General features: G+C 66.5%; 36 protein-coding genes and 2 riboswitches (1 of these 38 running past the window's edge). Of the genes, 23 read left to right on the top strand and 13 right to left on the bottom strand.

The genetic code is table 11. The annotated features are described in order from the left end of the window. Together AC1Q6P_RS12385 and AC1Q6P_RS12380 are read left to right on the top strand one after the other, a co-directional pair. On the top strand, positions 1 to 590 hold the 3' portion of the coding sequence (locus AC1Q6P_RS12385; RefSeq protein WP_271009403.1) for a substrate-binding periplasmic protein. It extends 133 nt beyond the left edge of the window; the window shows 590 of its 723 coding nt (coding positions 134-723); its start codon lies off the left edge, out of view; the stop codon is at positions 588 to 590. A gap of 209 nt (positions 591 to 799) precedes the next feature. After that, complete coding sequence (locus tag AC1Q6P_RS12380) at positions 800 to 1,627, top strand: nidogen-like domain-containing protein (RefSeq protein ID WP_492664115.1); 828 nt, start codon at positions 800 to 802, stop codon at positions 1,625 to 1,627. Between the two features lie 80 nt (positions 1,628 to 1,707). Here the strand turns inward: AC1Q6P_RS12380 and AC1Q6P_RS12375 are convergent, their stop codons facing one another. The 4 genes from AC1Q6P_RS12375 to gcvT form a co-directional block, all read right to left on the bottom strand. Continuing rightward, positions 1,708 to 3,099 carry an L-serine ammonia-lyase gene (locus AC1Q6P_RS12375; protein WP_492664114.1) on the bottom strand — a complete coding sequence of 464 codons (1,392 nt, stop codon included), beginning with the start codon at positions 3,097 to 3,099 and terminating at the stop codon, positions 1,708 to 1,710. A gap of 148 nt (positions 3,100 to 3,247) precedes the next feature. Continuing rightward, the gene (gcvP, locus tag AC1Q6P_RS12370) at positions 3,248 to 6,142 is read right to left on the bottom strand and encodes an aminomethyl-transferring glycine dehydrogenase (RefSeq protein ID WP_492664113.1); all 2,895 of its coding nucleotides are present in this window, start codon (positions 6,140 to 6,142) and stop codon (positions 3,248 to 3,250) included. 144 nt (positions 6,143 to 6,286) lie between these two features. Next, positions 6,287 to 6,664: a glycine cleavage system protein GcvH gene (gene gcvH, locus AC1Q6P_RS12365; protein ID WP_102770358.1), complete on the bottom strand. Its 378-nt coding sequence runs from the start codon at positions 6,662 to 6,664 to the stop codon at positions 6,287 to 6,289. 108 nt (positions 6,665 to 6,772) lie between these two features. Beyond that, on the bottom strand, positions 6,773 to 7,903 hold the full coding sequence (gene gcvT, locus AC1Q6P_RS12360; protein WP_492664112.1) for a glycine cleavage system aminomethyltransferase GcvT: 1,131 nt from the start codon (positions 7,901 to 7,903) through the stop codon (positions 6,773 to 6,775). Between the two features lie 64 nt (positions 7,904 to 7,967). Beyond that, positions 7,968 to 8,076, bottom strand: a riboswitch (glycine riboswitch). A gap of 16 nt (positions 8,077 to 8,092) precedes the next feature. Then, a riboswitch (glycine riboswitch) is annotated at positions 8,093 to 8,196 on the bottom strand. Between the two features lie 160 nt (positions 8,197 to 8,356). Here gcvT and AC1Q6P_RS12355 point away from each other — a divergent pair. Further along, entirely contained in the window at positions 8,357 to 10,456 is a 2,100-nt protein-coding gene (locus AC1Q6P_RS12355) for a hypothetical protein (RefSeq protein WP_492664111.1), read from the top strand. Positions 10,457 to 10,470: 14 nt separating this feature from the next. Here the strand turns inward: AC1Q6P_RS12355 and AC1Q6P_RS12350 are convergent, their stop codons facing one another. The 3 genes from AC1Q6P_RS12350 to AC1Q6P_RS12340 all read right to left on the bottom strand — a co-directional run bounded on the left by AC1Q6P_RS12350 (position 10,471) and on the right by AC1Q6P_RS12340 (position 15,188). Further along, positions 10,471 to 11,199: an RES family NAD+ phosphorylase gene (locus AC1Q6P_RS12350; RefSeq protein WP_492664110.1), complete on the bottom strand. Its 729-nt coding sequence runs from the start codon at positions 11,197 to 11,199 to the stop codon at positions 10,471 to 10,473. Positions 11,200 to 11,211: 12 nt separating this feature from the next. Beyond that, positions 11,212 to 11,640 carry an antitoxin Xre-like helix-turn-helix domain-containing protein gene (locus AC1Q6P_RS12345; RefSeq protein WP_102770360.1) on the bottom strand — a complete coding sequence of 143 codons (429 nt, stop codon included), beginning with the start codon at positions 11,638 to 11,640 and terminating at the stop codon, positions 11,212 to 11,214. Between the two features lie 140 nt (positions 11,641 to 11,780). Next, on the bottom strand, positions 11,781 to 15,188 hold the full coding sequence (locus AC1Q6P_RS12340; RefSeq protein WP_492664109.1) for an amidohydrolase family protein: 3,408 nt from the start codon (positions 15,186 to 15,188) through the stop codon (positions 11,781 to 11,783). Positions 15,189 to 15,404: 216 nt separating this feature from the next. Here AC1Q6P_RS12340 and AC1Q6P_RS12335 point away from each other — a divergent pair, with 216 nt between their 5' ends. Further along, positions 15,405 to 16,061 (top strand): response regulator transcription factor, encoded by a 657-nt coding sequence (locus AC1Q6P_RS12335; protein ID WP_102770362.1) that lies wholly within the window; start codon positions 15,405 to 15,407, stop codon positions 16,059 to 16,061. Continuing rightward, the gene (locus tag AC1Q6P_RS12330) at positions 16,058 to 17,410 is read left to right on the top strand and encodes a sensor histidine kinase (RefSeq protein ID WP_492664108.1); all 1,353 of its coding nucleotides are present in this window, start codon (positions 16,058 to 16,060) and stop codon (positions 17,408 to 17,410) included. Before AC1Q6P_RS12335 ends, AC1Q6P_RS12330 begins: the two co-directional genes overlap by 4 nt. Positions 17,411 to 17,478: 68 nt before the next feature. On the opposite strand, the gene AC1Q6P_RS12325 is transcribed toward AC1Q6P_RS12330, so the two are convergent. The 3 genes from AC1Q6P_RS12325 to AC1Q6P_RS12315 all read right to left on the bottom strand — a co-directional run bounded on the left by AC1Q6P_RS12325 (position 17,479) and on the right by AC1Q6P_RS12315 (position 21,050). Next, positions 17,479 to 18,765 (bottom strand): ABC transporter substrate-binding protein, encoded by a 1,287-nt coding sequence (locus AC1Q6P_RS12325; RefSeq protein WP_492664107.1) that lies wholly within the window; start codon positions 18,763 to 18,765, stop codon positions 17,479 to 17,481. Between the two features lie 117 nt (positions 18,766 to 18,882). Then, positions 18,883 to 20,355 (bottom strand): sensor histidine kinase, encoded by a 1,473-nt coding sequence (locus AC1Q6P_RS12320; RefSeq protein ID WP_492664106.1) that lies wholly within the window; start codon positions 20,353 to 20,355, stop codon positions 18,883 to 18,885. Further along, the gene (locus AC1Q6P_RS12315; RefSeq protein WP_102770463.1) at positions 20,352 to 21,050 is read right to left on the bottom strand and encodes a response regulator transcription factor; all 699 of its coding nucleotides are present in this window, start codon (positions 21,048 to 21,050) and stop codon (positions 20,352 to 20,354) included. Before AC1Q6P_RS12315 ends, AC1Q6P_RS12320 begins: the two co-directional genes overlap by 4 nt. A gap of 168 nt (positions 21,051 to 21,218) precedes the next feature. Here AC1Q6P_RS12315 and AC1Q6P_RS12310 point away from each other — a divergent pair, with 168 nt between their 5' ends. The 15 genes from AC1Q6P_RS12310 (at position 21,219) to rbp (ending at position 43,787) form a co-directional block, all read left to right on the top strand. After that, positions 21,219 to 24,005, top strand: a complete 2,787-nt coding sequence (locus AC1Q6P_RS12310) for a TonB-dependent receptor (protein WP_492664105.1) — start codon at positions 21,219 to 21,221, stop codon at positions 24,003 to 24,005. Between the two features lie 167 nt (positions 24,006 to 24,172). Next, on the top strand, positions 24,173 to 26,743 hold the full coding sequence (locus tag AC1Q6P_RS12305) for a cellulase family glycosylhydrolase (protein WP_492664104.1): 2,571 nt from the start codon (positions 24,173 to 24,175) through the stop codon (positions 26,741 to 26,743). 83 nt (positions 26,744 to 26,826) lie between these two features. Next, complete coding sequence (locus tag AC1Q6P_RS12300) at positions 26,827 to 29,388, top strand: glycoside hydrolase family 3 protein (protein WP_492664103.1); 2,562 nt, start codon at positions 26,827 to 26,829, stop codon at positions 29,386 to 29,388. A gap of 2 nt (positions 29,389 to 29,390) precedes the next feature. Then, a complete protein-coding gene (locus AC1Q6P_RS12295; protein WP_492664102.1) occupies positions 29,391 to 30,773 on the top strand; it encodes a GH1 family beta-glucosidase in 1,383 nt (460 codons plus the stop codon). Beyond that, on the top strand, positions 30,770 to 32,059 hold the full coding sequence (locus tag AC1Q6P_RS12290) for an ABC transporter substrate-binding protein (protein WP_492664101.1): 1,290 nt from the start codon (positions 30,770 to 30,772) through the stop codon (positions 32,057 to 32,059). The genes AC1Q6P_RS12295 and AC1Q6P_RS12290 overlap by 4 nt, the downstream gene beginning before the upstream one ends. 14 nt (positions 32,060 to 32,073) lie before the next feature. Beyond that, positions 32,074 to 32,997 (top strand): carbohydrate ABC transporter permease, encoded by a 924-nt coding sequence (locus AC1Q6P_RS12285; protein WP_492664100.1) that lies wholly within the window; start codon positions 32,074 to 32,076, stop codon positions 32,995 to 32,997. 17 nt (positions 32,998 to 33,014) lie between these two features. Next, the gene (locus AC1Q6P_RS12280; protein ID WP_492703200.1) at positions 33,015 to 33,902 is read left to right on the top strand and encodes a carbohydrate ABC transporter permease; all 888 of its coding nucleotides are present in this window, start codon (positions 33,015 to 33,017) and stop codon (positions 33,900 to 33,902) included. 11 nt (positions 33,903 to 33,913) lie between these two features. Continuing rightward, a complete protein-coding gene (locus AC1Q6P_RS12275; RefSeq protein ID WP_171826291.1) occupies positions 33,914 to 35,023 on the top strand; it encodes an ABC transporter ATP-binding protein in 1,110 nt (369 codons plus the stop codon). 40 nt (positions 35,024 to 35,063) lie between these two features. Beyond that, positions 35,064 to 36,590 (top strand): tryptophan halogenase family protein, encoded by a 1,527-nt coding sequence (locus AC1Q6P_RS12270; RefSeq protein WP_492664098.1) that lies wholly within the window; start codon positions 35,064 to 35,066, stop codon positions 36,588 to 36,590. Beyond that, complete coding sequence (locus tag AC1Q6P_RS12265) at positions 36,587 to 37,441, top strand: endonuclease/exonuclease/phosphatase family protein (protein WP_492703198.1); 855 nt, start codon at positions 36,587 to 36,589, stop codon at positions 37,439 to 37,441. Before AC1Q6P_RS12270 ends, AC1Q6P_RS12265 begins: the two co-directional genes overlap by 4 nt. A gap of 60 nt (positions 37,442 to 37,501) precedes the next feature. Further along, on the top strand, positions 37,502 to 38,983 hold the full coding sequence (locus tag AC1Q6P_RS12260) for a glycoside hydrolase family 30 protein (protein WP_492664096.1): 1,482 nt from the start codon (positions 37,502 to 37,504) through the stop codon (positions 38,981 to 38,983). 53 nt (positions 38,984 to 39,036) lie between these two features. Beyond that, positions 39,037 to 41,025, top strand: a complete 1,989-nt coding sequence (locus AC1Q6P_RS12255; protein WP_492664095.1) for a sialate O-acetylesterase — start codon at positions 39,037 to 39,039, stop codon at positions 41,023 to 41,025. 10 nt (positions 41,026 to 41,035) lie between these two features. Beyond that, positions 41,036 to 42,670 carry a beta-N-acetylhexosaminidase gene (locus AC1Q6P_RS12250; RefSeq protein ID WP_492664094.1) on the top strand — a complete coding sequence of 545 codons (1,635 nt, stop codon included), beginning with the start codon at positions 41,036 to 41,038 and terminating at the stop codon, positions 42,668 to 42,670. A 440-nt stretch (positions 42,671 to 43,110) separates the two neighbouring features. Beyond that, positions 43,111 to 43,320, top strand: a complete 210-nt coding sequence (locus tag AC1Q6P_RS12245; protein WP_492664093.1) for a hypothetical protein — start codon at positions 43,111 to 43,113, stop codon at positions 43,318 to 43,320. A gap of 116 nt (positions 43,321 to 43,436) precedes the next feature. Then, positions 43,437 to 43,787: an RNA-binding regulator gene (gene rbp, locus AC1Q6P_RS12240; RefSeq protein WP_492664092.1), complete on the top strand. Its 351-nt coding sequence runs from the start codon at positions 43,437 to 43,439 to the stop codon at positions 43,785 to 43,787. A gap of 121 nt (positions 43,788 to 43,908) precedes the next feature. On the opposite strand, the gene AC1Q6P_RS12235 is transcribed toward rbp, so the two are convergent. Then, positions 43,909 to 44,247, bottom strand: coding sequence for a rhodanese-like domain-containing protein (locus tag AC1Q6P_RS12235; protein WP_492664091.1), 339 nt, complete (start codon positions 44,245 to 44,247; stop codon positions 43,909 to 43,911). Positions 44,248 to 44,678: 431 nt separating this feature from the next. Here AC1Q6P_RS12235 and AC1Q6P_RS12230 point away from each other — a divergent pair, with 431 nt between their 5' ends. The 3 genes from AC1Q6P_RS12230 to AC1Q6P_RS12220 all read left to right on the top strand — a co-directional run bounded on the left by AC1Q6P_RS12230 (position 44,679) and on the right by AC1Q6P_RS12220 (position 49,305). Continuing rightward, positions 44,679 to 45,701, top strand: coding sequence for an efflux RND transporter periplasmic adaptor subunit (locus tag AC1Q6P_RS12230; RefSeq protein ID WP_492664090.1), 1,023 nt, complete (start codon positions 44,679 to 44,681; stop codon positions 45,699 to 45,701). Between the two features lie 50 nt (positions 45,702 to 45,751). After that, positions 45,752 to 49,018 (top strand): efflux RND transporter permease subunit, encoded by a 3,267-nt coding sequence (locus AC1Q6P_RS12225; RefSeq protein ID WP_492664089.1) that lies wholly within the window; start codon positions 45,752 to 45,754, stop codon positions 49,016 to 49,018. 77 nt (positions 49,019 to 49,095) lie between these two features. Then, the gene (locus tag AC1Q6P_RS12220) at positions 49,096 to 49,305 is read left to right on the top strand and encodes a YgaP family membrane protein (protein WP_102766643.1); all 210 of its coding nucleotides are present in this window, start codon (positions 49,096 to 49,098) and stop codon (positions 49,303 to 49,305) included. 26 nt (positions 49,306 to 49,331) lie between these two features. Here the strand turns inward: AC1Q6P_RS12220 and AC1Q6P_RS12215 are convergent, their stop codons facing one another. Together AC1Q6P_RS12215 and AC1Q6P_RS12210 are read right to left on the bottom strand one after the other, a co-directional pair. Continuing rightward, on the bottom strand, positions 49,332 to 50,807 hold the full coding sequence (locus tag AC1Q6P_RS12215) for a caspase family protein (RefSeq protein WP_492664088.1): 1,476 nt from the start codon (positions 50,805 to 50,807) through the stop codon (positions 49,332 to 49,334). A gap of 165 nt (positions 50,808 to 50,972) precedes the next feature. Further along, the gene (locus AC1Q6P_RS12210) at positions 50,973 to 57,614 is read right to left on the bottom strand and encodes a beta strand repeat-containing protein (protein WP_492664087.1); all 6,642 of its coding nucleotides are present in this window, start codon (positions 57,612 to 57,614) and stop codon (positions 50,973 to 50,975) included. Positions 57,615 to 57,671 lie beyond the last annotated feature (57 nt).

Here is a 57,671-nt window from a genome sequence, read left to right as displayed (position 1 = left end):
GGCGCCTGAAGAAGGAATTGCCGATCGAGTTCCAACCCTGGGCGCGTGCCTACCGCGAGGTGCAACTGGGTGGCGAAACCGCCTTGTTCAGCATGGCACGCACGCCAGGGCGAGAGCGCCTCTTCAAGTGGGTGGGGCCGGTGGTCACCTTCTACAGCTCGATCTATGCGCCGGCCCGCGGTGGCCTGCGACTGCGCAGCATGGACGATGCCAAGCGGGCCAAGTCGGTGCTGGTGGTGCGTGACTGGTACACCTCGGAGGAGCTGAGCCAGCTGGGCTTTCGCAACCTGGTCAGCGTTGCCGATCCGCAGGCAGCCATCCGCATGCTCCTGGCCCAGCGGGCGGATTATTTCGCCACCGAACGTCTGTCCATGCCCAAGATCATGGCGCAGGCCGGCGTGCCCGAGGATGCGCTGGAGATCGTGTACAGCTATGCCAGCGCCGAAGGGTATATCGCCTTCTCGCGTGACACCCCTGACCGTGTCGTTCAAGCCTGGCAGCGGGCACTCGATGCCATGAAGCGCGATGGCAGCTTTGCGGCCATCTACAAGCGCTGGCTGCCTCAGGACAGCCCGCCAATCAAGCGCTAAGCCCGGTCTAGCAGTCTGTACCCGTGCCGCAGGTCATGGGTTTTTTGTATGCAGTTGTTACCACGTTGTCGGGTTTTCTGACAACGTTACGTTCTGTTTCGTGCAAATTGCCGCGCCACAAGGACTTGGTGCGCTGGCATGAACCCTGCTTCACAAAGCAAGTTCGCCAATGGGCGAACTTTTGTTTTGGACACTTGTAGGGATACGAATTGAAGATCAAGACTCTGTTTTCCGCCGCACTGCTGGTCTCGGGACTGGTGGCAGCGAGCTCTTCGGCTCTGGCGGGCGCTGTGCATCACACCGACCTGTTCTCGGCCAACACCTTGCCGCGCAATGACGATGGCTCCACCGGCCTGGTCAACATCGGCTTCAACGTCAATTTCTTCGGCAGCCAGTTCACCCAGCTGTTCGTCAACAACAACGGCAACGTGACGTTTGATCGAGCCTTGGACACTTACACGCCCTTCGGCCTGCAGGGCACCAACCGCCAGATCCTGGCGGCCTTCTTTGCCGACGTGGACACCCGCAATACCCGCAGCGGCGTGACCCAGTACGGCACCGGCCTGCTGAACGGCCACAAGGTCTTCGGCGTGAACTGGCTGGACGTGGGCTACTTTGACACCCAGGCCAACAAGCTGAACACCTTCCAGCTCGTCATCACCGACCGCTCGGACATCAATGCCGGCGACTTCGACTTCGAGTTCAACTACGACAAGGTGCAGTGGGAAACCGGTGATGCCACCAGCAGCGGCGGCAGCAACGGCCAAGGCGGCAATTCGGTGCGCGTGGGCTGGTCTAACGGCAACAGCAACTCCTTCGAGCTGCCTGGCTCGGCCATCAACGGCGCGTTGCTGGACGGCGGCGCTCAGTCTCTGGTTGCCGGCTCCCTGAATTCCAACGTCGCCGGCCGCTACAGCTTCAGCGTGCGCAATGGCTCGGTGCAGCCGCCCTCGACCGTGCCGGAGCCGAGCTCCCTGCTGCTGGTCGGCCTGGCCCTGGCTGGCCTGGGTGCGGTTTCGCGCCGCCGTCGCGCTTGATGATCCTGCGAGCCCTGCTGGATCCATGAAAAAAGGCGACCCGAGGGTCGCCTTTTTCGTGCCAGCGCGCGCGATCGGCGTCAGCACTCGACGATGTTCACCGCCAGGCCGCCGCGTGCGGTTTCCTTGTACTTGGTCATCATGTCGGCGCCGGTGTCGCGCATGGTCTTGATGACCTTGTCCAGGCTCACGAAGTGCGTGCCGTCGCCGCGCAAGGCCATGCGCGCGGCATTGATGGCCTTGACCGAGGCGATGGCGTTGCGTTCGATGCAGGGGATTTGCACCAGGCCGCCCACCGGGTCGCAGGTCAGGCCCAGGTGGTGTTCCATGCCGATCTCGGCGGCGTTCTCGACCTGCTCGGGCGTGCCGCCCATGACCTGGCACAGGGCCGCGGCAGCCATGGAGCAGGCCACGCCCACCTCGCCCTGGCAACCGACCTCGGCGCCCGAAATCGAGGCGTTTTCCTTGTAGAGGATGCCGATGGCGGCGGCGGTCAGCAGGAAGTCGATCACGCCCTCGTCGTTGGCGTGGTGGACGAAGCGGCTGTAGTAGTGCAGCACCGCCGGCACGATGCCGGCCGCGCCATTGGTCGGCGCCGTGACCACGCGGCCACCAGCGGCGTTTTCTTCATTGACGGCCAGGGCGTAGAGGTTGACCCAGTCCATCACCTGCAGCGGGTCGCGCAGGGCTGCCTCAGGGTTGGCGGTCAGGTCGCGGTGCAGCTGGGCGGCGCGGCGCTTGACCTTGAAACCGCCGGGCAGGATGCCCTCGGTGCGGCAGCCGCGGCTGACGCAGTCCTGCATCACCTGCCAGATCTTCAGCAGGCCGGCGCGGGTCTCTTCATCGCTGCGCCAGTGGCGTTCGTTGCGGCGCATCACCTCGGCGATGCTGATGCCGTGCTGCTTCGTCAGCGCCAGCAGCTCGTCGCCGGTCTTGAAGGGGTAGGGCAGCACGGTGGCATCGGGGGCGATGACTTTTTGCTTGCTGCCGTCGGCCGCCACCTCGTCGCTGACGACAAAGCCGCCGCCGACCGAGTAGTAGGTGCGCTGCTGGATCTCCACGCCTTCGGCATCAAAGGCCGAGAAGCGCATGCCGTTGGCATGGAAGGGCAGGCTCTGGCGCTTGAACAGCACCAGGTCCTTGGCCTCGTTGAACTCGATCTCATGCTCACCGCCCAGACGGATGCGGCCGCCGCTGCGGATGGCGTCGAGGTAAGCCGGCACCTGCTCGACATCGACCGTATCCGGCTCATGGCCGGCCAGACCCAGCAGCACGGCCTTGTCGCTGCCGTGGCCCTTGCCGGTGGCGCCCAGCGAGCCATACATCTGCGAGATCACGCGTGCCGTGCGCTCGAGCTGGCCTTCGTGGCGTAGGCGTTGCACAAACATGCGTGCCGCACGCATGGGGCCCACGGTGTGCGAGCTGGACGGGCCGATGCCGATCTTGAAGAGGTCGAAGACTGAAACGGCCATGGGGCCTCCAAGCGTTGGTGTGAGATTCGAGCACGGCCCGATGAATCAGGCCGGCCTTGTGACAAAAAAGCCGGCTGGCGTCGATGGTGAGAGGTCCATCAGACAGCAAGCCGGCTCTGGCAGGGCGGTGCCGAGCGTCCTGGGACGCTCAGGCGTAGTCGCTCATCGGCGGGCAGGAGCAGCTCAGGTTGCGATCCCCGTAGACGTTGTCCACGCGGCCCACCGGCACCCAGTACTTCTGGCGGCGCAGCGAGGCCACCGGGTAGGCGGCTTCTTCGCGGCTGTAGCCGTGCGTCCACTCGGCGGCCAGCAGGCTTTCTGCCGTGTGCGGGGCGTTGACCAGCGGGTTGTCTTCTGCCGTCCAGCTGCCGTCGGCCACCTTGGCGATCTCGGCGCGGATGGCCAGCATGGCGTCGCAGAAGCGGTCCAGCTCGAACTTGGATTCGCTTTCGGTCGGCTCCACCATCAAGGTGCCGGCCACCGGGAAGGACAGGGTGGGCGCATGGAAGCCGTAGTCGATCAGGCGCTTGGCCACGTCTTCGGCGCCGACGCCGGTGGCGTCCTTCAACGGGCGGATGTCCAGGATGCACTCGTGGGCCACACCGCCGCCCTTGATGCCCTCGATATTGCCGCTGAAGTGGATGTCGTAGGCATCGGCCAGGCGGGCGGCCACATAGTTGGCCGAGAGGATGGCCACTTCGGTCGCAGCCTGCAGGCCCTCAGCGGCCATCATGCGGCAGTACATCCAGCTGATGGGCAGCACGGCGGCATTGCCCAGCGGTGCGGCGGACACGGCGCCGATGGCGGTCTTGCTGTCGTAGCCGGCCGAACGGTGGGTGGGCAGGAAGGGGACCAGATCGGCCACCACGCAGACCGGGCCGACGCCCGGGCCGCCACCGCCGTGCGGAATGCAGAAGGTCTTGTGCAGGTTCAGGTGGGAGACATCGCCGCCGAACTCGCCCGGTGCGGCCACACCGACCAGGGCGTTCATGTTCGCGCCGTCCACATAGACACGGCCACCGTGGCTGCGCACCAGGGCGCAGATTTCCTTGACCTGGGTGTCGAACACACCGTAGGTCGAGGGGTAGGTGATCATGATGGCGGCCAGGTTGGCGCTGTGCTGCTCGCACTTGGCCTTGAGGTCGGCCAGGTCGATATTGCCTTCCTTGTCGCACTTGGTCACCACGACCTGCATGCCCACCATCTGGGCCGAGGCCGGGTTGGTGCCGTGGGCCGATTCGGGGATCAGGCAGATCCTGCGATGGCCTTCATTGCGGGACTCATGCCAGGCCTTGATGGCCAGCAGGCCGGCGTACTCACCTTGCGAGCCGGCATTGGGCTGCAGGCTGATGCCGGCATAGCCGGTGGCTTGGCACAGCCAGGCGGTCAGCTGTTCGTTCAGCTGGGCATAACCCTGCAGCTGATCGTGCGGGGCAAACGGGTGCACGCCGGCGAACTCGGGCCAGGTGATGGGGATCATCTCGGCCGTGGCGTTCAGCTTCATGGTGCAGGAGCCCAGCGGGATCATGCTGCGGTCCAGCGCCAGGTCCTTGTCCGACAGGCCGCGCAGATAGCGCAGCATTTCGGTTTCGGAGTGGTAGCGGTTGAACACCGGGTGGCTCAGGTAGGCGCTGGTGCGCTGCAGCTCGGCCGGGATCAGGCTGGCGATGCCCTTGTCGAACGCGCTCAGGTCCGGCAGGGCCTTGCCATCAGCAAACACGGCCAGCACGGCGGCCAGGTCGGCGCGGGTGGTGGTCTCGTCGAGCGACAGGCTCAGGGCCTCGGCGCTGGCGCGGCGGAAGTTCATGCCGGCGGCCACGGCGCGGGCCTGGATGGCCGCGGTCTGTGCGCCGGTCTGCACATGCAGGGTGTCGAATGCGCTGGCGTTGCCGAGGGCAAAGCCCAGGCTCTTCAGGCCTTCGGCCAGCACGGCGGTGAAAGAGGCCACGCGCTGGGCGATGCGCTTCAGGCCTTGCGGGCCGTGGTACACGGCGTACATGCTGGCCACCACGGCCGGCAGCACTTGAGCGGTACAGATGTTGGAGGTGGCCTTCTCGCGGCGGATGTGCTGCTCGCGGGTCTGCAGGGCCAGGCGGTAGGCGGGTTTGCCATGCGCGTCGATGGACACACCGACCAGGCGGCCGGGCAGGCTGCGCTTGTACTCGTCCTTGCAGGCCATGTAAGCGGCGTGCGGGCCGCCATTGCCCATGGGCATGCCGAAGCGCTGGGTCGTGCCCACGGCGATGTCGGCGCCTTGCTCGGCGGGGGCCTTGATCAGGGTCAGGGCCAGCAGGTCGGCGGCAGCGATCAGCAGCGCACCTTGGGCATGGACCGCGTCGGCGGCGGCTTGCAGGCTGCGCACATCGCCGTTCACGCCGGGGTATTGCAGCAGGGCGGCGAAGCACTCGTTCTTGCCAGCCTCGGAAGCCGGGCCTACCACCACGTTGAAGCCCAGGGGCTCGGCACGGGTGCGCACCACTTCCAGGGTTTGCGGCAGCACGTCGTCGGCGACGAAGAAGGTCTGGCTCTTGCTCTTGCCCACGCGGGCGGCCAGGGTCATGGCTTCGGCGGCGGCGGTGGCTTCGTCCAGCATGGACGCGTTGGCAATCGCCATGCCGGTCAGGTCGGTCACCATGGTCTGGAAGTTGACCAGGGCCTCCATGCGGCCTTGCGAGATTTCAGCCTGGTAGGGCGTGTAGGCCGTGTACCAGGCGGGGTTCTCGAGGATGTTGCGCAGGATGACGCCCGGGGTCAGGGTGTCGTAGTAGCCCTGGCCGATATAGCTCTTGAGCACCTTGTTCTTGCCCGCCAGCGCCTTCAGCTCGGCCAGGGCCTGGGCTTCGGTCGCGGCAGCCGGCAGGTCCATGCCCACCGAGCGCTTGATGCTGGCGGGCACCACGGCTTCGATCAGGGCGCGGCGCGAGGCGGCACCGATCACCGACAACATGCCGGCTTCGTCAGCGGCATCGGGACCGATGTGGCGGGCTTGGAATTCGGTGGCGTTCTCAAGCACCGACAGGGGCTGCAGGGCGGACATCAACATGGCAAATCCTTGGAGCCTGGCGCCGCTTGTGGCAGCCTCAGGCTGTTTGTGTTCGGGAGAGCCTGCCACAGCAAGGCGCAAGGACTGCGCTCTGTGGCAGGGGGTGCCGCGGCCTCACTCATGGAGCCGCCGCGGCCGGTTTGATCAGCTGTTCTTGACCAGCTCGTCGTAGGCGGTGCTGTCCATCAGGCCGTCCAGCTCGGCCGGATTGCTCAACTTGACCTTGAAGAACCAGCCGGTCTTCAGCGGGTCGCTGTTGGCGAGCGACGGGTCGTCGCGCAGGGTTTCGTTGACTTCGGTGATCTCGCCGGCGACCGGCATGTAGACGTCGGCGGCGGCCTTGACCGACTCCACCACGCCCGCCACTTCCTTGGCTTCGAAGCTGCTGCCCACGGCCGGCAGGTCCACGAACACCACATCGCCCAGGGCGTCTTGTGCGTGCACGGTGATGCCCACGGTGACGATGCCGTCGGCTTCGATCTGGACCCACTCGTGGTCAGGCGTGTACTTGATGTTGCTCATGCGGTGCTCCGTTGCTTTCGGAAGGTGGAAAGGAGAAAGAAAATGAAATGTAGGGTGCCCGATCGGTGCCGGGCAAGCGCGACGTGAGCCGAGCCGGCTCTCGTCCGTTCAGCCGCGGTAGTAGCCGTTGGGCGTGAACGGGGTGCTGGCCACCGTCATCGGTGTGCGCTTGTCGCGGACGATGGCGAAGACCTCGGTGCCCAGGGCCGCAAATTCCTTGGCCAGGTAAGCCAGGGCCACCGGCTTGCCCACCGTGGGGCCCAGGGTGCCACTGGTGACCACGCCGATTTCCACGCCCTCGGCGTTGACCAGCTTGGCGCCTTCGCGCACCGGCATGCGTTCGCTGCTGACCAGGCCGACGCGCTTGCGTGTGGCGCCCTTGGCCAGCTGCTCGTCCACCACGGCCGCGCCGGGGTAACCGCCGGCGCGGGCGCCACCGGCGCGGCGCACCTTCTGGATGGCCCAGGTCAGCGAGGCTTCCACCGGGGTGGTGCCGGTGTCGATGTCATGGCCGTAGAGGCACAGGCCCGCTTCCAGGCGCAGCGAATCGCGCGCGCCCAGGCCGATGGGCTTGACCTCCGGCTGGGCCAGCAGCTTGCGGGCCAGCTCGACCGCCTTGTCTTGATGGACCGAGATTTCGAAGCCGTCTTCGCCGGTATAGCCCGAGCGGGTCAGGAAGGTCTCAATGCCGTCCAGATTGAAGAAGCCGCCGGTCATGAAGGTCAGCTTGGCGACTTCAGGGTTCAGGCGCGACAGGGCGGTCACGGCTTGCGGGCCTTGCAGGGCCAGCAGGGCTTGCTCGGGCAGGGGCAAGACCTGGCACTTGTCGCCGATCTTGGCCTGCATGTGGGCGATGTCCTGCACCTTGCAGCCGGCGTTCACCACGACGAAGAGGTCGTCCGGGCGGCGGGCGATCATCAGGTCGTCCAGGATGCCACCTTGTTCATTGGTGAACAAGGCATAGCGCTGCTTGAACAGGCCCAGGTCGATGACATCGACCGGCACGATGGTTTCCAGCGCGGCAGCAGCGCCGTCGCCGATCAGGCGGACCTGACCCATATGGGACACGTCGAACAGGCCGGCGGCCGCGCGGGTGTGCTTGTGCTCGGCCATCACGCCGGTCGGGTACTGCACGGGCATGTCGTAGCCGCCGAAGGGCACCATCTTGGCGCCGAGTTCGATGTGCAGGGCGTGCAGGGGGGTCTTGAGCAGGGGAGCGGAGGAGTCAGCAGCGGACATGGGAGCAGCTTTCGAGGGCAATCATCTGGCCCACGCCCCTGAGACCGGCTCAAGGAGTGGGGGGAATGCCCTCGCTGTCCGCTTTACCTGAGAGATTGGCCACCGGCGTATTGCCAACAGCTTGCCCCTTCGGTGGACGGGCTCGAAACCCGTCTCTCTCCAGTGAGGACGCCCGACGTTTTGTGAACGGGCGTTTTATCAGTCCTTTTGCCTGAGCGTTCGCAGCGTGGGATCACCAGTGCCACTGCGCCTTCGGCGGCTTCCGCGAGGAAGCTCTCTCCTGACGGCGGCGATTGTAGCCCTGGTTTTTGCGCAAAAAGTGGCTCCGTGGCGAGGCCTCTTCGCAAATCCACAAATGCGCCGGCTTCCTCACGTTCATCACGCCATGGCGGGCGCTGCTTCTGCCTATGCTGGCCGCAGCATGAATCACGCCTTGCAGGCAACACCGCGCCCATGAGCCACACCACGCCCGAAATTCATCTCTGCATCCAGCAGCCCGGGGCCTATGTGCACTCCCTGGGCTTGCTCGATCAGGCGCGCTACTTCCGCTACCAGTTCCGCCGCCTCGGGGCCGAGGTCAGCATGGCGAAGAACCGGCTGCGCCACGGTGCGATCAATTTCATCTTTGGCGCCCATCTCGGTTTTGAGCCGGCCTTGCTCGATCGCCATGTCTGCGTGTTTGTGAACCTGGAGCAGCTGGGCGAGGGCGGCGCCCAGGTCTCGCCCGAGTATTTGCAGCTGCTGGCGAACTGGCCGGTGGTGGACTACGACGCCGCCAACTGCAGCGCCTACCGCGCCCGGCCGGATCAGGTGCCGGTGTTCCCCCTGCTGCATGCACCGTACCTGAAGCCGGCGGAATCCATCCCGCTGGAGCAGCGGCCCATCGATCTGCTGTTCATCGGCAGCATGAACGAGCGCCGCCGCGCCTGGCTGGATTGCATCGAGGCCCTGGGCTTGAGCGTGGCCTTGTTCGATGGCCCGCTTTACGGCCCCGAGCGCGATGAGTTCATCCGCCAGGCCAAGGCCGTGCTCAATGTGCATTTCTACGAGAGCAGCCGCTTCGAGCAGACCCGGGCGGCGATCTGTCTGTCCCTGGGTACGCCCGTCATCTCCGAGCGCGTGCCGGGCACCGAGGTGCATCCGGCCTTCGAGGACTCGGTCCTGTGGCTGGAGGGCGGGCAGCTGGAGCAGTTCTTCAGCGAGGATTTCGGCACGCCGGCGTTCTTTGATTTCGCCCGCCTGGCGCTGGAGCGCTTTGAGCAGGCCGACCCGGCCGTGGCCTATGCCGAGATGCTCGCCTTTGCGGCCAACCATGCCGTCGAGCGCCTGCCGGCCCTGCCGCAAGAGCCCTGGCGGCCGCAGCGCCTGCATATGGGCGCTGGCGCGGATTACAAAGCCGGCTGGCTCAACATCAGCCGCGATGCCGAGCAAGAGCCCGATCTGCTGCTCGACCTGAGCCGCCCGCTGGACCTGCCGCTGCGCGATCTGTCGGCCGCCCATGGCCCGATCGAGCTGCACGGCGAAAGCCTGGAACTGCTCGATGTCAGCGGTCTGCAGCATGAGGCCGCGGGCCTGAAGGCGGTGCTGAACCAGGCTTTGCGCCTGCTGCAAACCGGCGGCGAGCTGCAGCTGGACCTGGCCGGTGCCTTGCCACCTGAGCCTGCAGCTGCTGCGGGCTGGCTGGCCGCGCCCGATCTCTTCAGCAGCTTCTGGCAGGCGTGCGGCGAGGATTTCTGGGCGCTGGGCTGGTTCGAGCAGCGCTTCGAGCTGCTGGCCCATGCCTATTTCGATGCCCAGGCGCGGCCCTGCGAAGCCGATTCGGCCCTGGGCACGCGGGTGGTGATGCGCAAGATCGAGAGCTCGCTGCGCGAGCGCACCACGGCGCGGGCGCGCCAGAGCCGCTTGCGCCTGCCCGACGATGCCGTGGACGCGGCCCATCGCCTGTTGCCGGCCGGCCCGTCGGCGCAGGCCGGCGCGACCAAGAAGTTCAAATGGTCCATCCTCGTGCCCAGCCTGCCGGCACGGCGCGAGCTGCGCAAGCGCATGCTGGCCATCCTGGAACCCCAGGTGGCTCGCTATCCCGATGTGGAGCTGCTGGTGCTCGAGGACAACCGCAGCCGCGAGTACGGCCCCAAGCTACAGGCCATGATCGACATCGCCCAGGGCGAGTACCTGAACTTCGTGGACGATGACGACGAGATCTCCGAGCACTATGTGGACACCATCTACCCCTTGCTGGACGGGGTCGATTGCGTGGGCTTTTCGGCGCGCATCAGCGTCGAGGGAGGGCCCTTCAAATCGGTGTTCTACAGCATGAAGAACAAGGTCTGGGTCGATGCGCCCGAGGGCTATTACCGCAACCCGCAACACCTGACCCCCATCCGCAGCGAGCTGGTGCGACAGATCCCCTGGGTCGGCCACTACGGGGCGGATCGCACCTGGTCGCACAAGATGTCGGCCTCCGGCCTGCTTCAGACTGAAAACGTGACCGACGCGGTGCTCTACACCTACTACGCCACGCAGAAAGAAAACCGCGAAGGCGTCTGGCGCTGAGCGCTGCTGAGCAATCAGATCACGTGGTGGCCTGACTTCAGGTACCAGTCGGCCATGCGCTGGCCGTTCCAGCGCAGGGTCACATGCTCGGCCTGTCGGGCCGGTGGCAAGGCGGCGCGCGGGGTGAACAGGGCCACGCACTGGCCGCCGGGCTGGCGCACGCTGTCGTAGATCAGGCCCGCGCTGCCTTGCTCGCGCAGGCGCCGGGCGAAGGGCCGGGAGGCGGCGTAGGAGTTCGCATCCAGCAGCGCCAGCGCGCGAGGGTCTTGGTGCTCTGCGCGCAACTCATGCAAATCAGCCTGCACCGTGACGCGGTAGCAGCGCAAGTCCACATCGATGGCCGGCTCGGCCGTGCGGGCGAGAAAGAGCGCGCGGTGGTGGCTGACCTCGGCCACGGCGGTTTCCAGCGTGGCCGCGGCGTAGTAGACGCCGTAGCTGCCGTCGGAAAAACGGCTGCCCTCGGGGTTCAGGTGGGTGAAGGCTGCCATGATGGGGCTGCTGCCGGGGCCGCAGAGGCGCTGTTCGGGCGGCACCAGGCTCAGCTCGCCGAGCTGATCGCGCAGGCGCGGGTTACCCAGCGCCTCGATGGCGAAGACCACGGCCAGATCGGCCGGCTCGGCCACCGCATCGAACAGCAGCACGGGTGGGTAGCGGCTGGGCAGCAGGCGGCAGGAGTCCGGCCAGTGCACGGGGATGCAGGGCAGGGCGATCGGGGCAGCAGGGGGCAGGGTGGAGGAGCTCAAACGCCAGGTCTTTCAGGCCCAGCCGCCGCGCTGTGCATCCAGGTACTGGCGCACGACAAAGAGATCGGCGATCTGGCCGCCCAGCATGCGCGAAAGGGCGCTGCCGCCGCCGAACAGGGGCGCGCTGTTGGCCTTCTTGATCCAGGCATCGGCCCGCTCCGGGATGGGCAGCAGGATTTGCAGGCTGGCGTAGATGCTGAACAGATGGGACAGGCGCTCCAGCGTGGCGCCGTCCAGGCCGGCCTTGATGCGGCCGGCTTTCCAGTCGTAAAAAGTGGTGCGGCCGCAGCCGAGCAGGCGCTGCTGTTCTTCATTGCTCAGGCCCCAGGCCTGGGCCATGCGGAAAAACGTGCGCAGCGCCGCGCCGGCGGCGGCCGGGGTGTGCAGATCGGGCAGGCCCGGCTGCGGCTGGCTGTGGAAGTCCGAAGGAAGGGCGGCCATGGCGAACTCCTGGCAGGTGGGCGGCGCCGGCCTGGGCAGGCAGGAGAGGCGCCGCTGAGGAGTTCAGTGTAAGTTCTTTGGCGAATGAAAACAAGAATTCAGTACGGAGCTGAATTCCCCCTCTCGCCGCCCTCTGGGCTTCAGTCCTCCTCGCCGCCGTGACCGTGGCCATGGCTGTGTGCCTCGACCGGCATGCTGCGGCCGTCGGCGCCGTCGAAGAAGAAGGGCTTGCGGGCCTTCTGGCGCGGCAGCACCTCGTTCATGCTGCCGACCTCGAAGACCCGGCCGTTCTGCATCACATGGCTGATGCGGTCGCTCTGACGGATGTCCTTGAGCACATCGCCGTCGATGATGAGCAGATCCGCCAGCTTGCCCACCTCGAGCGAGCCCAGGTCCTTGTCCAGGCCCAGGTAATGCGCCGGGTTGGCGGTGGCGGTGCGGATGGCTTCCAGCGGCGTCATGCCGCCCAGGCCGAACATCCACATCTCCCAATGGGCACCCAGGCCTTCGCGCTGACCGTGGGCGCCGATATTGGCCTTGACGCCGCCGCGCTGCAGCTCGGTGGCGGTGCGGGCGACGCGGATGACGTTGAAGTCTTCCTCGGGCGCGGTCTCACGGCGCACGCTGCGTGACTCCAGCACGGCGCGCGGCACATACTTGCTCAGCAGCGGGTGTTTCCAGACCTCCGTGCGGGCGTACCAGTAATGTTCGCCGTCCAGGCCGCCGTAGGCCACGTTGAGCGTGGGCGTGTAGCCGACTTGCGTCTGCGTCCAGAGCTGCTTGACGTCGTCATAGACCTCGGCCACCGGCAGGGCGTGTTCGATGCCGGTGTGGCCGTCGACGATCATGCTCATGTTCAGCTGGAACAGCGAGCCGCCCTCGGGCACCACCATCATGCCGGTCTGGCGCGCGGCCTCGATCACCTGCTGGCGTTGCTCGCGGCGTGGCTGCTGGTAGCTCTTGACGCTGATGGCGCCCGCGGCCTTCTGGCGCTTGAGATGAACCAGCGCATCGTCCAGGTTGTTGACAGGGGCATTGATGCTGCCCTTGGCGCCGTAGAGGATGGAGCCGGTCGAGTAGATGCGCGGGCCGGTCACCAGGCCGGCGCGCTGCATCTCGGCTTGCGTGAAGATGTCGCCGTTGCGGTTGGACGGGTCGTGGATGGTGGTCAGGCCAAAGGCCAGAGAGGCGTAGTTGATCCAGCTTTGCTGCGGGATGATTTCGCTCTCACCCATGCCGCCGTGCCAGTGGGCATCGATCAGGCCGGGGATGATGGTCTTGCCGCGTGCGTCCAGGCGTTTCGCATCGGCCGGGATCTGCACCTGATCGGCGCGGCCGATGGCGGCGATGCGGTTGCCCTGCACCACGATCACGCCGTCCTCGATCACCTCATCGCCCTTCATGGTGGCGATGCGGGCACCGCTGATGGCGATGCGGCCGGCGGGCTTGTCGCTGACCTGGCTGAAGCCGATCTTGCGGCCGGCTTGCTGCACCGTCTCGGGCTTGAAGGTGCTGGCCACCGGTTTGCCGTCCGCATCCACGGCCGCGGGCGGGAAGGCCTCGGCCAGGCGGGCGCTGAAGAGCTCGTCGCCATGGCTGAACCAGAGCTGCTGGCTGTCGCCGCTCCACTGCATGTTTTCGCCGGCGACCACGTCGAACTGGCGCACCGGCAGCGCGTCCATCTTGGGGCCCACGGTAATGGTCTTGCCGGCCTGCGGCAGCGGCGTCACATAGGCATGGCTGCGCTCGACAAAGCCCAGCCACTGACCATCGGGCGAGAGGCTGTATTGGCTGACGTATTCGCTGCGCGCGACCTCGGTTTCACTGCGGTCCTTGAGCTCGATGCGCCAGAGCGAGCGGCGCGAATCGACCTCGCTGCTCATGCTGGAGCGGCTCACATACACCGCGTCGTTGCGGGCGCCGAACTGCGGGCTGTCGCCGTCCTTGCTGATGCGCTGCGGCTCGCCACGTCCATCCGCCGCGGTGATGTAGACGCCGTTCTCCAGGCCATGCCAGGGCGTGGTCAGGTAGCCGCCTCTGGCCTTGACGTAGGCGATCTGCCGGCCATCAGGCGAGAAGCGCGGCGAAAGGTATTTGCCGGGCGCCTTGGTGATCACGGTTTCGCGGCCGCTGGCCAGGTCCAGCTTGCGCACGCTGCCGAGCTTCTCGTCGTTCCAGCTCACATAGACCAGCTCGCGGCCGTCGCGCGAGAAGCTGGGGAAGAACTCGAAGGCCTCGCCTTGCTGCTGGGTCAGGCGGCGCGGCGCGGCATCCGAGCGCAGGTCCTTGAGGTAGAGATGGCCCAGGGCCGAGTAGACGACCGATTTGCCATCGGGCGAGGTGTTGACCCAGCGCAGCTGCTTGACGGCGAACTGATCGGGCGCCACTTCTTGCGGCACGCGCAAGGCCTCGCGCACCTCGCGCTGGTCTTTCACATGGAAGGGGATCTCGGCGGCCGTGCTCTTGAAGGGGTCGACGCGCCAGAGCTTGCCCTGGGCCCAGAGGACGATCTTTTGGGCGTCCGGCGTCCAGGCAAAGGCCGGGTAGACGCCGTTGATGGACCAGCTCTCCTGCAGATCGCGCTCGAGCTGGCCCCAGGCAGCGAACTCGCGGCCGCTGCTCAGGTCCTTGAGGAAGAGCGTGCTCTGGTTGCGCACCCGGCGCACAAAGGCCAGGTACTTGCCATCGGGCGAGGGGGTGGGGCGGACGGCGCCGCCGGCGCCTTGCACAAAGGCCTCGACCGTGCCGTCGCTGAGGTCCTGTCGGAAGATTTTGAAGATCTCGCCGTTGGAGTTCTTGTTGTACTCGAAGCTGCGGCCCGGCGTGGTGTCTTGCGAGTAGTAGAGGTATTTGCCGTCGGGCGAAAGCGCGGGCTCGCCCAGGTCTTTCTGCCAGTTGGGCTTCTCGTTCAGCTGCACGCCCTTGTTGCCGGCTGCGGCGCCATCCACATGGAAGAGCCAGATCTCGCCCGAGCCGGCCGAGCGGGTGCCGGTGTAGTGCTTGCGCGCGGCGATGTACTTGCCGTTGGGGTGCCAGACTGGGTTGTTGAGCAGGCGGTAGTCTTCCTTGGTCACGGCGCGGGCGCCGCTGCCGTCGGCATTCATCACCCAGATGTTGTCGCCGCCGCCGGCGTCGCTCTGGAAGGCGATCTGGCGGCCATCGGGTGAGAAGCGGGCCTGCTGCTCCCAGGCGATGGAGTGGGTCAGGGGCTTGGCCTCGCCGCCTTCGATGGGCAGCAGGTAGAGGTTACCGAGCAGGTCGAAGACCAGCTGCTTGCCGTCCGGGCTCACGTCCACGCTCATCCAGGTTCCGCTGCGGGTGTCGATCTGCACCTGGCGGCCGATGCCGGGTGGCTGGTTGACGTTCCAGGTTTTCTTGTCGGCAGCTTTCTCAGTCGCCTTTTCGGCAGCCGGGGCTGTTTGGGCCACACCGCTGTGCACGGCTCCCAGCAGGGCGACGGCCAGGGCGCAGGCGCGAAAGGCGGAGGGGCAGGTCTTGCCCGCGGTGGCGGGGCTCAGAAACAAAGGTGTGGCAGTGCTTGTGCTCATGGGATGACTTGGGTGAAGTGCCGGGCGAGGATAGCGACAGCCGCCTCCTGCAGCCATGAGCAATTGCCCTCTGCGGCGGGCTCCTTCGCGTCAGTTGGGCGCTGCTCGCGCAAGTGCCTGAGCGGCGCCACGGCTCATTGCCGTGGTGCCCGTCTGAAGCTGAGCTGAAGTGGGGCGCTCTCCACAGTGCTACCGTTGCAGCAGGAGGTAAGGCGCATGCGTCTGATGCTGCTTGAAGATGACGACACCTTGGGCGAGGGCTTGAGCGAGTTCCTGCGCCTGGAGGGCCATCTGGTGGATTGGTTCCAGAGCCTGCGCGACGCGCAACTGGTGATCAGCGAACCCTACGACCTGCTGCTGGTCGATTGGCAACTGCCCGATGGCTCCGGGGTTGACTGGATCCGCCAGCTGCGCGCGCGCGGCCTCGGGCTGCCCATCGTCGTGCTCACTGCCAAGGACCGGCTCAGCGAGCGCATCCAGGGACTGGACAGCGGCGCCGATGATTACCTGGTCAAGCCATTTCAACCGGAAGAGCTGGCAGCGCGCATCCGTGCCCTGCAGCGGCGTTCGCTGTCGCAAGGTGCACAGCGTCGGCGCCTGTCCGCGGAGGTGGACATGGATCTGGCGGCCAAATGCGTGTACCGAGGCGACCAACGCGTGGACCTGACCGCACGGGAATGGACGCTGCTGGAGGCTTTGGTGAATCGCGCGGGCCGGGTGGTGTCCAAATCCGATCTGGAGGCCTTGACCCAAGGCTTCGAGGGCGAGGCAGCCAGCAATGTGGTCGAAGTACATGTCTTCAATCTGCGGCGCAAGCTGGGGCGTGCGTTGATCGAGACCGTGCGCGGCCTCGGCTATCGGGTCAGCCCATGACGACGAGCACGCTGCCCAGCTTGCGGGCCGAACTCTCGCGCAGCCTGTGGTGGATCAGCGCCGCCTGGCTGCTGACCGTGCTGCTGAGCGTGGTGTGGGTGGTGCGTCACGAGGCCGAGGAGTTGATGGACGAGGCTTTGCGCGAATCTTCGGAGCTGATCTATGGTCTGCTGAAGCAGGGCGTCCGCCTGCCCGACGAGCTGCAGGGTCAGGTCTTGCCCGCGCCGCCGCACAAGGAGCATCTGGTCTGGCAACTGCTGGACAGCCGCTCTGCCCAGGTGCTGCGCCGCTCCCATATGGCGCCGGCGCGCGCCTTGTTGATGCCAACGCGCCGCGGCCTTTTTGATGCGCCGGGCGGTTGGCGGCTTTATGCCATACCCATGCCGGACGGCCACAGCACCTTGCTGGTGGCCCAGACTCGGGCCGAGCGCCTGGAATCGCGTTACGGCGCGCTCCTCGCACTACTGGCTGCGGCCCTGGCGGTCAGTGCGTTCTGGGCGGCACTGCTGAGCCGGCGCGTGCGGGCCACCTTGCAGCCGCTGGCGGCCTTGGGCACGCAGATCCAGGCTTACGACCCTATGCGCGCCGAGACCGATCTGCCTCCAGCCAGCCGGGCGGAGCTGCTGCCGGTGCGCAGCGCCATCCATGAGCTGGGCCAGCGTCTGGCCTTGCGGGTTCGCCATGAGCAGGCCTTTGCCGCACATGCCGCCCATGCCTTGCGCACCCCGCTGGCCGGCATGGACGCACAACTGGCCTTGGCTCAGCGTGAGGCCGACGAAGCCTCGCGGCCCCGCATCCTGCGCGCTCGGGCCGCGGCCGAACGGCTCAAGCGCGTGGTTTCGTCCCTGCTGCTGATGTTCCGCAGCGGGGCGGAGCTGGATGTGCAGGACCTGAGTCTGGGTGATCTGGCCGACCTGGCTCAGCGTTTGCCCCTGGATCAGCTGCAACTGCATGTCCAGGCTCCGGCGGACCGAACAGTTCCAGTGCGTGCCGATCCCAATCTGCTCAGCGCTGCCTTGGCCAATCTGCTGGACAACGCCCTGCGTCACGGTGCCGAGCAGGCCTGGCTGAGCCTGCAACTGGAGGCGGACGGCATGGTCCGCTTGCGCCTGCGTGACGACGGTCCGGGCGTGGATGCGGATCGCCTGGCCCAGTTGCAAGCCGGCCTGAATCAACCTGAAGACGCGGCTGCGGTCGGCCTGGGCCTGCGCCTGGCCCAGTTGGTGGCGCAAGCGCACGGCGGCTGCTTGAGCCTGGAGATCCCAGCTGCGACGGGCGGCCGCGGGCCCCGCGGTTTCGCGGTATGCCTGCAATGGCCGTCCAGAGGCCCGGGATCGCGCGCCGGCTAGCCGCGATCCAGGGCTGGGAACCCGCGGGAAGCTGACTCAGCCCATGGCTTGTCCCGCAGCGCTGGCGCCTATTGCCTGCGGCTGGCTTCGACCATGCGCTTCATGGCCTCGGCCGTGCTCATTTTGTCGCTGTTCCAGAACTGGCTGACCACGTCCTTGAGCGCCCACTCGATGGACGAGGGCGCCGCCATGCCGTTGGCGATCGAGGGCAGCAGCGAGGCCTGCTTGGCGGCGGTGCTGAACTCTTGCGCCGAGGCCTTGGCGCAGTCGTCGAAGCGGTCCATCTTCATGCCCAAGCGCACCGGGATGCTGCCCTTGCTGAGGTTGAAGGCCTCCTGGAACTCGGGCGACATGACGGCGCTGGCCAGGTCTTTCTGCGCCGCGCTGTTGGCCGGGTTCTTGAGCTTGAACATGGCGAAGGAGTCCACCACATAGATGAAGCTCTTGGCCGTGCCGGGCGCCGGGGTGCAGATGAAGCCTTTGCCTGGCTGGCTGCCGGCGGCGAGGAACTCGCCCTTGGCCCAATCGCCCATCAGCTGCATGGCCGCCTCGCCCTTGATCACCATGGCTGTGGCCAGGTTCCAATCCCGCCCCGGGGCATTGCGGTCGGTGAAGGGTTTGATGCGTTTGTAGGTGCTGAGCACCTTGTCCATGGTCGGACTGTTCAGCGCGCTGGCCTCGCGCAGCACAAAGGCCTGGCGGTAGAACTCGGCGCCGCCCACGCCCAGGGTCACGGTCTCCAGCAGGGTCAGGTCTTGCCAGCTCTGCCCGCCATGGGCCAGGGCGATCACGCCGGCCTTCTTCAGGGTTTCGGCGGCGGCAAAGAACTCGTCCCAGCTGCTGGGTACCTTGGCGCCCACGCGGGCAAACACTGCCGGATTGACCCAGAGCCAGTTGACCCGGTGCACATTGACTGGCACGGCGATGTAGTCGCCCCGGTACTTCATTTGGTCGCTGACGACCTGGGGCAGCAGCTCGTCCCAGCGTTCGGCCCGGGCCACTTCGTTGATGCTGGTCAGCACGCCCTCGCGGGCCCAGGCCTGCAGGGAGGGGCCCTTGATCTGGGCGGCGGCCGGCGCATTGCCCGACACCACGCGCGAGCGCAGCACGGTGATGGCCGAGTCGCCGCCGCTGCCTGCGACGGCAAAGTCCTTCCAGCTGTGGCCCTTGGCCTGCATGCTGGCCTTGAGCGCCTGGGCCGCCCGCGCCTCGCCGCCGCTGGTCCACCAGTGCAGAACCTCGATCTCGCCGGCGCGGGCAGCGGGCAAAGCCGTGGCCAGCGTCAGCAGCAGGGCGCCCAGCAGTCGCGAACGACTCACGGTCAGCCGCTGCGCGCGGGCGGGATTCAGTTTCATTGGCGGGTCCCCATCTGGGGCCGAGTGCTGCGGCATGCAATCCGCGAGCCCTGGCCTCCATTAATTATTAACACAGCATTAACATTTTGCCTTCAAGGCAAGGTCTCGGTCAGCGGGCTATCCCTGAACCGCTGTCGGCAGGGTGACGCGCACCAGGGCGCCGAAGGGGGCTTGCGCCTGCACTGGCCGCAAGCACACGCGGCCGGCATGGCGCTCGACGATCTCGCGCACGATGGCCAGGCCCAGGCCGCAGCCGGTGCCGTCGTGCGTGGCGCGCACAAAGCGCTCGAACACATGCTCGCATTCGCTCTCGGGCAGGCCGGGGCCGTTGTCTTCGACCTCGACGATGGCCTGGCCGTCGCTGAGCTCCACCCGCACGGTGACGCTGGCGCCGCGGCCGGCATAGCGGATGGCGTTGTCGATCAGATTGAACAGGGCCTCGCGCAAGAGCGACTCGAAACCGCGCGCCGGGCAGCGGCTGCAGGACTCGGCCGCCTCGAAGCCGAGGTCGATGCCGGCGGCGAGCGCGCGCGGCACCATCTCAGTGGTCAGCTCGCGCGCCAGCTGGCGCAGGTCCAGGGTGCTGCGCGCCTGCTGGCTGGCCGATTCGGGCTCAGCTCGCGCCAGGCTCAGCAACTGGTTGACCAGATGGGCGCTGCGCGTGGCGCTGCTGTGCACCAGCTGCAGGCGGGCCCTCAGGGTGGGGTCCTGCGCGTCCAGCAGGGCCAGCTCGGTCTGGCTCTTGAGGCCGGCCAGGGGCGTGCGCAGCTGGTGGGCGGCGTCGCTGATGAAGCGCTTTTGCGCCACCACATTGTGGTTGACCTCGACCAGCAAGCTGTTCATGGCCAGGGCCAGAGAGCGCACCTCGGGTGGTGCGTCGGTGATCTTGATTGGCGTCAGGTCATTGGCCGCCCGGCCCTCGACCTGGCTTTGCAGCACGGCCAGCGGCCGCAGCCCGGTGCGCACGCCGGCCCAGACGATCATGGTCATCAAGGCCATCAGGGCCGACAGGGGCAGCACGGTGTCGAGCAGGATTTGCCGGGCCAGGGCTTCGCGGTTGGTGCTGGAGCGGGCCACCTGGACCAGCATGCTTTGGCCCGGCGAATCGGGTGTGCCGTAGCGCAGCAGCAGGGCGGCCACGCGCAGGCGCTGCGGCTCGCTGCTGGCCGCAGCGCCGCTGGCGACGGCCTCCGGCGCTGCTGCAGCGTCATTCGCCGCCAGCTTGCCGTTGTAGAAAAACGGTTCGCCGTAGACCGGCTTGGCGCCGCGGGGCAGGGGCGGAAGATTGCGGTTGCCCAGGATGAACTGGCCCGGCGGCATGCTGACGGTGTAGAGCACGCGGTCGCTGGGATCGGCCTCCAGAATGTCTTGCGCTGCGCGCGGAAAATCGATGAACAGGCCGTTGTCCAGGGGCTTGACCTGGCGCGCCAGCGTGCGCGAGGTTTGCGAGAGGCTGGCGTCGATGGTGGCGTTGGCGTAATGCTCGGCCAGTTTGTAGGTGAACAGCGCCGCTGCCAGCCACAGCACCACCTGCGGCATCAAGAGCCAGACAAAGAGCTGCCGGTGCAGGGAGCGCGCGCTGGTGCTCATGGCGTGGCGGGCGCGCCGCCGGCACTGCTTTCTGCTTCCAGCAAATAACCGAGACCCCGCACGGTGCGGATCTGCAGACCCGAGCCTTCCAGTTTGCGACGCAGGCGGTGGATGTAGACCTCGACGGAATTGCCGCCACCGTTCTCGCCCCGGTCTTGCGCCCAGGCGGCCACGATCTGCTCCTTGGTGACCACGCGGTCACGCTCCTGCAGCAGCAGGTCCAGCAGCAGCCATTCACGCGGGCTCAGCTCAAGGGCCTCGCCTTGCACGCTGGCGCGCCGGGCGGCGCGGTCAAAGCTCAGCTGTGCCAGGTCTTGCCCTGCGGCCGCCACCGGCCGGCCGCGGCGCAGCAGGGCATGGAGCCGCGCCTGCAGTTCCGGGAAATCAAAGGGCTTGGTCAGGTAATCGTCGGCGCCGGCGTTCAGGCCGGAGACGCGGTCGTCCAGGCTGTCCAGCGCGGTCAGCACCAGCACCGGCAGGCCGCGACGTGCAGCGCGAAGGCGCTTGAGCACGGTCAGGCCGTCGACCATGGGCAGGCCCAGGTCGAGGATGGCGATGTCAAACGGGTTCTTGAGCAGGAGGTACTCGGCCACGGCGCCATTGGGCGCATGTTCGACCTCGAAGCCGCTGCGCCGCAGTTGCACGGTCAGGGCATCGGCCAGGATGGCATCGTCTTCAGCAAGCAGAAGGTTCATGGTGGCAGCCTGTGCGGATTTCATCCATCCGCGGGTTAATACGGAATTAATAAAACATTAATTTCGTTAAGAATTCGTTTGAGTTTCAGCGATTCATAACAGGGCAGTGTAATGTCCGATCGCTGCAGCGGATGCCTTGCTCAAGGTCTTCACAGGAGACAAACCGACATGAAGAATTCCCCGCAGTTCAGCTCAGCGTGCCGGCCCGGTGCCGCTTGGCAGATTCGTCCCGTCGCCGCCGCCTGCGCCAGCCTGCTGTTTGCAGCCCAGGCGGCCCAAGCTCAGCTGGCCCCGCCAGCCGCTCCGGCCTCGGCGCCCGCCCAAGCCCAGCCCACGGCCGATGGTCGCCAGCAGCTGGAGGCGGTGGTCGTCAGCGGCATCCGTCGCGGCATCGAAGCCTCGGTGGCTTCCAAGCGCAACTCCGATTCCATCGTCGAGGTGATCTCGGCCGAGGACATTGGCAAGCTGCCCGATGTGAGCATCGCCGACTCGCTCTCGCGCTTGCCGGGCCTGACCGCCCAACGCGTCGACGGCCGCGCTCAAGGCATCCAGGTGCGTGGCCTGGCGGGCAACTATGCCGGCACCTTGCTCAACGGCCGCGAGATGGTCAGCACCAGTGACAACCGCGGTGTGGAGTTCGACCAGTTCCCTTCCGAGCTGCTGAGCGCCGTCAAGGTTTACAAGACGCCCGACGCCAGCTTGGTGGGCCAGGGCCTGGCCGGCACCATCGACATGCAGACGGTTCGCCCGCTCAACTTCGGCAGCCGCCAGCTGGTGCTCAGCGGCCGCGCCGAGCACAACTCCAATGGCCAGGTCACGCCTGGGCCGGGCGCCAATGGCAAGCGCCTGAGTGCTTCCTACATCGATCAATTTGCCGACCGCACCATCGGCCTGGCCGTGGGCTTCGCCCACCTCGATTCGCCGGGGCAGGAAACGCACTACAAATCCTGGTGGTGGGCCGATACCGGCCCTTGGGGTGACCAGGTGCCTGGCGTGCCCAAGGGCGTGGCCACGCTCAACGGTTTTGAAGACACGGTGACGGCCTCCAAGCAGGTGCGCAATGGCCTGATGGCGGCGCTCGAGTACAAGCCGAACGACCGATTCCACAGCGTGCTCGATCTGTACTACAGCAAGTTCGAACAGCGCCGCAACTACCGCGCCCTGATGTCGAATCTCGGCGCCACCTGGAATGCGGCCACCGAGCCGGTCTACTCCAATGTCAAGGTCGGCGAGGTCAATGGCGACCAGTTCGTGACCCAGGCCACCATCGGCAATCTGAAGCCGGTGCATTTGAGCCAGTACAACACCCGCGACGACGACATCGCCGCCTTTGGCTGGAACAACAAATGGAAGCTGGGCGACAGCTGGGTGGCGGCGGCCGACCTCAGCTACTCGCGAGCCAAGCGCCAAGAACAGTTCATGGAGTTGAGCGCCGGCGCGCCCGGCACCACCTCGTTGGACATCAATGTGCAGACCGGCAGCGGCATCTCCCAGGTCACCACGCAATTCAACTATGCCGACCCGAACAAGCTGCTGCTTAGCGACCCGGGCGGTTGGGGGCGCGATGGCCGCAGCAATTACCCAATGTCCAAGGACGAGATCAAGGCCCTGCGCCTCTCGGCCAAGCGCGAGCTGACGGGTGTCTTCAGCAGCATGGAGCTGGGCCTGAACCTGAATGAGCGGGTCAAGAACGTAGACATGGTCGAGTATCAGCTCAACCTGAAGAACAACCGCGCGCCGATTGCCGTGCCGGCCAGCTTTCTGCTGGGCAACAGCTCCCTGGGATTCGGTGGCATTCCGGCCATCCTGTCCTATGACGTGATGGGCGTGAAGGATGCGCTCTACACCCAGACCGAGATCGGCGCCGATCAGACATTTGCCCGCCACTACGGTGTGTCCGAGAAGGTCAACACCGCCTATGTTCAAGGCAATATCGACACCAGCCTGTTTGGTCACCCGCTGCGCGGAAATCTGGGTCTGCAGTATGTGCGCACCCAGCAGGAGTCCAATGGCTTTGTCTGGGACGGCAGCAAGGCCGTGCCCATCACCGGTGGCACGAGCTACGGCCAATGGCTGCCCAGCCTGAACCTGGTGTCGGAGTTGCCGGCCAACACCATTGTTCGTTTTGGCCTGGCACGCTCCAACGCCCGCCCGCGCATGAATGACATGCGTGCCGGCTTCACCGGCGTGGGCGTGGACGCGACCACCAAGACCTGGAACGGCAGCGGCGGCAACCCGACCCTCAAGCCCTGGCTGGCCGATTCGGTGGATCTGGCTTTCGAGAAGTACATCGGCAAGCGCAGCTATCTGTCCTACGCCATCTTCCACAAACACTTGCTGAACTTCATCGGCTCGGGCACGGTGCAGTACGACTTCACTGGCTTCCCCAACACCGGCAAGCCGCCCGTGGTGCCGATCAGCAATATCGGCAACCTGACCACCTTGCAGAACGGCAATGGCGGTATGGTGGCCGGCTATGAGGTGGCTGCCTCGCTGGAAGCGGCCATGCTGACGCCAGCCCTCGACGGCTTCGGCGTGGTGCTGAGCTACTCCAACACCCGCAGCAATCTGAACGACGACGGCTTCAAGAACGGCATCGATGGGTTGTCCGGCGTGGTGCGCAGCATGACGGGCTACTACGAGAAGAACGGCTTCTCGTTCCGTGTCAGCCAGCGCTATCGCTCGGACTACAGCGCCAAGACGCGCGGCATCTTCTACTCCGAGGCGATCAGCAATATCAACTCGGAAAAGGTGACTGATATGCAGATCGGCTATAGCTTCGAGACCGGCAGCTTCAAGGGCCTGGGTCTGCTGCTGCAGGTCAACAACCTGACCGATGAGCCCTATCGCACCAGCGTCAGCGTCGGCAATGCCAAGAACCCGGACAACCTGATGCCCGAGCGCTACACGACCTACGGCCGCCAAATCTTGCTGGGCGCGAGCTACAAGTTCTGAGCTTTCTTTTGACAAGGCCCGAGCCTGTGCCGATCCCTTTTGGCGGCTCGGTCGGCTCGGTCGGCTTGCCGCCCGCCCTGGCCGGTGTGGCCCTGGACTCCGAGTCTCGACACCGTCGGGCGGTTGCAGGGTCGCCCGACGGCCTGTGAAGAAGCAATGGAAACCCCATGACACCGATCCTTCCCCGTCGTTCTGTCGCCGCAGTCCAGGGCGCCATTCCTGCTTTGTGCCTCATGGCGGTGCTGGCTTTGCCGGCCTGCGGTGGCGGCGCTTCGGGCGGCAGCCCGGTGACACCCGAGCCGAGCGTACCGGTCGAGGAGGGCCTCACCTTCCTGCGTGCCCAGGGCGCGCAATGGGTCAAGGCCAGTGGCACGCCGGTCGCCCTCAAGGGCACCAATCTGGGCAACTGGTTGGTTCAGGAGTTCTGGATGATGGAGCAGGGCGCCGCTGGTGTGGTGGACCAGTGCACGCTGGAGGCCAAGCTGAGTGAGCGTTTCGGCCGCGCCGAAAAGGAGCGCTTGATCGCGCTGTTCCGCGACAACTGGATGAAGGAACGCGACTGGGACCAGCTCAAGGCCTTTGGCTTCAACCTCGTGCGCCTGCCGATTCTCTGGAGCGTGATCGAGGACGAGGCCCAGCCCAAGACTCTGCGCGCCGATGCCTGGAAGTACCTGGATGGGGCGATTGCCGAGGCCAAGAAGCGCGGCATCTATGTGATCCTCGATCTGCACGGCGCCGTGGGTGGGCAGACGCCCAATGACCACACCGGTTGTTCGGGCCAGAACAAGTACTGGAGCAGCAGCGAGTACCAAGACCGGACGAAATGGCTCTGGGAGCAGATCGCCACCCGCTACAAGGACGAGCCGGTGGTGGCCGCCTATGACCCGCTCAACGAGCCCTGGGGTTCGACGCCCGAGGACATGGCCGCACGTGTCACCGAGCTCTACCACACCATCCGCAAGGTCGACAGCAAGCACATCGTCATGCTGCCCAGTCACTACGGCAATATCGAGGTCTACGGCGACCCGGCGGCCAAGGGTATGAGCAATGTGGCCTTCGAGCTGCACCCCTATCCCGGCCTCTTCGGAGACCGTCCCAACGATTCCGCCTACGACATCCACCGCGATTGGTTGCGCTGCGGCCCGCAAGGGCAGGGCGGCATCTGTGAGTGGAGCAAGAAGATCACGACGCTGAAAACGCCGCTGTTGATGGGGGAGTTCCAGCCCTGGCAGGGCGCAGGACTTGAACTGGGGGGCAAGCTGGGTCGTGCCACCTATGACAGCTATGCCGCCAAGGGCTTTGCCGCCACCAGTTGGTCCTACAAGATCGTCAGCGCCCAGGGCGGCCATGGCCGCGGCACCTGGGGCCTGGTGACCAATGCCGTGGACAGCAGCAAGGACAGTGGGCTGGGCTTGCTGGCCAAGGCCAGCAGCTGGGATTGCGCCGGCTGGAACAGCAGCCTGGCCAAGGCCTGCGCACGCAGCCCTGTGAGCATCAAGGTCGGCGGCAGCGGCGCCAAGACTTTTTACCTGGTCGTCAAGACCGGCGCGACCGGCAATGGCCGGCCCGATGTCAGCTACGACAAGCTCAGCTTGGTGAACGAGGCCACGCAGACCGAAGTGTTGAGCAATGGAGGTTTCGGCAGCAGCCAAGGCTGGACCCCGCTCAAGATCAGCGGCAGCTTGAATCTGGATTTCAATGCCCGCGACGCAGGCCAGACCCCGACCGGCGGCGAGGGTGCCGTCTTGCGCGTCACTCGGCCGGCGGGCGTGAGCGGTGACATCAACGGTGCCATCGTTCAGGCGGTGACTCTGCAAGGCGGGCAGAGCTACCGCTTCAACGGTGTGTTCAAGGACAACGGCAGCGTGGAAAGCTGGGCCGAGGTCTATCTGCTGGCCCAGCCGCCGGTCGACGGCAAGGATGTGCTCGAGCCCAGCGGCAAGCTGGACTTCAACACGGCGTCCCTGGCCGAGATCGAAGCCCTGTTCAAGAGCTTTGGCACTCAGGCTTTGGAGCCTCATCCGGGCTTGCTGCAGCAGCTGAACGGAACGGGCACCACGCTCTACACCTTGCCCGCACGTCCGACCGGGCTCAAGCTCAGCACCAGCAGTGCCGGCGTCAGCTTGAGCTGGGCGGCCAATGCCGAAGCGGACCTCAGCGGCTACAAGGTCTATCGCAGCACGCAGCCCGGCGACAGCGCCAAGGCGGTGCTGCTGGCCGAGGGCTTGAAGACGCCTGCCTATGTCGACAGCACGGCCCAGCCCGGTCAGCGCTACTTCTACACCGTGGCCGCGACCGACCCTGAGGACGAAAGCTATCGCAGCGACGAGCTCGGCAGCAACAGCGAGGCGGTCGCCTTGCCGGCCCGCATCGAGGCCGAGGCTTACACGGCCATGTCCGGCATCCAGCTGGAAGACTGCAGCGATGTGGGCGGCGGCAAGAATGTGGGCCACTTCGAACCCGATCGTTTCATCGAGTTCAAGGTCTCGGTGGCCAGCGCGGCCAACTTTGTCATCGACTACCGCCTGGCATCGGCCAATGGCAGCAGCGGCTTCGAAGTCTGGCTGGGCGAGAGCAAGCTGGACAGCCTGGCGGTGCCCAACACCGGTGGCTGGCAGACCTGGAAGACCTACACCAGCCCGGTGATCCGCATCCCGGCTGGCACGCACAGCCTGCGCATCAAGTCGGTCGGCAAGGAATGGAACATCAACTACATCGAGGTGAAGGCCGCGAACTGAGGGTAAGGCGCGATAGGGAGCTGCCGGGGTCTGCCCGGATACTCCAGTCGAGCACCTGAACGCGATCTTTGAGGGAACGACCCATGCATCCAGCTTCAGCTCCTGTCCGTCGGCATGTGCCCAGCCTCCTGGCTTGCGCAGCTGCCTTGCTCTGTTCCACCGGCCTGGCTGAGGCCGCGCCGCGTGTGCTGAAAGACTGGCCCGCCGTGAAGAGCGCGGTCGCCGCCGACCCGGCCATGGAGGCGCGCATCCGGGCCATCGTCGCCGGCATGAGCCTGGCGGAGAAGGTCGGGCAGATGACCCAGCCCGAGATCAAGTACATCACGCCCGAGGAGGCGGGCCGTCATCACATCGGCTCGGTGCTCAATGGCGGCGGTGCCTGGCCGGGCAACAAGCGCGAGGCTTCGGTCGCCGATTGGCTCGCCTTGTCCCAGGCCTACCACGAGGCCTTGATGTCCAGCGGCGCACGCACCCCCATCCCCATCATCTGGGGCACGGATGCCGTGCACGGCCATGGCAATGTGCGTGGCGCCACCTTGTTCCCGCACAACATCGGCCTCGGTGCCGCGGGTGACGCGGCCCTGGTGGAAGAGATCGGGGCGGCCACGGCGCGCGCGGTGCGCGCCACCGGCATCCAGTGGGTGTTCGCGCCCACCCTGGCCGTGGCCCAGGATGCGCGTTGGGGGCGCACCTACGAGAGCTTTTCCGCGGATCCGATGGTGGTGGCGCGCCTCGGTGCCGCTTCGGTGCGCGGTCTGCAAGGCCAGCTCGGCGACAGCAGTCGGGTCGTCGCCACCGCCAAGCATTTCATCGGCGACGGCAGCACCGAGTTCGGCCGTGACCAGGGCCACAGCCAGGTCAGCCGCGCGCAGATGATCAATGTGCACGGCCAGGGCTACTACGCCACCCTGGCCACCGGCGTGCAAACAGTCATGGCCTCCTTCCACAGCTGGACCGATGTGGGCGCCAAGCCAGCCAGCAAGGACTACGGCAAGATGCATGGCAGCCATGAGTTGCTGACCGTGGCCTTGAAAGAAAAGATGGGTTTTGACGGCCTGGTCGTGTCCGATTGGAACGGCATCAGCCAGGTGCCAGGCTGCCGCGACAGCAGCTGCCCGCAGGCCATCAAGGCCGGCATCGACATGGTGATGGTGCCCGAGGACTGGCGCGCCTTCATCCAGAACACCATCGCCCAGGTCGAGCGTGGCGAGATCCCGATGTCGCGCATCGACGATGCCGTGACCCGCATTCTGCGCGTCAAGATGCGGGCCGGTCTGTTTGAAACCTCGCCGCGCCAGAGCGCCGTGGCCGGCAAGCCGGAGGCCTTGCTGGCCCGAGACCTGGCCCGCCGTGCGGTGCGCCAAACCCTGGTGCTGCTGAAGAACGAGCGTGCCGCGCTGCCGCTGGCCCAGGGCAAGCGCATCCTGGTGGTGGGCAAGAGCGCCGACAACCTGGCCAACCAGGCCGGCGGCTGGAGCATGACCTGGCAGGGCACGGACACACAGAACGCCGATTTCCCGGCCTCGCAGTCCATCCTGTCCGGCATTCGTGAAAAGGCCGGTGCCGCCACGCTGAGCTTCAGTGCCGATGGCCGCGGCGTGGACCCGAGCCAGTTCGATGCCGTGATCGCCGTCATCGGCGAGACGCCTTACGCCGAAGGTGTGGGCGACATCTCGCCCTCCAGCACCTTGCAACACAGCCGCCGCTACCCGGAAGACCTGGCGGTGCTGCGCGCCGTCAGCGGTCGCGGTGTGCCGGTGATCAGCGTCTTCCTGAGCGGCCGCACGGTCTATGCGAACGACTTGCTGAATCTGTCGGACGCCTTCGTCGCCGCCTGGCTGCCGGGCAGCGAGGGTGCGGGCGTGGCCGATCTGCTGTTCAAGAACGCGGCCGGCCAGGTGGCCCATGACTTCCGTGCCAAGCTGCCTTTTGCCTGGCCCTCGGCGCCTTGCGTCAGCGCCAAGAGCCAGCCCCTGTTCAAGCCGGGCTATGGCCTCAGCTATGCCAAGCCGGGCACCGTGCGGCAGCTGCCGGTCAGCGAACGCAGCGGCGGTTGTGATGTGTCCAAAGAGCTGCTGATCTTCCGCCAGACGGGGCAGGGCCCCTACCAGATGCATGTGGGCAGCCCCAGCGGCGCCTGGCCCAACCGCGGCCTCGGCTCCGACCTCAATGCCGTGCTGGAAGCCCCGGCCGAGCAGCCCGCCATTCGGGTCTCGACCACCCAGATCAACACCCAGCAGGATGCCAAGCGCCTGGTCTGGATGGGGCCGGCCACCTTCCACATCGGCTCCAACCAGCAAGCCGACCTGACCGTCTACCCCGCACCTGCTCTGGTGTTTGACCTGCTGCCGGAGCAGGCGCCGCAGCGCCCCGTGCGCCTGCGCATGGAATGCGGCCCGGGCTGTGGCGGCACGCTGGATCTGCAGCGCGTGATCAGCGCCTTGCCCACCGGGCAGCGCCACAGCCTGAAGATCCCGCTCGCCTGCTTCGCCGCCCAAGGTGCGGACCTGAGCCGCATCGGCGCGCCCTTCAGCCTGACGGCCGACGCCCCGTTTGCCGCCGCCTTCGCCCACATCCGCGTGCGTGCCGGCGCGGCCCAAGAGCCCGATGCTTTGAGCTGCACCCAATTTTCTCCCGCTCCCTGATCATGAACTTCAAGACCGACCCCAGCCACAGCGGCGCCAGCGTTCTGCGCCGCGACTTTCCCAGCGATTTCCGCTGGGGCTGTTCCACCTCCTCCTACCAGATCGAAGGCGCGGCGCAGGAAGACGGCCGTGGCGAATCCATCTGGGACCGTTTCTGCAGCGAACCCGGCCGCATCCGCGACGGCAGCAGCGGCGCTGTGGCCTGTGACCATTACCACCGCTGGCCCGAAGACCTGGACATGGCAAAGCAGCTGGGCGTGAACGCCTACCGCTTCTCCATCGCCTGGCCGCGCCTGCTGCCGCAGGGCCGCGGTGCCGTCAATGAAAAGGGTTTGGATTTCTATTCCCGCCTGGTGGACGGCATGCTGGAGCGCGGCCTGCAACCCTGGGCCACGCTCTACCACTGGGACCTGCCCCAGGCCCTGCAAGAGCAGGGCGGTTGGGCCAACCGGGCCACGGTCGACGCCTTTCTTGAGTACACGGAACTGGTGACGCGCCGCCTGGGCGACCGGGTCAAGCACTGGATCACCCACAACGAACCCTATTGCACCGCCTTCCTCGGCAACTTCGAAGGCAACCATGCGCCGGGCCTGAAGGACCACAAGACCGCCTTGCTGGTCTGCCACCACCTGCTGCTCTCGCATGGCCGCGCCGTGCCGCTGATCAAGCGCATGGTGCCTGGCGCGCAGGTCGGCATCACCCTGAGCCTGCACCCGATCTCGCCGGCCAGCGACAGCGCCGAGGATGCCGCCGCCGCGATCCGCCACGACGGCCTGCGCAACCGCTGGTTCCTGGACCCGCTGCACGGCCGCGGCTACCCCGCGGATGTCCTGGCCTTGCTGGGGGCGGATGCGCCGCAGCTGCTCAGCAATGACTTGCGCGAGATCGCCACGCGCACCGATTTCCTGGGCGTCAATTACTACTTCCCTGAGCGGATAGAGAACGCCCCGGGCGTGGCGCCCATCGCCACCCGCGTGGTCGAGACGCCCGGCGTGGAGCGCACCGCCTTCGGCTGGGAGGTGGACCCGGAAGGCATGGTCACCCTGCTGACCCGCATCCAGCGCGACTACGCGCCCAAATGCGTCTACCTGACCGAGAACGGCTCGACCTTCGAGGACGAGCTGCTGCCCGACGGCCGTGTCGAGGATGCACAGCGCCGCAGCTATCTGCAGCGCCATCTCGCGGCTGCCCAGCGGGCCATGGCTGCCGGCGTGCCCTTGAAAGGCTATTTCGCCTGGAGCTTGCTCGACAACTTCGAGTGGGCCGAGGGCTATCTGCGCCGCTTCGGCCTGGCCTACGTCGACTTTGAAACCCAGCAACGTACCCTGAAGGCCAGCGGCCAGTGGTATGCCCAGTTCCTGCAGCCTGGAGAGACGGACCGATGAAACACGCGAACCTTGTCTGGGGCAAGCTGGCCCTCTTGCTCGCCGCAACTGGCGCCGCTGCGGTGGTGCAGGCGCAGACCAAGCCTGCTGCGACTCCTGTTACCACGGCCGCTGCGGCACCTTTGAAGGCCGAAGTCATCCACTGGTGGACCTCGGGTGGCGAGTCGGCCGCCGTCAAGGCCCTGGCCGATGCCTACAGCGCCGCGGGCGGCGCCTGGAAGGACACGGCCGTGGCCTTGGGTGAGCAGGCGCGCTCGGTGGCCATCAACCGAATCGTTGGTGGCAACCCGCCGACGGCGGCCCAGTTCAACACCTCCAAGCAGTTCCTCGATGTGGTGGATCAGGGGCTCTTGAATCATGTGGATGAAGCGGCCGCCGCCGGCAAGTGGGAGCAGGTGCTGCCGGAGACCGTGCTCAAGGTCATCAAGGTCAAGGGCCACTTCTACGCCGCGCCGGTCAACATCCACATGCCGGCCTGGATCTGGACCTCCAAGGCCGCCTTCAAGAAGGCCGGCATCACGGCCGAGCCCAAGACCATGGACGAGCTCTTTGCCGCGCTCGACAAGCTCAAGGCCGCCGGCCTGATCGGCCTGGCCCATGGCGGCCAGCCCTGGCAGGACAACACGGTGTTTGCTGCCGTGCTCAGCAATGTCGGCGGCCGCGAGCTCTACCTCAAGGTCATGCGCGACCGCGACCCCAAGGCCATCATGTCGCCCGAGTTCAAGAATGTGCTGCTGAGCTTCAAGCGCCTGCAGAGCTATGTGGACAAGGGCTCGCCGGGCCGCAACTGGAACGACGCCACCGCCTTGCTGATCAATGGCAAGGCCGGTGTGCAGTTCATGGGCGACTGGGCCAAGGGCGAGTTCGCCCTGGCCAAGCAGGAGGCCGGGCGCGACTACGGCTGCATCGCCGGCTTCGGCCCCAACTCGCCCTACATCATCCAGGGCGATGTCTTGGTCTTCCCCAAGACCAACCAGCCCGAGGCCATCAAGGCCCAGAAGCTGCTGGCCACCGTGGCCACCACGCCGGCCACGCAAATTGCCTTCAGCATCAAGAAGGGCTCCATCCCGGCGCGCAGCGATGTCGATGCCAGCCAGCTCGACATCTGCGGCCAGCAGGGCGTGGCCATCATGAAGGACAAGTCGCGCCACCTGGGCAATGGCGAGGTCTACCTGACGCCGGATCAGAACGGCGCCATGCAGGACATCGTGACCGCCTACTGGAACCGCAACATCCCGGTTGAGAAGGTGCAAAAAGACCTGATCGCCGCCCTCAACAACAACTGAGGGCACAGGCGCTGATGTCTCGCAAGAACCGCTCTTCGAATCGAGCTTCTCGGCTCCGTGGTCTGACGCCCTGGGCCGCCCTGCTGCCCATGGCGCTGACCGTGCTGCTGGGCTATCTGGGCGCGGTGCTCTGGACGCTGCGCGTGTCCCTGAGCAGCTCGCGCACCTTTCCCAAGGACGACTTCGTTGGACTGGCCCAGTACGAGCGCCTGTTTGGCAACGAGCGCTGGCTGCTCTCGCTGGAGAACCTCGCGGTCTACGGCCTGCTCTTCATCGGCGCCTGCATGGTGATTGGCTTCTTGCTGGCCGTGTTCATCGACCAGAAGGTGCGCGGCGAGGGCCTCTTGCGCACCATCTTTCTCTACCCCTACGCCATGTCCTTTGTGGCCACCGGTCTGGTCTGGCAATGGGTGCTCAATCCCACCGACGGCATCCAGCAGGCGGTGCGGCAGATGGGCTTCGAGAACTTCACTTTCGACTGGATCATCGACCAGGACATGGTGATCTACACCGTGGTGATCGCCTCGGTCTGGCAGGCCTCGGGCCTGGTGATGGCGCTGCTGCTGGCTGGCTTGCGCGGCATTGATGAAGACATCTGGAAAGCCGCCCGCATCGATGGCATCAAGCCCTGGCGTGTCTACCTGTCCATCGTCCTGCCCATGCTGGGTGCTTCGTTTGCCACCGTCTTCGTGCTGCTCTTCACCGCAGCGGTCAAGGTGTTCGACGCGGTGGCGGCCATGACCCAGGGCGGGCCCGGCACGGCCAGCGATGTGCCGGCCAAATTCATCATGGACCACCTCTTTGGCCGCGCGAATGTGGCCCTGGCCTCGGCCGGCGCCATCGTGCTGCTGCTGACCGTGCTGGCCCTGGTGGCGCCGTTTTTCTACGCCCGCAGCCGTGCTCGAAGCGCTGGGGCTGTGAAGGGGAAGGGCGCATGAGCCACTCTGCTGTCACGATGAAAACTCAAGCCGCCCGACGCGCCCAGGCGCGCGGTCGCTTCAATCCGGCCCGCTGGGGCATCTACGCCTTCTTGGTGACGGCGGCCCTGTTCTTCCTGGCCCCGCTCTACATCATGCTGGTCACCTCCTTCAAGACCATGGAGGAGATCCGACTGGGCCAGCTCTTTGCGCTGCCCTTGAATGCCACGCTCGAGCCCTGGCGAGCGGCCTGGAGCGAGGTCTGCACGGGCGTGTCCTGCGAGGGCATCAGCGCGGGCTTTTGGAACTCGGTCGCCATCGTGGTGCCCAGCACCATCCTGCCGGTCTTGATCGGCGCCTTGAACGGCTACGCGCTGAGCTTCTGGCGGCCACGCGGCGCCAACGTGCTCTTCGGCATCCTGATGCTGGGCGCTTTCATTCCCGTGCAGGTGATGATTTACCCGCTGGTCAAGGTGATGGCGGCCGTGGGCCTCTACAGCTCGCTGCCGGGCATCGTGGCCGTGCACCTGATCTTCAGCATGCCGGTGATGACCTTGCTGTTTCGCAACTACTACAGCGCCATACCGCCGGAGCTGTTCAAGGCCGCGCGCATCGACGGTGGCGGCTTCTGGCGCATCTTTGTCCAGCTGATGCTGCCCATGTCCACACCCATCATCGTGGTGGCGGCCATCATGCAGGTGACCGGGGTCTGGAACGACTACATCCTCGGCCTGGTCTTCGCCGGCCGCGAGCATTTGCCGATGACGGTGCAGCTCAACAACGTGATCAACACCACCACCGGCGAGCGGCTCTACAACGTGAACATGGCGGCCACCATCCTCACCTCCATGGTGCCGCTGCTGGTTTATTTCGTCTCCGGACGCTGGTTTGTGCGCGGCATTGCGGCCGGTGCGGTCAAAGGTTGATTGAGAGAACAATGAGTACGACGACGAGCCCACAGCCCAAGAGTGGCGTCAGCATCCGCGATCTGTGCATCCGTTTTGACGGTCACGAGGTCATCAAGGGCCTGAACCTGGAGATCCACGAGGGCGAGTTCCTGGTCTTGCTCGGCCCCTCGGGCTGCGGCAAGTCCACCTTGCTGCACAGCATTGCCGGCCTGACGGAGTTCGAGAGCATTGCCGAAGGCACCGTGGAGATTGCCGGTCAGGACATGACTTTTGCCGACCCCAGCGAGCGCGGCATCGGCATGGTGTTCCAGTCCTATGCCCTCTACCCGACCATGACGGTGGAGAAGAACATGTCCTTCGGCCTGCGTGTGGCCGGCTGCCCCAAGGACGAGGTGCAGCGCCGGGTGCAGCGGGTGGCGGCTATGTTGCAGCTGGAGCCGCTGCTGCAGCGCAAGCCGGGCCAGCTCTCCGGCGGCCAGCGCCAGCGCGTGGCCATCGGCCGCGCCCTGGTGCGAGAGGCGGCGGTGTTGTTGTTTGATGAGCCCCTGTCCAACCTCGACGCCAAGCTGCGCGCCGAGCTGCGCCGCGAGCTCAAGCTGCTGCACAAGAAGCTGGGCTCCACCATGATTTACGTCACCCACGACCAGGTGGAGGCCATGACTCTGGCCAGCCGCATCGTGGTGATGAAGGGCGGCGTGATCCAGCAGATCGGCGCGCCGACCGAGGTCTACGAGCGGCCGGCCAATCTTTTTGTGGCGGGTTTCCTGGGCGCGCCGGGCATGAATCTGGTGCCGGGTCAGCTCTCCGTGTCTGCGTCCGGCGAGGTGGGTTTGAGCGGTGCGCTGAGCGCCGATCTGGCTGCTTACCCCTTCCAGCAGCAACCGCACGACGGGCAGGCCGTGCTGCTGGGCATCCGCCCCGAGCATGTGCGCCTGGACCCGCAGGGCGCCTGGCGCGGCGTGGTCCATCTGATCGAGCCCATGGGCAACCATCAGGTGGTGTGGATCCAGTGCGGTGCGCAGCTGCTGGCCGCCATCGTCGAAGACCATGTGCAGCTGCAGCCCGATCAGGCCCTGAGCTTCCAGCTCGATCTGGCGCGCGCCTCCCTGTTCGATCAGTCCAGCGAGCAGCGGCTCTGAGCCACCGCGCCGCCTGCGAATCGCAAGGAACTTAGCCCCGATGTCCAGCTTGCCACTCTTGCGCCGCATCGTCATCGCCGGCGGTGGCACCGCCGGTTGGATGAGCGCCGCCGCGCTGTCCACCTTGCTGCCGCCGGGCTACGAGATCCACCTGGTCGAATCGGAGGAGATCGGCACCATCGGGGTGGGCGAAGCCACCATTCCGAACATCAAGAACTTCAATGCCGCACTGGGCCTCGATGAGAACGACTTCATCCGCGCCACCCAGGGCAGCTTCAAGATGGGCATCGAGTTCGTCCACTGGGGCCGGCTGGGTGAGCGCTACATCCACGGCTTTGGCAGCTTCGGCCAGGATTTCGGCAGCGTTGGTTTTCACCACCAATGGCTGCGCCTGCGCCGCGAAGGCCTGGCCTCGGCCCTGGACGATTACTCCATCAACACCAGCGCGCCGCGCCAGGCCAAGTTCATGCGCGCCCGGCCCGAGATGGCCGGCTCGCCGCTGGCCGACATCGCCTACGCCTACCAGTTCGACGCCGGCCTCTACGCCGCCTATCTGCGCCGGCATGCCGAGCAGCGCGGCGCGCGCCGCAGTGAGGGCCGCATCGTCGAGGTGCTGCGCGCGGCCGAAGACGGCCGCATCCGCGCCCTGCGCCTGGACAGCGGCGAGCAGATCGAGGGCGACTTTTTCCTCGACTGCACTGGCATGCGCGCCTTGCTGATGGGCCAGACCTTGGGCGTGGGCTTAGAAGACTGGTCACATTGGCTGCCCTGCGATCGCGCCTGGGCTGTGCCTTGTGAATCGGCCGGCCCCTTGCTGCCCATGACCCGGGCCACGGCCCACAGTGCCGGCTGGCAGTGGCGCATTCCGCTGCAGCACCGCACCGGCAACGGCCATGTGTTTGCCAGCCGCTTCATGGACGAGGGCGAGGCGCGCGATCTGCTGATGCGCCATCTCGACGGCAAGCCCCTGGCTGAGGCGCGCTCCATTCGCTTCCAGCCCGGGCGGCGGCACCAGGCCTGGCATCAGAACTGCCTGGCCGTGGGCCTGTCAGGTGGTTTCCTGGAGCCGCTGGAATCGACCAGCATCCACCTGATCCAGACCGCGCTGGCCCGGCTGATGAGTTTTTTCCCGCATGGCGGGCTCGACGCGGCCGACATTGCCGAATACAACCGCCAGACCCAGTTCGAATACGAGCGCATCCGCGACTTCATCATCCTGCACTACAAGGCCACGGCGCGGGACGACTCGCCGTTCTGGAATCACTGCCGCCAGATGGCCGTGCCCGAGACCTTGCAGCGCAAGATCGATCTGTTCTGCAGCAATGGCCGCATCGTGCGCGAGGCCGATGAGCTGTTCGCCGAGCTGAGCTGGCTGCAAGTGATGAATGGGCAGGGCCTGCAGCCGCGGGGCTACCACCCGCTGGCCGAGCAGACGCCCAAGGCCGAGGCGGTGGAGCTGCTCGATCACATCCGGCAGGTGATTGCGCGCTGCGTGCAGGTCATGCCCACGCAGGCCGCCTATATCGCCGAACATTGTCAGGCCCTCAGGCCAGGGAGCGGCACATGAGATGGATGTTGGCAGTTCTTGCCATGGTGGGCCTGCTGGCCTGCAATGTGAGTGCAGCGGCTGGGGCTGGCCCCAGCCCCAGCTTCCAGATCGCCACCTACAACCTGCGGCTGAATCTGGCCTCCGATGGGCCGAACGCCTGGCCCCTGCGGGCCGAGGCCGTCAAGGCCTTGATCCGGTATCACGAGTTCGATGTCTTCGGCACCCAGGAGGGCCTGCCCGAGCAGATCGACGAGTTGTCTCGCATGGACGAGTTTGCCCATGTCGGCGTGGGCCGCGACGACGGCAAGCGCGCCGGCGAGCACTCGGCCATCTTCTTTCGCAAGGCGCGCTTCGAGGCGCTCAGCAGTGGTGACTTCTGGCTCAGCCAGACGCCTGACGTTCCGTCCAAAGGCTGGGACGCGCGCTGCTGCAACCGTCTGGCCAGCTGGGTGCAGCTGCGCGACCGGGAGAGCCAGCGCCGCTTCTTCGTCTTCTCGGTGCACTTCGATCACGAGGGTGAAGTGGCCCGCAAGGAGTCGGCCAAGCTCTTGCTGCTCAAGGTCAAGGAGATTGCCGGCACAGCGCCGTTGATCTGCCTGGGCGACTTCAACTCGACCCCCGAGACCGAGCAGATCCAGCGCATGCAGGCGGCGCTGCGCGATGCCTACCGGGTCAGCCAGAGCCCGCCCTACGGCCCGGTCGGCACCTTCAACGCGTTCAAGATCGACGCGCCGATGACGGCACGCATCGACTACGTCTTTCTCAGCCCCGGCATCACGGTGCTCAAGTACGGCGTGCTCAGCGATTCGCAGGCCGGCCGTTTCCCGTCTGACCACCACCCGGTGCTGCTGCGCGTGCGCCTGGATTGATTGGACGCCGGCACCCGATGCGGTGCTTGTTCCTTTTCGTTCTCTGACCCGACTCCCTCCATGAGCCTTCTGTTTCCTGCTTCATCCTCCTCCTCAAGCCGTCCTGGTTTTGCGTCTGCTGTGCTGACGCTGGCTGTCTGCATCAGTGCCGGCACCGGTGCCGGTGTGGCCCAGGCCGCACCGGATGCCGGCAGCGTGTCGTCCTGGCAGACGCGTGCCGACCGCAGCCGCCTGCTGGCCCGCGAGCCCGACAGCCGCTTCAAGCCCGGGCAAAAGGCGCTGCCCCTGCACATCGAGGTCGACCCCAGCCAGCGCTTTCAGACCATGGAAGGTTTCGGGGCCTCCCTCACCGATGCCTCGGTCTGGCTGATGCAGCAGCGCATGAGCGAGTCGCAGCGCAAGGCCTTGCTGGGGGAATTGTTCGGCCGCGGGCCGGGGGGTGTCGGCTTTGATCTGACCCGCCTGACCATCGGCGCCTCAGACTTTTCGCGCAGCCACTACAGCTATCTGGACCTGCCTCCCGGCCAGACCGATATGGCATTGAAGGCCTTCTCGATCGAAGCTGCGCGCGCCGAGCTGCTGCCCGTGGTCAAGTCGGCCCTGGCCATCAATCCCCGCCTGCAGGTGATGGCCTCCCCCTGGAGCGCGCCGGGCTGGATGAAGCAGACAGACAGCTTGATCAAGGGCCGCCTCAAGCCCGAGATGTATGGCGTGTTTTCTGAGTATCTGGTTCGTTATGTCGACGCTTTTGCGGCCGAAGGCGTGCCTATTTTTGCGCTGACGATTCAGAACGAGCCGCACTTCGAGCCGCCCGACTACCCCGGCATGCGCGTGGACCCGGCCGAGCGCGCCGCCGTGATCGGCCAGCATCTGGGCCCGCTGCTGGAGCGTCGCGGCCTGAAGACGCAGCTGATCGACTGGGACCACAACTGGGACGAACTGAAGTCGCCGCTGGCGGTGCTGGCCGATCCGGTGGCACGCCGCTATGTGGCCGGCGTGGGCTGGCATTGCTATGCCGGCGATGTGCAGGCCCAGACCGTGGTCCATGAGGCCCACCCCGACAAGGACACCTGGTTCACGGAATGCTCAGGCGGCGAATGGGCGCCCGAGTGGCACAAGACCTTGCCCTGGATGATGAGCAATCTGGTGATCGGCAGCACCCGCGGCTGGGCCAAGGGCGTGCTGATGTGGAACATGGCGCTGGACGAAAACCACGGGCCCCATCTGGGTGGCTGCAAGGACTGCCGCGGCGTGGTCACCATCGACTCCAAGACCGGTGAGGTGACCCGAAACATCGAGTACTACGCCCTCGCTCATGCCAGCAAATTTGTGCGCCGCGGTGCGCAGCGCATTGCCTCGCCCACCCAGCTGGGTGGCCTGGAAACGGTGGCCTTTCGCAATGCCGACGATGGCTCCATCGCCCTGATCGTCAGCAATGGCGAGGCGCAAAGCCGCCGCTTCACCGTCGGGCAGGGCGCGCGCCGCTTGGCCTACACCCTGCCCAAGCACAGCGTGGTCACCTTCACCTGGGCGGGCCAGTGAGGTGCAGCCGCGCGGGCGCGCGCCTTGCCCTGGTCCTGGCCGCGCTGAGCAGCATGGCTGCGCATGCCGAGCTGCGGCTGCACGGCGTCTTCGGCGATCACATGGTGCTGCAGCGCGCCGTGCCCATCCCGGTCTGGGGCCAGGCAGAGCCCGGCGAGCGCGTCGAGCTGCGCCTGCATGGGCAGCGCCAGACCGTGCAGGCCGATGCCCAAGGCCGCTGGCGCCTGCAGCTGCGCCCGGAGGCGGCCGGTGGCCCCTACCGGCTGGAGCTGCGTGGCGAGCGCAGCGATCAGGTGTTGGCGCTGCGTGATGTCCTGGTCGGCGATGTCTGGCTGACCTTGGGCCAGTCGAATATGGAATGGGCGCTGCGTGACTCTTTCGGTGGCCCGGCCGCAGCGGCTGCGGCCCAGGACCCCGGCCTGCGACACCTCAAGATGGCCCACCGCACCGCCACCCAGCCTCAGAGCGATCTGGCGCCCGCGCCCTGGCAAGCCGCCACCGGGCCCCAAGCGGCGGACTTCAGTGCCGTGGCCTACCACTTCGCCAAGCAATTGCGGCAGAAGCAGCCGGGCGTGCCCATCGGCCTGCTCAATGTCTCCTGGGGTGGCACCCAGATCGAGAGCTGGATGAGCCGCGAGGCCCTGGCCCGCCAGCCCGATATCGCCCCCTTGCTGGTCGGCATGCCGGACTCGCCGCAGGCCTTTGCGGCGCGCTACCAGGCGCGCATAGACGCTTTGCTCAGCGCCTGGCAGGGTAGGGGGACGAGCGAGCCCGGGCAGGCTTTGGCCCACTGGGCCCGCGCCGATTGGGATGACAGCCGCTGGCCGCAGCTGCAGGCGCCGGGCATGTGGGAAGGCCAAGGCCTGAGCGATCTGGATGGCACGGTCTGGTACCGCCGCAGCCTGCAGCTCAGCGATGCGCAAGCCGCGGCGCCTGATGCCGTGCTGAACCTGGGCCTGATTGACGATTGCGATGAAAGCTTCGTCAACGGCCAGGCCGTGGGCGGCCAGTGTGGCTGGGACCAGCCGCGCCGCTACGCCCTGGCGCCCGGCCTGCTGCGCGCCGGCCTGAATGTGATCGCGGTGCGCGTGCGCGACACCGGCGGTGGCGGCGGTCTGCATGGCCGGCCTGAGGGCCTGGCCTTGCAGCTGGGTGGGCAGACGCTGAGCCTGGCCGGGCCCTGGCGGGCCCAGGTCGAATCGCTGCTCGAGAAGCCCGAGCTGGGGCCCAATGATCTGCCCTCGCTGCTGTTCAACGGCATGCTCAGCCCGCTGCAGGGCCTACCGATTCGCGGCATGCTCTGGTACCAGGGCGAGAGCAATGTGCCGCGTGCGGCCCAGTACGAGCGCCTGCTGCCGGCCTTCATCAACGATCTGCGCGAGCGCTGGGGCCAGGGCGAGTTTCCTTTCTTGATCGTGCAGCTGGCGGCCGATCAGCCCTGGCAGAACAACAGCCTGCAGGGCAGTGCCTGGGCCGAGCTGCGCGAGGCGCAGGCGAGGGCGCTGCGCCTGCCCCGCACCGGCCTGGTGCTCAGCAGCGACCTGACCGATGATGGCAATCTGCACCCGCGCCACAAGCGCGAGCTGGGTGAGCGGCTGGCGGCGCTGGCCCTCGAAGACGCGAAATCCGCGAAGAACCTCAAGCCGAGCGCCAAGCCGAACGGCAAGCCGAAGGCCAAGCTGAACCAGCAGGTCCACGGCCGGGTCCACGGCCCGCTCTTGCAGCGCATGCGCATCCGCGGACCCGCCGTGGAGCTGAGCTTCACCCAAACTGCGGGCGGCCTGTACTGCCCGGACGCCGAGATTCGCGGCTTCACCGTAGCCGGCGCCGATGGCGTGTTTCATCCGGCCCATGCACAGCTGATCGGCAAGCATCGTGTGCACGTGAGCAGCCCCGCCGTGCCGCAACCGCAGGCCCTGCGCTACGGCTGGCTCGACAACCCGCAGCCGATCAATCTCTTCAACCGCGCCGGCCAGCCCGCCATGGCGTTCCGCAGCGACCGCTGGCCGCGCCTGACCGAGACCCAAAGCTATGGCTTCTGAATCGACTGAAATGCTTGCAAAGGCCGCCGGCAAGGCGCTGCTGCTCGGGGCCTTGTCCCTGGGTTGCGGCCTGCTCCTTGCGGCATCTGCAGCACCTGCGGCCCCGCCCATTCCCTTGGCTGAGGTGCTGCCGCAGCCGCAGCGGCTGCAAGCGCTGGAAGATCAAGCGCCGTTTGAGCTCGACCGGCGAGTGCAGGTCTGGGCCGATCCGGCCTTGCTGGTGCCGGCACAGGCCTTGGCGCGCGAGCTGGGCCTGCGCCCGGCCCGTTCCGGTGAAGCACCGGCGACCGGCGCCCCGGGCCGGCAGATCCGCCTGGTCCTGGCGAAGGATCTGCCGGCCGTGGCGGGGGCCTACCGCTTGCGCATGGCCGGCGAGGCCCTCGTCATCGAAGCGGCCGAGGCCAGCGGCGCCTTCTACGCCGGCCAGACCTTGCGCCAGCTGCTGCCGCCGGCTTGGCGCCCTCGGGGTGATGCCCGCGTCCGCCTGCCGGCCGCCGAGATCGAGGACGCGCCGCGCTTTGCCTGGCGCGGCCTGATGCTTGATGTGGCCCGGCACTTTCACGATGCTGCTCGCGTCAAGCGGGTCATCGACCAGATGGCGGCCTACAAGCTCAACCGCTTGCATCTGCATCTGAGCGACGACCAGGGTTGGCGTGTGCATCTGCGCAGCCTGCCGCGGCTCAGCCAGGTCGGCGGGCGCGGCAGTCATTCGCAGCCCAACACGGGGCCTGCGCGGTACTTCAGCGAGGCCGATGTGCGGGAGATCGTGCGTTATGCCGCCGCGCGCCATATCGAGGTGGTGCCCGAGATCGACATGCCGGGCCACAGCGGGGCCGCGGCGCGCGCCTACCCCGAGTTCTTTGACGGCCGCGTCACCTTCAACCCGGCCAAGCCCGAGACCTACCGCTTCATCGACACCCTGCTGGGCGATCTGGTGCGCCTGTTCCCGGGCCGCTACCTGCATTTCGGCGGCGACGAGGTCTGGGTGAACAACACCCGCTGGAAGGACATGCCCGAGGTCATGGCCCTGGCGCGCAAGCTCACACCGGCCGATCAAGCGCCGCAGCTCAAGGCGGTGGAGGCGGACTTTGCGCGCCGTGTCGTGCAGCTGATCCAGAAGCATGGCCGCATTCCCATCGGCTGGGACGAGGTGATCGCCGCCGGGCTTGATGATCCTGCGCTGCTCGTGCAGTGGTGGCGAATGGACAAGCCCGAGGCGGCACGTCAGGCGCTGCGGCAGGGGCAGTCGCTGATCTTGTCGCCGTCCGACCGCATGTACTTGGACTACGCCGCCGGCCTGGGTGAACCGGGCGCACCCTGGGAAGGCAACACCGGCGGCCCGGTCTCGGTCGAGAAGATCGTGGCCTGGGAGCCCATGCCGGACGGCTTGAGCGAGGCCGAGCGCCAGCGCGTGCTGGGCATCGAGGCGCCGCTGTGGACCGAGAACGTGCGCAGCGAAAGCTATCTGCAGTTCATGCTCTACCCGCGTCTGGCGGCGGTGGCCGAAGTGGCCTGGCGTCAGAGTGCCAATTCCAGCCCGGCCGCCTTTTTGAAGCGTCTGGCACCGCATATCCAGCGCTGGAAGGCCCAGGGCCTCAATGTGCGGGGCAGCTTGGAGGATGCGCACCGCTATCGTTTGCACTGAGACATGTGAGCGGCGCATTCGCTCTGCCGTCTTCTGATTTCGCTGCACTTGCTGCAACTTGCTCGCCGAGAACCCGGCGACGCCACAGCAACTCGCGAGGTGGGAGGGGAGCGAGGAGAGGGAGAGAAGGAGAGGGCGAAGGCGAAGGATTCTGCGACACCTCCGCAGCATTGAAGCGATCGCCTGCGATTCCTTTCTTAAATATCTAAAAATAATAAAAAAAGAGTTCTTTCTTTTTGAATGGTATAAAGCGTTGCGGGAAATTCGCCCGAACGCCTGTCTCGGGCACAGGCGAAGCCGTCGGGGTCGTGTAGAGCGACCTTGAAGCGCCTGCTGGAACCGTCCCGACACGGCATACCGGCGAGCGACACGATGGACATGCAGCCTGCTCAAGGCCTGCAGTTTTTTGATTGCACAAGATTACAAATCACGTCATACCCATGGGCCAGTTCGTCGTTTCGCCCACGACACACCCCACCGATTGCGGCCGTTTCCGGGCCTCGTTTTCGGTTCAAGGCTCTCCGTGCAACGGCAGCCCCGGCCGTGTGTTCCGATTGAGCAAGACCTTTGCCTCACGCGAAGGCGCCCGCCTCCTGGCGGTCACCCAAGGCTGGTTGCAAGCCAGCATGGCGCACCCGCCCGAGTGCTGAGATCCCTGGTGTCTCACGGGGCCTGTCCAGCCGCCGCAGTGGCAGTGCGCGCCCCAAACATCCAGACCGTCCTACATCGTGACCTTGCGTCACGACCCCATCAGAAAGGCTCCCTCATGAGCAGCAAAATCTACGTCGGCAACTTGCCGTATTCCGTGACCGACGCCAGCCTGAAGAGCAACTTTGCCGAGTTCGGCAGCGTGTCCTCGGCCCGGGTCATGATGGACCGAGACACCGGAACGTCCAAAGGCTTCGGCTTCGTGGAAATGGCATCGCCCGAGTTCGCGCAAGCGGCCATCTCGGCCTTGCACGGCATGACCGTCGACGGCCGCTCCATCGTGGTGACTCTTGCACGCCCTCGTGAGGACAGCGCCAAGGCAGGGGGCTATAGCGCAGCCGGTTACAACGCGTCCAAGCGCGCGGATGTGGGCTATGGAAACGGCGGCTTCGGCGGCGGGCGCTACTGATTTCAGCCGCGTCCAACAAGAAGCCGGTTCATTCGAGCCGGCTTTTTTCAAGCCAAGAGATGCCTTGGATGCTTCCATTTGTTTGCCCTTGTAATTTTACATAATACACATTGTAGATATTTTATGTGGGTGTGCGCACCGGGAGGCCATGGGCGATCCATGCAGAAAGTCCTCCGGCCAGATTGAGGACATGGGCATGGCCGCGGTGCAGTAGGAACTGCATCGCCTGCTGGCTCCGCCCTCCGGCGGCGCAAGCGACGATGAGCTTGCGGTCGCGTGGCAGTTCGGCGTGGCGTTGCTGCAGTTCACTCAGCGGCATGTGGATGCAGCGCACCACGTCATAGGCAGCACGAGCCAACTCGTGGCCCTCGCGGACATCGAGCAGCCAGGTGTCGGTCTCGTTTTGCAGCGTTTGGTGAGCGTCCAGTGGCTTGATGTGGAGATCCCGGGTGTTTGTCATGGCAGTGCGGTCCTTGGGTTGATGGGCGTGAATGTGAAGCTTTTGGGCTGTGCGTGTGCCGTTGTGCATCGGTTGCTTGTGGGGCCTCGTGGCGGTTTGGAAGGTGTTCCTGAGCAATTGCGCGCAGGGATTTACGGCGGTCCCGCGGCTTGGAGCCCGGCCCTTTGTTGGTGGTCTGCTTCTACGGGTGTGCTGCTGCCTTCGATGTTCAAGCGAGACACTGTTTGGGCAATTGACTATTTGCATGATTGCGCAAATAATATGAATACTTCTTAAATCTGTCCAGCCAGCCGAGGTCTCAGATGAATCACGCCGAACAGCATCCTGCCTCTGTACCGCAGCGCAGCCGCAGCTTGCCCGCGCTTCGCCTGCGGAACAAGGCTTGCCGGAAACTCGGGCCTCAGTTCGTGCTCTGGGCCCTGCTGACAGCCTTGCCTGTTTCACAGGCAGGTGCGTCCGGCGAAGTGCTCACCACGGGCGCCACCGCTGCCAGCCATGCTCCGACCCTGCGCAGCATGGTGGTGGCCGCGGCGACGGGTCAACAAGGCAGCTCGGTCGAGGGCCTGGTGGAAGCCGTGCGCCAGACGGCGGTTTCGGCCCAGGTGTCCGGTGCCATCGTGCAGTTGGAGGTCAAGGCGGGCGACCGGGTGCGTGCCGGACAGGTGCTGCTTCGCATCGATGCCCGAGCCAGCACGCAGGCCAGCCAGGCCAGCGAGGCGCAAGCCCAGGCCTCGCGAGCGGCCTTGCAGCTGGCCAGCCGTGAGTACGAGCGCCAGAAGCAGCTTCACCAGCAGCACTTCATCAGTCAGGCAGCGCTTGACCAGGCCGAAGCGCAGTTCAAGGCCACGCAAGCCCAGGTTCAGGCGCAGCTGGCTCAGCTGGCCTTGACCCGAACCCAGGGCGACTTCCATGTCGTGCGCAGCCCTTACGACGGCGTGATCTCTGATTTGCCGGTGGCCTTGGGCGATATGGCCATGCCTGGGCGCCCCTTGCTCACGGTCTATGAGCCCCGCGCCTTGCGCGTCAGGGCTCATCTGGCCCAGAGCCAGGCCTTGCAGATCCAGGGCAAGGCAGTGCTTCGCGTCGAGCTGCCCGGGCAGTCACAGCCGGTGCGTGCGCAGAGCTTTCAGCTCTTGCCGGCAGTGGATGCCAGCTCACACACGATGGAGCTGCGCCTGAATCTGCCCGCCCTGCCCGGCTTGGTGCCTGGCATGTTCGCGCGGGTGCAGCTGCCGGCCAATCTGAGCTCTGCCTCGCAGCTGCGTGTGCCTCAGAGTGCGGTGCAGCGGCGTGCCGAGATGACGGGCGTCTATGTGATCAACGCCGCGGGCAAGCCGCTGCTGCGGCAGCTGCGTCTGGGTGCGGCTCAGGCAGGGTATGTGGAAGTCCTGTCCGGACTCAATCCGGGCGAGCGCATTGCGCTGGATCCACAAGTCGCGGCGCGCCAGCGCTGAGCCGAGCCTCATGCATGCATGCACGCACAAACAGCAAGGAGCCACCTCGCATGAAACTTCAGGAGCCCAATGAACGCGCGCCCATGGGCGTTTCGGGCCGCATCGCGGCGTACTTTCAGTCGGCACAGATCACTCCGCTTTTGGCGCTGCTCGCCTTGTTGCTGGGCATCTTTGCCGTGCTGGTCACGCCACGCGAGGAAGAGCCGCAGATCAATGTCACCATGGCCAATGTGTTGCTGCCCTTTCCCGGCGCCAGCGCCCGGGACGTCGAACAGATGGTGGCCACACCGGCCGAGCAGGTGCTGTCGCAGATCGCCGGGGTCGAGCATGTGATGTCGGTCTCTCGCCCGGGCCTGGCGGTGCTGACGGTGCAGTTCAAGGTGGGTGTGCCGCGCACCGAGGCGCTGGTGCGCCTGCACGACACTGTGACCAGCCATGCCGACTGGTTGCCGCAGAACCTCGGGGTGCAGACACCGCTGGTCAAGCCCAAGGGCATTGACGATGTGCCCATCGTCACCCTGACCTTGTTCGCCAGACAGGGCGAGAGTGCCGCCTTCGATCTGGAGCGCGTGGCCCACAGCATGGAGATCGAGCTCAAGCGCGTGCCCGGCGTGCGCGAGGTGCGCAGCATCGGCGGCCCTGGCCGTGCGCTGCACGTGCAGATCGACCCGGCGCGGCTGAACGCGAGCGGCCTGACCGTGGCCGACCTGCGCCAAGCCCTGCAGGGCGCGCATCTGGCCCTGCCGCTGGGCGATCTCTTGCAGAACAACCGTGCCATCGCCTTGGAGGCGGGCGCTTTTTTGAGCAACGCAGCTGAGGTGGCCGAGCTGATCGTCGGTGTGCACGGTGGCAAACCGGTGTTCCTGCGCGATGTGGCGCGCATCGAGGACGGCCCCGTGCGGCCGAGTCGTTATGTCTGGCACGGCGAAAAGGCCCAGGGCAGCGCGCCCGATGCCAGCCCTGGCCGCGAATTCCCTGCGGTGACCATCGCCATCACCAAGAAAGCCGGCGAGAACGCCATCGACGTGGCCGAAGCGGTGATGCAGCGTGTGGAAGGCCTGCGCAACACCGTCATTCCGGCCGAGGTGTCGGTCAGCGAGACGCGCAACTACGGCGCTACGGCCAACGACAAGGCCAGCAAGCTGATTCAGAAGCTGCTGTTCGCCACCGCCTCGGTGGTGGCACTGGTGTTCATCGCCCTGGGCCGACGCGAGGCCGCCATTGTCGGCACGGCCGTCATCCTCACACTGACCGTCACGCTGTTCGCCTCCTGGGCTTGGGGCTTCACACTCAACCGCGTTTCGCTGTTCGCGCTGATCTTCTCCATCGGCATCCTGGTGGACGATGCCATCGTGGTGGTGGAAAACATCCACCGCCACCAGCAGCTGTTCCCGGGCCGCAGCCTCAAGGACATCATCCCGGGCGCTGTCGATGAAGTCGGCGGCCCCACCATCCTGGCCACTTTGACGGTGATTGCCGCTTTGCTGCCCATGGCTTTCGTGTCCGGTCTCATGGGCCCGTACATGAGCCCCATCCCCATCAACGCCAGCATGGGCATGCTCTTGTCGCTGGCCATCGCTTTTGTCGTCACGCCATGGTTGGCGCGCCTCTGGATGAAGGCCCTCCCGGCCGACACTGTGGTGGATCCGCAGGCCTTGCACGGGCTCGCGGCCAAGCTCGCGCCGGTGTTCGAGCGCGTCTTCAAACCCTTGCTGGACGCCCAGACAGGCTCACGCCATCGCCGCTGGCTGGGCCTGGGCATCGCCGGAATGATCGCGTTGTCACTGGCATTGCCGGTGGCCGGCTTGGTGCTGTTGAAGATGCTGCCCTTCGACAACAAGTCCGAGTTCCAGATCGTGGTGGACATGCCGGCCGGCACGCCGCTGGAACAAACGGCGGCCGTGCTGCAGGAGCTCGGCGCCCACCTGGCCACCGTGCCCGAGGTGAGCGACTACCAGGCCTATGCCGGCACCGCCGCGCCCATCAACTTCAACGGCCTGGTGCGTCAGTACGATTTGCGCGCCGGCAGCGAGCAAGGCGACATCCAGGTCAATCTGGTCGACAAGCATGAACGCAAGGCCCAAAGCCACGCCATCGCCACCCGTGAGCGCCCTGCCCTGCAAGCCATCGGTCGCCGCTTCGGCGCCAATGTCAAGGTCGTGGAGGTGCCGCCCGGCCCACCGGTGCTTTCGCCCATCGTGGCTGAAATCTATGGCCCGGAGGCAGAGGGGCGTCGCCAGGTCGCCCAGGCGGTGCGTGCCGTGTTCGAGAAACAGCGCGGTGTGGTCGACGTGGACGACAGCAGCATCGCCTTCGCCCCGCGCAAGCTGCTGCTGGTCGACCGCCGCAAGGCCGCCCTGCTCGGCATTCCCCAGCAGGCCATCGTTTCGACCCTGCATGCTGCCCAGGCCGGTGAGGCCGTGAGCTGGCTGCACGATCAGCAAAGCAAGTACCCGGCCGCGGCCCTGCTGCAACTGCCGGCGGAATCACAAGGCGATTTGAACGCCCTGCTCTCGCTCTCGGTGCGCTCAAGCACCGGCGCCTTGGTGCCTATCCGTGAGCTGGTGACGGTCAGCGACACGCTGCGCGAGCAGCCGATTTATCACAAGGATCTGCTGCCGCTGAACATGGTGGTGGCCGATATGGCCGGGGCCATCGACAGCCCGCTCTACGGCATGTTCAGCATGCGTTCCGAGATCGCCAAGATCCAGGCGCCCGATGGTGCGGGCCTGGCGGAGTACTTCGTCAGCCAGCCTCAGGATGCGTATCGTGGCTACGCCATCAAATGGGACGGCGAGTGGCAGATCACCTACGAGACCTTCCGCGATATGGGCGCGGCCTACGCCGTGGGCCTGGTGCTGATCTATCTGCTGGTGGTGGCGCAGTTCGGTTCCTACCTGACGCCGCTGATCATCATGGCGCCGATCCCGCTCACCCTCATCGGTGTGATGCCGGGCCACGCCTTGTTGGCCGCACAGTACACCGCCACCAGCATGATCGGCATGATCGCGCTGGCCGGCATCATCGTTCGCAACTCCATCCTGCTCGTAGATTTCATCAATCTGCAGCTGAGCGAAGGCTTGCCGTTCGAGCGCGCCATCGTCAGCGCCGCCATCACCCGCGCCCAGCCCATCATGCTGACGGGCCTCGCGGCCATGATGGGTGCCTTCTTCATCCTCGATGACCCCATCTTCAACGGCCTGGCCATCTCGCTGATCTTCGGCATCTTCGTCTCCACCCTGCTGACCTTGGTGGTGATCCCGACGCTCTACTACATGGCCTACCGCCATCGTCAGCACCTGTTGCAGGCCCACTGAACCTGCGTGCGCTGCTTCAGCCTCTGCCCATCTTTTTTGCCCGTTTCTTCCTCACCACTTCACCGGAGTTCACACCCATGAGCACATGGCAAATCGTCCGCATCGTCGCCGGCAGTTTCATCTTGCTGTCCCTCGCCCTGGGCCTGCCTGGCAGCCCCGTATTCGTCTCCAGCTGGTGGCTGGCCTTCACCGCATTCGTGGGCGCCAATCTGTTGCAAAGTGGTTTCACCCGCTGGTGCCTGATGGAATCCATCCTGGCCAAGCTGGGGGTGAAGCGAGGTGATTGAGCTGTTCAGAACTTCCCCTCAATGGATCACTTCAAGCCGGACTTGAGCGATGGCGGCGGCGTGAAACCGAGTTCGCGCGCACGCGACTCATAACGCGCAGCCAGGTCGGGCTGATCGAGCTTTCGGTACAGCAGGGCGAGGTCGTAGCTGGCAATGCCATTGCCCAGCCAGGCGGCGTATTGCAGCCAGCCTTCATAGCGGCCCAGCTCCTGCCCCGTGCTGCCGTCCTTGTAGATCACGCCGATGCGCTTGGCCGCGTCCTTGTCGCCGCGAGCGGCGCGGGCAATGTCCTGTTGCAGGGTGGGATTCTGGGCCGCTGTGTTGTGGAACGAGCTCTTGTAGAGCTTGACGTCGTTGCGCTGAAGAATCTTGGCGGAGTCTTGTGCGCCTTCCAAGGCCACCTCCACCGACTGGCGGCGCCGTCCCTGGGGGAACTGCTCGATGTACTTGCTGCACAGGCGCACGATGTCGGCGGGCCAGAGGCCGGCCTGGATCTCCCGCCACAGCGATTCCTCTTCTGCCTGGGTCGCAGCCTGTGCCTGGGCGATCTGGGCTGCGCTGCGGCGATGCAAAGGCACATTGACCCGGGTGTTGTCGGCAATGAAGGGGTCTTGCGCCACCATGCGGATCTCCTTGATTGGATGGTTCAGCATGGTGTCCCGTACATCTCGCCGCACCATCTTGAAGAGGTCGACAAAGCTGGTGTCCTCGCTGCTGGCGTTGAGCACCTTGACCAGCGAGGCGGTGTAGAAGGTGTTCTCGGTGGGCAAAGCCGAGGAGATGGCCGGTTTGCCCGCCGCGGTGGAGAAGGCAATCAGGCAGCCGACCGGGGCCTCGACCTGGTTCAGGCCGTCGCGGTCACGCAGCGCGCTGCGCAGCGACACGCGGCAGGAGTCGATCACGGCATAGGTCGCGCCCGTGGTGCGTGGCGCCAGCGGCCCCACCACATCGAGATTGAGCTCCAGGCTGCCGTTCTGCACATCACCGAGCACACTGGGGTTGACCCCGGCCGAAATCAGCAGATTGCGAGCCTGGTCTTGCACACCGTGGCCGGCGAAATAGAAAAAGATGGTCGCATTCGGCGGCGATGCGGCCACGGTGCGCGAGAACGCGTCGATGGCGGCGCGTGAGCGCGGCAGGTCCAGGTTCAGGGCGTCGGTGACCGCGAAACCCTTGGCTTCCAGCGAGGCCTTGAGGTCACGGATGTTCTTTGGGATCGGCGGCAGGTCCTGCTGCGCGGGGTACTCGTTATTGCCCAGAAGCAAGGCCAGGCGTACCTCATCCACAGGGCCGGTCGGCGCACCGGGCGTGGCGGCAAGCGCTGTCGAGGGAGGGGCGGCAGGCACGGGGGCCGGCGCTGGTGTCGGTGCTGGGGCGCGACCGTAGCTGCTGCCGTACTGTGCCGTCGCGGCCCCGCTGCCGATCAACAAGGGTGCCAGACCCATGGCTCCGCCGGCCTTGAGGGCAAAGCGACGGGGACGGTTGGTGGGTGTGTTGCTCATGTGTTTCTCCGGGAGATGGAATGCGGATTGCCTTGGCAAGCCGCAGTTCGTGACATCGCTGGCTGCGACCCGCCTGCCTTGGGCTGGCCGCCGTGATTTTCTACAACTGGCGCGCGCTGGGCAGCCTGGCTGAGGGGCTTATTGCAGCCGAATTGAGGCGAGGACTCAACTGCCGGCGGCACAGCTCAAAGGGCTCTGGCCACTGCTGCCATCCCCGCCAGCCACATTGCAGCCGGCCGGCGAGGCTGCACCCGAGCTGCCCTTGGTGGCCGGGCTGCCCGGACCCACCTCGGTGATCACGCCGCCACGCAGGCGCGAGGCCACGTTTTCGGTGCGCACGGCTTCCTCGAAGCGGTCGCGCCGCGCGGATTCCGACACGGATGCAATCGAGGACAGCGCACCTTCCACCTGCGGCGAGCTCGGCGCATAGCCGTTGTAGTAGATCGGGATCTCGGTTTGCACGCCGGCGCCGTCGTAGAAGAAGAGGTAACCCGCCACACCGGTTTCCCGACCCGAGAGATAGATGGCTGCGCGGTTGGCGATCAGGCTCTGGGTGCGTGTGGGGTCCAAGCGGGTGTTGGGCCGCAGGCTGACATAGCCTGCCTCGGCGCCGCCTTGCGCCGCCAGGCCGTCGGTGCCCACCTGCACTTTCAAGCTGCCCGAGGGCTGTACACCGAAGGGGTTGGGGTTGCTGGGTGTGGCCGCCTGGCTGCCGAAGTTGAAGACCAGGGCCGGCATCTGGGTCAGGGTGCCCAGGGTGTTGTTGAAGCTCATGCGCGCCGTGATCTGGGCCTGATCCACGGTGCTCATGCGGTCGGCCGTGAAATGCAGCAGATCGGCCGCCACCCCTTCGTTCTTCAGCTGGATGGTCTGGCCTGCCAGCTGCAGCAGGGAGCGGGGGCCGCGGTCTTCCGTGCTGCCTGCCGCATTGGTCTTGCCCAGGCTGGCGCTGAAGCCGCCGCTGAAATCATTGTCGGTCTGCAGCAGGCTGGCCGAAGCGCCCTGCTCCGCCTGCAGATGAAGCTGCGCGCCCTCAGCCACGCGGATGGCGCCCGAGTTCTGCACAAACACATCGGCCAGGATCTTGACGGGGCGGCCGGCCGCATCGACGAGGATGACCTCCTTGGCCAGGCCCAGCTCGGCCTGGTAACGGCCCAGGCGCTCGGCATCGACCTTGGCGCCTTGCAGGGCCTTGAGGCTGAGCTGGCCTTTGTCCAGGGTGATGGTGCCGGACAAAGTGAAGACCGGCAGGCTGAGCTGCCCGTCCACCAGCTGCGGGCTGGCCACGCTGACGGTGCCGCCCTGCAGGCTGACCAGGGCGGCCGCTTGCGGCTCCAGCGTCAACTGCCCCGCCGGGTTGCTCAGCTGCACGCGGCCGGAGCGCTGGATGCCGCTGCCCTTGACGCTGGAGACCTCGAAGCCGTCCTGGTCGACGTAGTCGATCGCGCCATCGTTGGCGCCACCTTGCACGGCGGCGAAGCGCTGCACCTGGTTGCTGGCGTCCTTGAGGCTGTAGGCGGCAGCACCTTGCAGCTCCAGCCCTTCCGCCAGAATGCCGGCGCCCGGGGCCTGCTGCACCAGGCCGCTGCCCGTGTTCAGGACCACGGCCGCACCGGCCGCGGGCGCTGCGAGGCCGCGTGTGCCTGCGAACAAATCGCCATCCCCGGCAAGCTCGGCCACGGTGTAGCCCTGGCTGTTGCGCAGCAGCAGGTCGCCACGCTCGCTGCGGGCCGCCACGAGGCCCGACCAGGCGTTGTCCTGCCCCAGCGCAATGCCCTCGGCCGCGCGCAGGCCCAAGTTGCCCGCCTCGATGCGGCCGCCGTTTTGCAGAATGCGCCCTTGCGCGCTGTCCAGGCGCAGGGTGGCGCCGCCCAGCTGGATGGGCTGGCTGAGCCGCAGATCGCCGCTGGCGCTGCGCACGCTGACATCGCCCTGGCGCTGCACGCCGCTGGACAGCACCGTGCCCAGCTCCAGCGCCGCGCTGTTGTGAAAGCGCAGGGCGCCGTCGCTGCCCGCAGCCCCGCCGCCCCCGAGGGCTGCCAGGCGTTCGACCCGGTTGCCCGCCTGATCCAGCTGCACCGCGCCTGCACCGCGCAGCTCCAGGCCGTTGGCCTGCACCGTGGCGCCGCTGGCCTGGCTCACCGTGCCTGCAGCCTGCAAGACCAACAGGCTGCCTTGGGCTTGCACCGCCTGGTTCAGACGCAGGGCACCGCTGTCGCTGCGCAGGCTGACATCGCCTTGGCGCTGAATGCCCTGCAGACCCTGCGCCGTGTCGACCTGCAGCGCCCCCGCCGTGCGCAGGCTGATACTGCCGTCGCGCGCAGCGCTCAGGCCCGCCGCGGCCGGCGCGCCGCTCATGGCCACGGCATCGATGCGATTGCCGGCGGATTGCAGCTGGAAGCTGCCGGCGCCCAGCAAGGCCAGGCGCGCAGCCTGGATGGTGGCGGCCTCGTTCTGGCTGACCGCACCGCTGGATTCGAGCCTCAGCGTGTTCGATCCGGTCGCGATGCCCGCCTCCAGCGACAGGCCGGCGCTGCCGGTCTGCAGGCTGACGTCGCCCTGGCGCTGAATGCCTGCGACGGTCTCGCCCCCCACGCCCTGCAGCGTTGCCACGCGAAGCGCGCTGGCGCTGCGCACGGCGATGGCGCCATCGGCGACGCCCGCGCTGCGCACCGCCAGGCTGCCGATCTGGTTGTCGGCATGGGTCAGCTGCACCGCACCGGGGCCGGTCAGCAACAAGCCCTGGCTGCGCAGCGCGGCGTTTTGCGTCACCGGGCCTTGCGCCTGGATGCTCAAGACGCCGTCCACCTGGCTGGCGGCCAGCTGGACGCCACCACCGCTTTCCACGCTCAAGCCTTTGCGTGCCTGGGCTGACAGCGTCAGCTGGCCCTGGCCGAGCTGGATGGAGGCCTGCTCCTCGGTCTGCAGGGTCAAGACCAGGTCCTGGCTGCTGCTCAGGCTGGCCCCGCCCGAGACCGAGAGGCTCAGCGCACCGCCAAAGCGATTGCCGGCCTGATCCAGCCGGGCGCCGCCGGCGGTGGCGCGAAGCTGCGCGTCGCGGCCCACGATCAAAGCGCCGCTCTGGCTGAAGGCCGAGGCCTCGCTGTCCAGGCTGTCCGCCACCTGCAAGCCCGCGAATGCCGTGGTGGCCGTGCTGCGGCTGCGCAAAGCCCCTGCGCTCTGCCCTGCCACACTCAAGCTGCCATGGCTGTTGATGCGGGCGCCCTGCCCGCTCACCAGGTTCAGGTCGAGATTGCCGGCGCTGTTCAGATCCAGGCTGCCGCCGGACTGGAGCTGCAGCGAGCCCTGGAAGCGGTTGCCCGCATGGCCCAGAAGCAAGGCGGCGCGCCTCGACTCGATGCGACTGGAGGCGCCAAGGTTCAGTGCCGCGCTCTGGCTCACGCCCTGCTCGGCCCGGGCTTGCAGGCCTGCGGCGGTTTGCAGCGCCCCCAGGTTCAGGCTGCCGGCGCTCTCCAGCTGCAGCGCACCGCCTGTTTGACCTGTCACCGTCAGTTGATTGCCCAGGCTTTCGACCCGGCTGTCGCCCGGGCCGCTGTTGATCACCACGTCCAGCGCGCTGGCGGCACGCAGGCGGGCGGCGCCTCCGGCTTGCAGCTGCACCGTGGCGCCGAACTGGTTGTCGGCCTGCTCCAAGTTCAGGCTGCCCGTGCCGCTGCTGATGCGGCTGGCGCCCGCCACATGCAGGGCCGCACTCTGGCTGAGGCTGGTGCCGGCCGTGATTTGTGCCCCACCATCGACCTGCAAGCCGGCGATCGTTGTGGCAGCCGCACTGTGGCTGATCAGATCGCCGCCCACATGGCCGCGCAGCTGGACGGCATCATTCAGGCTATCGAGATCGGCGCCCGCGCTGGTTTGCAGCGCGGCCCGCAACGGCCCCTGGGCCCGCAGGTGCAGGCTTGCTGCTTGAATGTCAATCTCGCCACCGAAGCGGTTGCTGGGCCCACCCTGCGTGCCACGGAGATCCACCGTTTGGCCTGCCGCCAGGATCTGGCTGCCACCGCCCACCTGCAAGGCGCTGCCGGCCAACTGGCGCAGGCCTTGCTGGCTGCTCAAGAGGAGCTGTTGATCAACTTGCGTCGTGCCCAAGGTGATGGCGCCAGCGCTGGCGGCATCCAGGGACTGTGACTGCCCGGACAGCTGCAGGTCACCGGCCGCTCGCAGCACGGCGGCTCCGCCGCTGGCCAGGCTCAGGTTCAGTGCTGTGGCGCTGTTCAGGTTCACCGCCGCGGCGTCCACGCGCACGGCGCCTCGCCATTCATTGGCTTGGCTGAGCTGCAGGGCCCCGCTTCCCGCATTCAGCGAGGCATCGCCGAGCACCCGCAACACACCGCTTTGCGTGATGGCGCCGCCCTCGCTGCGCGCGTCCAAGCTGGCCAGTTCACCGGCGCCCAGCAGCAGCGCGCCCTGGCTGCGCAGGGTCAGCGCACCGGTCTGCAGCGCGCCCAGGCTCAGGGCATTCTGATCGCGCAGCTGCACCCGCCCGCCGGTCAGCGACAGCGTCGATTGGAAGTCATTGCCCGCTTGATCCAGGGTGATGTCCGCAGCACCGGCGTTCAGCTGGCTGCTCCCGGCGATCTGCAAGGCGCCGCTCTGCGTGATGGCACCGCCATGGCTGTTGGCCACAAGGCTGCCGGCCTGGCCGCTGCCCAGGTTGAGCGGCCCCTGGCTGTTCACGACGAGCGCGCCCACGCTCAAGCTGCCCAGGCTCAAAGCCTGCTGATTGTTCAGCTCGGTGCTGCCGCCGCTCAGCGACACGCGGCCGGCCAAGGCATTGGCCTGTGTCAGGACGATGGTGCCGCTGCCGGCATCCAGGCTGCTGTCGCCGGCGACGGTCAAGACCCCGGCCTGCGTGATGGCGCCACCTTGGCTGGTGGCCGTCAGCTGGCTGGCTGTTGTGGTTCCCAGGTTCAGTGCACCCTGGCTGTTGAGCGTCAGATTGCCGACCTGGGCCGTTGCGAGTGCGAGGTTGTTGATGTCGCGAACCTGGCTGTCGCCGCCGGCCAGGTGCACCAGGCCCTGGAAATCATTGGCCTGGCTCAAGTTGATGGCGTTGCTGCCCGCGTTCAAGTGGCTGGTGCCCGCGATGCTGAGTGCGCCGCTCTGGCTGATGGTGCCGCTGGTGGCGGTGGCTGTGAAATCGCCACTGACCGTGCTGGCAGCGATCTTCAGAGCGTCGGCGCTGATGCTGGCGCCAGCGCCGCTGTGGATGGCCACCGTCTTGCCGTTGAGCACATTGGCGCCGGTCAAAATGATCGCCTGGCCTGCCGAGCTGGTGAAGCTGTTGCCGTCGGCGCCGAGGTTCAATGCACCGGTTTGGGTGATCGCGCCCGTGTTGGCCGTGGCGACCAGCTTACCGCCGATGGTGCTGCTGGCGAACTTCAGCGCATCGGCGGTGATGCTGGCATCGCTGCCACTGATGAGCGCGACGGTCTTGCCATTGAAAAGATTGGCGCTGGCCAGCGTGACGCCCTGAGCAGATTGGAAAACGCTACCGTCGGCTCCGAGGTTCAGGGCACCGGTCTGGCTGATGTCGCCGCTGCTGCTGGTGGCGAGCAGCTTGCCGTTCAACGTGCTGGCGGCGAACTTGAGTGCATCGGCGGTGATGCTGGCATCGGCGCCGCTGTTGAGCGCCACTGTCTTGCCGTTGAAGACATTGGCGCTGTTCAGTGTGATGGCCTGGCCGGCGGCGGTCGAGAAGCTGCTGCCATCGGCGCCGAGGTTCAGCGCGCCGGTCTGGGTGATGCTGCCGGTGCTGGCCGTGGCGATGAGCTTGCCACCGATGCTGCTGGCGGCGAACTTGAGCGCATCGGCGGTGATGCTGGCGTCGGCGCCGCTGGTGAGCGCCACGGTCTTGCCGTTCAGGACATTGGCGCTGCCCAGCGTGATGGCCTGGGCCGAGCTGAAGCTGTTGCCGTCGGCGCCCAGGTTCAGCGCGCCGGTCTGGGTGATGCTGCCGGAGTTGCTGGTGGCGACGAGCTTGCCGCCGATCGTGCTGGTCGCGAACTTGAGCGTGTCGGCCATGATGGCCGCATCGCCGCCGCTGTTGAGCGCGACGGTCTTGTTGTTGAGCACATTGGCGCTGCCCAGCGTGATGGCCTGGCCGGCGGCGGTCGAGAAGCTGTTGCCATCGGCGCCGAGGTTCAAGGCCCCGGTTTGGCTGATGCTGCCGGTGCTGGCCGCGGCCACGAGCTTGCCACTGATGTTGCTGGCGGCGAACTTGAGCGTGTCGGCGGTGATGCTGGCGTCGGCGCTGCTGTTGAGTGCGACCGTCTTGCCGGCGAAGGCGTTGGCGGCGTTCAGCGTGATGGCCTGGCTGGTTCCGGACGTGGTGAAGCTGTTGCCGTCGGCGCCGAGGGTCAGTGTGCCGGTCTGGGTGATGCTGCCGCTGGTGGCGGTGGCGAGCAGCTTGCCTGCGATGCTGCTGGTGGCGAACTTGAGCGTGTCGGCCGTGATGCTGGTGTCGGCGCTGCTGTTGAACGCGACCGTGTTGCTGCCGAAGAGGTTGGCGGCGTTGAGCGTGATGGACTGGCTCGCGCCGGAGGTGCTGAAGCTGTTGCCATTGGCGCCCAGGCTCAGCGCGCCGGTCTGCGTGATGCTGCCACTCGTAGCCGTGGCGATGAGCTTGCCCGCGATGGTGCTGCTGGCCAACTTGAGTGCATCGGCGGTGATGCTGGCGTCCGCCCCGCTGTGGATCGCAATCGTCTTGCCGTTGAAGACATTGGCCGACGAGAGGGTGACGGCCTGGCCGGCCGAGCTGGTGGTGAAGCTGCTGCCGTCGGCGCCCACGTTGAAGGCGCCGGTCTGGCTGATGGCGCCCGTGTCGGAGCTGAGGACCAGTTTGCC

Source organism: Roseateles sp. GW835-FHT13E02, assembly GCF_058794035.1.
The sequence above is the reverse complement of the archived record's forward strand: the minus strand, read 5'-3'. Positions and strand labels throughout refer to the sequence as shown.

Coding starts and splice junctions, on each gene's coding strand:
- AC1Q6P_RS12375 (WP_492664114.1), bottom strand. CDS start 3,099: ATGGCCGTTTCAGTCTTCGACCTCTTCAAGATCGGCATCGGCCCGTCC.
- gcvP (WP_492664113.1), bottom strand. CDS start 6,142: ATGTTGATGTCCGCCCTGCAGCCCCTGTCGGTGCTTGAGAACGCCACC.
- gcvH (WP_102770358.1), bottom strand. CDS start 6,664: ATGAGCAACATCAAGTACACGCCTGACCACGAGTGGGTCCAGATCGAA.
- gcvT (WP_492664112.1), bottom strand. CDS start 7,903: ATGTCCGCTGCTGACTCCTCCGCTCCCCTGCTCAAGACCCCCCTGCAC.
- AC1Q6P_RS12355 (WP_492664111.1), top strand. CDS start 8,357: ATGAGCCACACCACGCCCGAAATTCATCTCTGCATCCAGCAGCCCGGG.
- AC1Q6P_RS12345 (WP_102770360.1), bottom strand. CDS start 11,640: ATGGCCGCCCTTCCTTCGGACTTCCACAGCCAGCCGCAGCCGGGCCTG.
- AC1Q6P_RS12340 (WP_492664109.1), bottom strand. CDS start 15,188: ATGAGCACAAGCACTGCCACACCTTTGTTTCTGAGCCCCGCCACCGCG.
- AC1Q6P_RS12335 (WP_102770362.1), top strand. CDS start 15,405: ATGCGTCTGATGCTGCTTGAAGATGACGACACCTTGGGCGAGGGCTTG.
- AC1Q6P_RS12330 (WP_492664108.1), top strand. CDS start 16,058: ATGACGACGAGCACGCTGCCCAGCTTGCGGGCCGAACTCTCGCGCAGC.
- AC1Q6P_RS12325 (WP_492664107.1), bottom strand. CDS start 18,765: ATGAAACTGAATCCCGCCCGCGCGCAGCGGCTGACCGTGAGTCGTTCG.
- AC1Q6P_RS12320 (WP_492664106.1), bottom strand. CDS start 20,355: ATGAGCACCAGCGCGCGCTCCCTGCACCGGCAGCTCTTTGTCTGGCTC.
- AC1Q6P_RS12315 (WP_102770463.1), bottom strand. CDS start 21,050: ATGAACCTTCTGCTTGCTGAAGACGATGCCATCCTGGCCGATGCCCTG.
- AC1Q6P_RS12310 (WP_492664105.1), top strand. CDS start 21,219: ATGAAGAATTCCCCGCAGTTCAGCTCAGCGTGCCGGCCCGGTGCCGCT.
- AC1Q6P_RS12305 (WP_492664104.1), top strand. CDS start 24,173: ATGACACCGATCCTTCCCCGTCGTTCTGTCGCCGCAGTCCAGGGCGCC.
- AC1Q6P_RS12300 (WP_492664103.1), top strand. CDS start 26,827: ATGCATCCAGCTTCAGCTCCTGTCCGTCGGCATGTGCCCAGCCTCCTG.
- AC1Q6P_RS12295 (WP_492664102.1), top strand. CDS start 29,391: ATGAACTTCAAGACCGACCCCAGCCACAGCGGCGCCAGCGTTCTGCGC.
- AC1Q6P_RS12290 (WP_492664101.1), top strand. CDS start 30,770: ATGAAACACGCGAACCTTGTCTGGGGCAAGCTGGCCCTCTTGCTCGCC.
- AC1Q6P_RS12285 (WP_492664100.1), top strand. CDS start 32,074: ATGTCTCGCAAGAACCGCTCTTCGAATCGAGCTTCTCGGCTCCGTGGT.
- AC1Q6P_RS12280 (WP_492703200.1), top strand. CDS start 33,015: ATGAAAACTCAAGCCGCCCGACGCGCCCAGGCGCGCGGTCGCTTCAAT.
- AC1Q6P_RS12275 (WP_171826291.1), top strand. CDS start 33,914: ATGAGTACGACGACGAGCCCACAGCCCAAGAGTGGCGTCAGCATCCGC.
- AC1Q6P_RS12270 (WP_492664098.1), top strand. CDS start 35,064: ATGTCCAGCTTGCCACTCTTGCGCCGCATCGTCATCGCCGGCGGTGGC.
- AC1Q6P_RS12265 (WP_492703198.1), top strand. CDS start 36,587: ATGAGATGGATGTTGGCAGTTCTTGCCATGGTGGGCCTGCTGGCCTGC.
- AC1Q6P_RS12260 (WP_492664096.1), top strand. CDS start 37,502: ATGAGCCTTCTGTTTCCTGCTTCATCCTCCTCCTCAAGCCGTCCTGGT.
- AC1Q6P_RS12255 (WP_492664095.1), top strand. CDS start 39,037: ATGGCTGCGCATGCCGAGCTGCGGCTGCACGGCGTCTTCGGCGATCAC.
- AC1Q6P_RS12250 (WP_492664094.1), top strand. CDS start 41,036: ATGCTTGCAAAGGCCGCCGGCAAGGCGCTGCTGCTCGGGGCCTTGTCC.
- AC1Q6P_RS12245 (WP_492664093.1), top strand. CDS start 43,111: ATGGGCCAGTTCGTCGTTTCGCCCACGACACACCCCACCGATTGCGGC.
- rbp (WP_492664092.1), top strand. CDS start 43,437: ATGAGCAGCAAAATCTACGTCGGCAACTTGCCGTATTCCGTGACCGAC.
- AC1Q6P_RS12235 (WP_492664091.1), bottom strand. CDS start 44,247: ATGACAAACACCCGGGATCTCCACATCAAGCCACTGGACGCTCACCAA.
- AC1Q6P_RS12225 (WP_492664089.1), top strand. CDS start 45,752: ATGAAACTTCAGGAGCCCAATGAACGCGCGCCCATGGGCGTTTCGGGC.
- AC1Q6P_RS12220 (WP_102766643.1), top strand. CDS start 49,096: ATGAGCACATGGCAAATCGTCCGCATCGTCGCCGGCAGTTTCATCTTG.
- AC1Q6P_RS12215 (WP_492664088.1), bottom strand. CDS start 50,807: ATGAGCAACACACCCACCAACCGTCCCCGTCGCTTTGCCCTCAAGGCC.